Here is a 55,654-nt window from a genome sequence, read left to right as displayed (position 1 = left end):
CTCGCGCTGCGCGCGGTCGCGCAGCTGCTTCATCTCGCGCTCCGCGCCCTCGCGCACCTTGCGGCGCACATCGGCCTTGGCGCCCTCGGCCTCGAGCTCGGCCAGGTCGGTCTCGAGCTTCTTGGCGCGGGCCTCCAGGTCGGCGTCGCGACGGTTCTCGATCTGCTGCCGCTCGACGGAGACGTGCGCCTCCAGGGAGGGCAGGTCACGCGTACGGCGCTCCTCGTCGACGTACGTGATCATGTACGCCGCGAAGTAGATGACCTTCTCCAGGTCCTTCGGGGCGAGGTCGAGCAGGTAGCCCAGCCGCGACGGAACGCCCTTGAAGTACCAGATGTGCGTGACCGGGGCGGCCAGCTCGATGTGGCCCATCCGCTCACGGCGCACCTTCGCGCGCGTGACCTCGACGCCACAGCGCTCGCAGATGATGCCCTTGAAGCGGACGCGCTTGTACTTACCGCAGTAGCACTCCCAGTCCCGGGTGGGGCCGAAGATCTTCTCGCAGAAGAGGCCGTCCTTCTCGGGCTTGAGGGTGCGGTAGTTGATGGTCTCGGGCTTCTTGACCTCGCCGTGGCTCCACTGACGGATGTCGTCAGCGGTGGCCAGGCCGATCCGGAGCTCGTCGAAGAAGTTGACGTCGAGCACTATGCGTCAATCCCTCTCAGGGTCGTAAGTCTTTCGGTCTGTACGGGGGTCCCGGGATCGGCGGGCCTTGGAGTCAGGCCCGCCGGGCTCCCGTCAGACCTCTTCGACGCTGCTCGGCTCGCGCCGGGACAGGTCGATGCCGAGCTCCTCCGCAGCGCGGAAGACGTCCTCGTCGGTGTCACGCATCTCGATGGACATACCGTCGCTGGACAGCACCTCCACGTTCAGGCACAGGGACTGCATCTCCTTGATGAGGACCTTGAAGGACTCGGGGATGCCGGGCTCAGGGATGTTCTCGCCCTTGACGATGGCCTCGTAGACCTTCACGCGGCCGGTGACGTCGTCGGACTTGATGGTCAGCAGCTCCTGGAGGGCGTAGGCGGCACCGTAGGCCTCGAGCGCCCACACCTCCATCTCGCCGAACCGCTGGCCACCGAACTGGGCCTTACCACCCAGCGGCTGCTGGGTGATCATCGAGTACGGACCGGTCGAACGGGCGTGCAGCTTGTCGTCGACCAGGTGGTGCAGCTTCAGGATGTACATGTAGCCGACCGAGATCGGGTCCGGGAACGGCTCACCGCTGCGGCCGTCGAACAGCCGCGCCTTGCCGGACGGGAGCACCATGCGCTCGCCGTCGCGGTTCGGGATGGTGTGCTGCAGCAGACCCGCCAGCTCGTCCTCGCGGGCACCGTCGAAGACCGGGGTGGCGACGTTGGTGCGCGGGGCGACCTGGTCGGCGCCGATGACCTGCAGGCGCTGGGCCCACTCGTCGGCGAGGCCGGAGACGTCCCAGCCGCGGCTGGCGAGCCAGCCGAGGTGGATCTCCAGAACCTGTCCCGGGTTCATTCGGGACGGCACACCCAGCGGGTTGAGGATGATGTCGACCGGGGTGCCGTCCTCCAGGAACGGCATGTCCTCGATCGGCAGGATCTTGGAGATGACACCCTTGTTGCCGTGACGGCCGGCGAGCTTGTCACCGTCGGTGATCTTGCGCTTCTGCGCGACGTAGACGCGGACCAGCTGGTTCACGCCCGGCGGCAGCTCGTCGCCCTCCTCGCGGTCGAAGACGCGCACGCCGATGACCTTGCCGGTCTCGCCGTGCGGCACCTTCAGCGAGGTGTCACGGACCTCACGGGCCTTCTCACCGAAGATCGCGCGCAGCAGACGCTCCTCGGGGGTCAGCTCGGTCTCACCCTTCGGGGTGACCTTGCCGACGAGGATGTCACCGGCGATGACCTCGGCACCGATACGGATGATGCCGCGCTCGTCGAGGTCGGCGAGGACCTCCTCGGAGACGTTCGGGATGTCCCGGGTGATCTCCTCGGGGCCGAGCTTGGTGTCACGGGCGTCGACCTCGTGCTCCTCGATGTGGATCGAGGAGAGGACGTCGTCCTGCACGAGGCGCTGCGACAGGATGATCGCGTCCTCGTAGTTGTGACCCTCCCACGGCATGAACGCGACGAGCAGGTTCTTGCCGAGCGCCATCTCGCCGTTCTGGGTGGCGGGACCGTCGGCGAGGACCTGGCCGTCGACGACGCGGTCGCCCTCGTTGACGACGACCTTCTGGTTGACCGAGGTGCCCTGGTTGGAGCGGGCGAACTTGGCCAGGCGGTACGTGATGTACGTGCCGTCGTCGTTGGCGGTGGTGATGTAGTCCGCGGAGACCTCCTGGACCACACCGGCCTTCTCGGCCTTGACGACGTCGCCGGCGTCGACGGCGGAGCGGTACTCCATGCCGGTGCCGACGAGCGGGGACTCCGACTTGATCAGCGGAACGGCCTGGCGCATCATGTTCGCGCCCATGAGGGCACGGTTGGCGTCGTCGTGCTCGAGGAACGGGATCATGGCGGTCGCGACCGACACCATCTGGCGCGGCGAGACGTCCATGTAGTCGACGTCCTCGGGGCTGACGTAGTCGACCTCGCCGCCACGGCGGCGGACCAGCACGCGGCTCTCGGCGAACCGGAGCTCGTCGGTCAGCGGCGCGTTGGCCTGGGCGATGACGAAGCGGTCCTCCTCGTCGGCGGTCAGGTAGTCCACATCGTCGGTGACCTGGCCGTCGATGACCTTGCGGTACGGGGTCTCGACGAAGCCGAACGCGTTGACCCGGCCGTAGGAGGCGAGCGAACCGATCAGACCGATGTTCGGGCCTTCGGGCGTCTCGATCGGGCACATGCGGCCGTAGTGCGACGGGTGCACGTCACGGACCTCGAAGCCGGCCCGCTCACGGGAGAGACCACCCGGGCCGAGCGCGGACAGACGACGCTTGTGCGTCAGCCCGGACAGCGGGTTGTTCTGGTCCATGAACTGCGACAGCTGGCTGGTGCCGAAGAACTCCTTGATGGAGGCGACGACCGGCCGGATGTTGATCAGGGTCTGCGGCGTGATCGCCTCGACGTCCTGCGTGGTCATGCGCTCGCGGACGACGCGCTCCATACGGGCCAGACCCGTGCGGACCTGGTTCTGGATGAGTTCGCCGACGCTGCGCAGGCGACGGTTGCCGAAGTGGTCGATGTCGTCGGTCTCGACGACGATCGTCTGACCGCTGTCGCCGACCGTCTCGGCCTCGCCCGCGTGCAGCTTCACCAGGTACTTGATCGTCGAGATGACGTCCTCGACGGTCAGGACACCCGCGTCGAGCGGAGCGTCCGCGCCCAGCTTCTTGTTGACCTTGTAGCGGCCGACCTTGGCGAGGTCGTAGCGCTTCGGGTTGAAGTAGAGGTTCTCAAGGAGCGTCTGCGCGGCCTCACGCGTGGGGGGCTCGCCCGGACGCAGCTTGCGGTAGATGTCGAGCAGCGCGTCGTCCTGGCCCTGGGTGTGGTCCTTCTCCAGGGTGGCGCGCATGGACTCGTACTCGCCGAACTCCTCGAGGATCTGCTCGGTCGTCCAGCCGAGCGCCTTCAGGAGGACGGTCACGGACTGCTTGCGCTTGCGGTCGATGCGGACACCGACCATGTCGCGCTTGTCGATCTCCATCTCGAGCCAGGCCCCCCGGGACGGGATGATCTTGGCGGAGAAGATGTCCTTGTCGGACGTCTTGTCGATGCTGGAGTCGAAGTAGACGCCGGGCGAACGGACCAGCTGCGACACGACGACACGCTCGGTGCCGTTGATGACGAAGGTGCCCTTGTTCGTCATGAGCGGGAAGTCGCCCATGAAGACGGTCTGGGACTTGATCTCGCCGGTCTCGTTGTTGGTGAACTCGGCCGTGACGAAGAGGGGCGCGGCGTAGGTGAAGTCGCGCTCCTTGGCCTCGTCGATCGAGTTCTTCGGCGGCTCGAAGCGGTGGTCGCGGAACGTCAGCGACATCGACCCGGAAAAGTCCTCGATCGGGGAGATCTCCTCGAAGATCTCCTCGAGGCCGGACTTGGTGGGGACGTCCTGACCGGACTCCAGAGCCGCCTCGACGCGAGCCTTCCACGCGTCGTTGCCGAGCAGCCAGTCGAAGCTCTCGGTTTGCAACGCGAGAAGGTTCGGAACCTCGAGGGGCTCCTTGATCTTTGCAAAGGAGATGCGCAGCGGGGCGGTGCTGGCGCCGTTGTTCGTATTCGCGGTCGAGGCATTGCGCGAGGCGGCCAAGAGGGGGTCCTTCCGAGGGCTCGGACTCACTACGCGCGTACCGGTCCCACCGGGCACAGAGAGGGAAAGCCTCAGGTCAGAGACTCTTCATCGTCGGTGCTCAAGCGAGGGCATGCTCCTGGTGACGGGCAGGAGGCAGCTAACAGGCAGCGCAAAGGGTCAGTGTAGCCACTTGGCACACTGATGTCCAGTGCGGGTTTGCAGGCCCACGATGGAAGCCCTCGTTGTCCCTCAACTGCTGCGGCAAGCCACGCCCTCGATGCACATCGATACTGCCCTCTTCGTCGTCGATCCATGCCTCGGATCCGGATCGTTGTGACGACGCGTCCTGAGAATTGCGCGCTGCGTGCAGTTCGTCAAGGCCCCCCATGGCCGATCCGGGTACTGCCATCGTCACGTGCAACGGTCACCGGGACCCTCGGGAGGCACGACGAAGATCACCATACTCCCCGCGGCGACGGGTGCAAGGCAGCCGCCACCGGACCCCCCGGAACGCCGGAAGGCGACCACCCGGATGGATGATCGCCCTTCGGTGCGTTCGCGTTACAGGCCTACGGGTGAGCCGCGCCGGAATCCCGGAGGCGCCGGCTGCGGCGTTCGAGTGAACCGGGGCCGGCACACACGAAGGGCCGTACGGAGCGAAGCCCCGTACGGCCCGGTGAGCCCTGGGCGGGCCCGTGGGTCCCGGTGCGGGACCCGAAAGGTGTTACTTGACCTCGACGGAGGCGCCGGCACCCTTGAGAGCCTCGGCAGCCTTGTCCGCGGCCTCCTTGTTGACCTTCTCCAGAACCGGCTTCGGCGCACCGTCGACCAGGTCCTTGGCCTCCTTCAGGCCGAGGGAGGTCAGCTCGCGCACGACCTTGATGACCTGGATCTTCTTGTCGCCGGCGCCGGTGAGGACGACGTCGAACTCGTCCTTCTCCTCCTCGACCGGGGCGGCGGCGGCCGGACCGGCCGGGCCCGCGACGGCGACCGCGGCGGCGGCGGTGACGTCGAACTTCTCCTCGAACGCCTTCACGAACTCGGAGAGCTGGATGAGGGTCATCGACTCGAACTCGGCGAGCAGTTCTTCCTGGGTGAGAGCCACGATGGCTTCCTTCCGCTAATTCGGCTGGTGCCGGATGTACATGTCTGGCGGGCGTACGTTCGGCCCGCTACGACCTCCGCCTCAGGCGGCGGCGGTCATTTCGGGGGCCGAATTACTCGGCACCGCCCTGCTCGTCCTGCTTGGCGCGAAGCGCGTCCACGGTGCGGACGAGCTTCGACGGGAGCGCCTGGAAGACCTGAGCAGCCTGCGTCTGCTTGCCCTTCAGAGCACCCGCCAGCTTGGCGAGCAGAACCTCGCGGGACTCAAGGTCCGCAAGCTTCTTGATCTCGTCGGCGGACAGCGCCTTGCCGTCAAGGACACCGCCCTTGATGACGAGGTTCGGGTTGTCCTTGGCGAAGTCACGAAGACCCTTCGCCGACTCCACCGGGTCACCGGTGACGAAGGCGACCGCCGTCGGACCGTTGAACAGGTCGTCGAGCGTCGTGATCCCGGCCTCGTTGGCCGCAATCTTGGTCAGCGTGTTCTTCACCACGGCGTACTGGGCGTTCTCACCGAGCGACCGGCGCAGCGTCTTGAGCTGCGCCACAGTGAGACCCCGGTACTCGGTCAGCACGGCGGCGCTCGAGCTGCGGAACTGCTCCGCGAGCTCGGCTACCGCGGCAGCCTTGTCGGGCCTTGCCATAGAGCGTCGGCCTCCTTCCGGGTGATGAGGACCGCTCAGAAGGGGCTGGACTCAAACGAAACGCCCCGGCGCAGGCGCACGGGGCGGACTCGACCGGGCGCACGCGCGGCTTACGCACGCACTCCGGGAGTACTTCCACAGTCACCTGCGCGGGTCGTCCGCAGTTCAGCGGATCCTTCGGCCACCGCACCCTCATCCGAGTGCACGGCAACGACCAGCGGTCTTTGGCTTCCGTAGGAGAGTACGGGAACGGATCTCCGTCTGGCAAATCCGTTCCCGGCTCGGCTGGGCTGAGCCCTGTGGGAGCTCAGCCCGCGGGGCTCAGCCCTGCTGGAGGCCCTTCATCATCTCGGCGAGGTCGGCCGTGTCCCCGGCGGACGGGGCCGTCACCGTCACCGGCTTGTTGTAGTCGAGGAAGGTGATGGTCATGTCCATCGGTCCCTTCTCGGCGTCGCCGCGCATCCGGAACCGCTTGGTGTGGTCGCTGCCGTCGACCCACATGTCCATGGCCATCTTGTCGGCGCCCAGCTTGGCGTACTGGTCGAGACCCCTCTCGCGCTGCTCGAGGACGGCCTTGTCCAGCTTCTGGGCCTTGAGAGAGGCACGCACCTCCGCGAGGGTGACCTCGCCCTTGTAGTGGGTCGTCTTCACGCCGTCGATGGTCTCGGTGCCGACCTTCGTCACATTCTTGGAGCTGGTCAGGAACGTGGAGTCCTGGGCCGGGTTCTGGTTCGCCTGGCCGGCTCCCAGCTGGTCCATGTTCAGCTGCTTGTCCGCGCCCAGCGCGGCCAGGTCGAACTTGATCCAGTGCTTGCCGTCCATCTCCTTGGCTGCCTCGGCGCCCCCGCCGACGTACATCGCCTTGTCGACGAGCCTGACCTCGACCGGGCCCTGGGTCTTCTGCTCCGACAACGTCATCTTCATGCTCATGGCGAGCGGCTTCATGGACATCCGGGCCTCGGCCTGGACCTGGCCCGCGCCCGGCATCGTGCCGGTCATCCGGTAGTGCAGGGACGTGATGTTCTCGGAGTTCTTCGCGGCCTTGGCGACGGCCGCTGCGGGCGTCATCTGCGGCGACTCCTCCGCGGTGCCCTTCGAACAGGCGACCGCTCCGCCGCCCAGGACCAGGGCCGCGAGCACCGCGCCCGCCGCTCCCCGCTCCACCCTGTTCCGTATAGCAAAAGTCATGATTCCCCCCAAGAGAACCCATGTTTGATCCATAGCAAGACCGCGAGCCTATCCCGAAGCACTGACAGCGGCCCACGATTTCTGTGCGGCAGGCATCGAGCGGGGGTGTGCTACGAGCCCAGGGCGTTCATCAGCTCCTTGAAATCGGCGGTGTCCGCCGCCGGGGGCCGGCCGGCCGCGACCTTCACGCCGTAGTCGTGGTAATAGGCCGTCGCGGACATCCGGCCGCTGGTCAGCTCGCCCCTTTCGACCTTCTTGACCAGCAGGCCGCGGTCGCCGACCCAGATGTCGACGGTCTCCCTGGTGACCCCGGCCTGCTCCAGCCGCGCCTTCAGGCCGGCGGCGTCCCTGCCGGTGAGGTCCGCCGGGACGACCGTGCCCGAGTAGTGCGTGGTGCGCCGGCCGCGCACCGTCTCCTCGCCCACCCTGCGCGCGTCCCCGGAGGCACGCAGCAGCCGGACCGGCTGGAGCGGCGCGGTGTCGCGCAGCTGGTCCGTGAGGGACGCGCCCGAGCCGCCGGGCAGGGCCGCCAGGTCGCCGTAGCCGTAGCGGATCCAGTGCCGGCCCTCAAGGCGTTGGGCGAACGTCTCGCCGACCTTGGCGTAGTAGGCGTCGGGCAGCAGCCGCGCCTCCAGGGAGGTGCTGCTGAGGGCACGCATGGTGGCGGCGAGCTGTCCGCCGGTGTAGGTGATGCGCAGCGTGCCGACCGGCTCGCCGGACCAGCCGAGGGCGCCGTCCGTCTTCAGGGAGAGCATCCCGCCCATGGCGGTCGTGGACTCGATCCGGGCGGACCCGGCCCTGATGGTGGCCTCCTCCACGGTGCGCAGGGCCGCGGCCGTCCCCCGGGAGTCGACCCGTCCGGCCGCGCTGCCGGAGGGCGTCGCGGGGCTGCCTTTGTGGGGGCCGGTGTCCCCGGAGATGCTGCACCCCGCCACGGCGGACAGCGCGGCGGCCGCCGCGACCGGCAGGATCCCGCGCCTGACGATCCCGTCCCTCATCCGTTACCCCCTCGCGCGCTCCGTGATCTTCACGCTAACTCCGACCCGGGGGAAACAGCACGCACCTCCCGTGAAACGGCATGTGCCGCTTGCCGGGCGCCCGGGACGAAGGGGGACGGCAAAACGCCGGGCTGCGCACCTGCGAAGGTGCGGAGCCCGGCGTCAGCGGTGCGTGCCCGCGGCTGCCGTCAGGATCAGACGGCGGCCGGGTCCTCCTCGACGAGGAGGTTGCGGGTGCGGTTCGGGTCGACCGGAATGCCGGGGCCCATCGTGGTGGTGATGGCGGCCTTCTTGATGTAGCGACCCTTGGCGGCGGACGGCTTCAGACGGAGGATCTCCTCCAGCGCCGCGCCGTAGTTCTCCACCAGCTTGGCGTCGTCGAAGGACGACTTGCCGATGATGAAGTGCAGGTTCGAGTGCTTGTCGACGCGGAACTCGATCTTGCCGCCCTTGATCTCGGTGACGGCCTTCGCCACGTCCGGGGTCACGGTGCCGGTCTTGGGGTTCGGCATCAGACCACGGGGACCGAGCACGCGGCCGAGGCGGCCGACCTTGCCCATGAGGTCCGGGGTGGCGACAACGGCGTCGAAGTCCAGGCGGCCCTTCGACACCTCGTCGATCAGCTCGTCGGCGCCGACGATGTCGGCGCCCGCGGCACGAGCGGCCTCGGCACGGTCACCGGTCGCGAAGACCAGGACCCGGGCGGTCTTACCGGTGCCGTGCGGGAGGTTCACGGTGCCACGGACCATCTGGTCGGCCTTGCGCGGGTCGACACCCAGACGGAAGGCGACCTCGACGGTGCCGTCGAACTTGGTCGTGGAGGTCTCCTTGGCGAGACGGACGGCCTCGAGCGGGGCGTACAGCTTCTCCCGGTCGACCTTGACGTCCGCAGCGCGGAGAGCCTTGCTGCGCTTGCTCACAACTGCTCCTGTGTGTTCTGAAAGGAGTCGTGGTACGGGCCGAGCAGGCCCTGCCACGTGCGGCCAACGGCCGCCTGGTCTACGAAGGTGGGGTTCAGCCCTCGACCGTGACGCCCATGGAACGCGCGGTACCGGCGATGATCTTCGCGGCGGCGTCCAGGTCGTTGGCGTTGAGGTCAGGCAGCTTGGTCTGGGCGATCTCGCGGACCTGCGCCTCGGTGATCTTGGCGACCTTGGTCTTGTGCGGCTCGCCGGAGCCCTTCTCGATGCCCGCGGCCTTGAGGATCATCTTGGCGGCCGGGGGCGTCTTGGTCACGAAGGTGAAGGAACGGTCCTCGTAGACCGTGATCTCCACCGGGATGACCCAACCGCGCTGCGACTCGGTCGCGGCGTTGTAGGCCTTGACGAACTCCATGATGTTGACGCCGTGCTGACCCAGCGCCGGACCGACCGGCGGAGCCGGGTTGGCCGCGCCGGCCTGGATCTGGAGCTTGATAAGCCCCGTGACCTTCTTCTTCTTGGGAGGCATTGCTCTCTCCGGGTCCTTAGTGAGAGTTTTCCGCCATCCGATCCGGATCATCCGGATGGAGGCATACCGCACAACGATAACGGGTACCGCTGCGGGGCCAAAAACCGAGCAGGTCAGACCGGCTTTGGCAGCCTGTCTGACCTGATCGGAAGCGCTTGTACCAGAAGCGGACCAGTTCTGGACTAGTTCTTCTGGATCTGGTCGAAGCTCAGCTCGACCGGCGTCTCGCGGCCGAAGATCTCCACGAGGCCCTTGACCTTCTTGGAGTCGGCGTTGATCTCGTTGATGGTCGCCTGCAGCGTGGCGAACGGGCCGTCGGTGACGGTGACCGAGTCGCCGACCTCGAAGTCCAGCACCTGGACCTCGACCTTGCGCTGCGGAGCCGGCTTGCCCTCGGCCTCGGCGGCCTCGCGGGCGGCCTTCTCCTCGGCCTCCGGGGCGAGCATCTTGACGATCTCGTCCAGGGTCAGCGGGTACGGGTCGTAGGCGTTGCCCACGAAGCCGGTGACGCCGGGCGTGTTGCGGACGACGCCCCAGGACTCGTTCGTCAGGTCCATGCGTACCAGGACGTAGCCCGGGAGCTTGTTCTGGCGGATGGTCTTGCGGTCGCCGTTCTTGATCTGGACGACCTCTTCCTGCGGCACCTCGGCCTGGAAGATGTAGTCCTCGACGTTCAGCGACACGGCGCGCTGCTCGAGGTTGGTCTTCACGCGGTTCTCGTAGCCGGCGTACGTGTGGATCACGTACCACTCGCCGGGCAGCGAGCGCAGCTCCTCGCGGAGGGCTTCGACGGGGTCGACCGGGGCGGCCTCCTCCTCGTCGGCTGCCTCCTCCTCGTCGACGGCCTCGTCCTCGTCGGCGGCCTCATCCAGGTCGGCGGTCTCGTCCTCGTCGGCGACCTCGTCCACGACACGCGCGGCGGCATCCTCGGCCGGCTCCCCCGCCTCGGCTTCGGCAGCCTCGAACTCGTCCCGCTCGTCCGCGCCCTCGACGATGTCGAGCTCGTCATCCACGGACTCGGCGGACTCGCCGCGTGACTCAACGGCGTCGTTCAGGTTCGGGTCAGACACGGTGGCTGCTTCTTCCTGGATACATAGGGGTGGAACACGCGAAAGGGACGCCGGGTACCTCGGCGTCCTTCGCTCTCGGCTCAGCCGAAGACGTACTTGGCGGCGTGGTTGAGCCCATAGTCAATCAGAGTCACCAGAGCGATCATGATCGCGACGAAGAAGATCACCACGGTGGTGTACGACGTCAGCTGGTTCCTCGTCGGCCAGACGACCTTGCGAAGCTCCGCGATGATCTGGCGGTAGAAGAGGGCAAGGCGCTTCAGCGGGCCCTTCTTGGCTCGCTTGCCGCCCTTGCGGGACTTCTTCTTCGACTCCTGCAGCTCGTCCTGGGCGTCAGGCATGTCGATGGAGCCCACGGCGTCCGTCACTCGTCCTCACCTGATTCCCGGGTCGTGACCGTGCCGCGCCCGGTGGAGCCGCACGGCGAGTGCAATACGTACGTACTGTGCGCACACTTCCTGATCGGGGAGTGTGTAGCAGGGCCGGAGGGACTTGAACCCCCAACCGCTGGTTTTGGAGACCAGTGCTCTACCAATTGAGCTACGACCCTTTGTGTGTACCCCAACGTACCGCATCCGGCCGGGTGCTCGGTGTGCACCGGCGCGATCGCTGCCGCTGGAGGCCAACGAGGTGAGAGTGTACGTGGTCCGCGGCCGGTCGTCGAACAGAAAGCGCCCGTACGGGCTTTGTCCGCCGAAGATCGTCCAGGCCACCCCGCGGATCCGGACTGGTGTCCGGTCGTCGGCCCCCTCCGGTTCAGTCTGTGAAACCGGTGTGCCACGGGCGTTTCCGGTCTGAAACGATGGGTTCCATGAGCGCTGCAACCCCTCCCACCGAGCGCCGGATCTCCGCCCGGATCGGCGCGATCTCCGAGTCCGCCACCCTCGCCGTGGACGCCAAGGCCAAGGCCCTCAAGGCCGCCGGGCGTCCGGTGATCGGCTTCGGCGCCGGCGAGCCCGACTTCCCGACGCCGGACTACATCGTCGAGGCGGCCATCGAGGCCTGCAAGAACCCGAAGTACCACCGCTACACGCCGGCCGGCGGCCTGCCCGAGCTGAAGAACGCGATCGTCGCGAAGACGCTGCGCGACTCCGGCTACGAGGTGGACGCCTCGCAGGTACTGGTCACCAACGGCGGCAAGCAGGCCATCTACGAGGCCTTCGCCGCGCTCCTCGACCCGGGCGACGAGGTGATCGTCCCGGCGCCGTACTGGACGACGTACCCGGAGTCGATCCGGCTGGCCGGCGGTGTCCCGGTGGAGGTCGTGGCGGACGAGACGACCGGCTACCGCGTCTCCGTCGAGCAACTGGAGGCGGCGCGCACGGAGAGGACGAAGGTCGTGCTCTTCGTCTCCCCGTCCAACCCCACCGGCGCGGTGTACTCCGAGTCCGAGACCGAGGCCATCGGCCGCTGGGCCGTGGAGCACGGCCTGTGGGTGCTGACCGACGAGATCTACGAGCACCTGGTCTACGGCGACGCGGTCTCCGTGTCCCTGCCGGCCCTGCTCCCCGAGCTGCGCGACAAGTGCATCGTGGTCAACGGCGTCGCCAAGACGTACGCGATGACGGGCTGGCGCGTGGGCTGGATCATCGGCCCCAAGGACGTGGTGAAGGCCGCGACGAACCTGCAGTCGCACGCCACGTCCAATGTGTCGAACGTCGCGCAGGTGGCGGCCCTGGCGGCCGTGTCGGGCGACCTGGAGGCGGTCGCGACGATGCGCGAGGCCTTCGACCGGCGCCGCAGGACCGTCGTGCGGATGCTGAACGAGATCGACGGCGTGGTCTGCCCCGAGCCGGAGGGCGCGTTCTACGCGTACCCGTCCGTGAAGGCGCTGCTCGGCAAGGAGATCCGCGGCAGGCGTCCGCAGACCAGCGTGGAGCTGGCCGCCCTGATCCTGGAGGAGGCCGAGGTCGCGGTCGTCCCGGGCGAGGCCTTCGGCACCCCCGGCTATCTGCGGCTGTCCTACGCCCTCGGTGACGAGGACCTGGTCGAGGGCGTGAGCCGGATCCAGAAGCTGCTGGCGGAGGCCCGGGACTGACGTCGCGCGGCACGCACGCCTCAAGGGGGGCGCAGGGGGGATCCACCCTCTGCGCCCCCTTCGTTTGTGCGAGCAAGACCACGTCCGGGGAAACCGCTACCGGGACGCCCGGAACGTACGGCAGGATCTTGGGATGGAGCACGTACGTGATGTCTCTGAGCTGCCGAAGGCCCACCTCCATCTGCACTTCACCGGGTCGATGCGGCCCGCCACCCTGCTGGAACTCGCCGACAAGTACGGCGTACGGCTGCCCGAGGCCCTGACCGAGGCGCTGGTCAGCGGGGAGCCGCCCCGGCTGCGGGCGACGGACGAGCGGGGCTGGTTCCGCTTCCAGCGGTTGTACGACGCGGCCCGCTCGTGCCTGCGGGAGCCGGAGGACATCCGGCGGCTGGTGCGGGAGGCCGCGGAGGAGGACATCAGGGACGGGTCGAGGTGGCTGGAGATCCAGGTCGACCCCACGTCGTACGCCCCGCGCCTGGGCGGTCTGATCCCGGCGCTGGAGATCATCCTGGACGCGGTGGACTCGGCGGTGCGGGAGACCGGCCTCGGGATGCGCGTCCTGGTCGCCGCGAACCGGATGAAGCACCCCCTGGACGCCCGCACCCTGGCACGCCTGGCGGTGCGCTACCGGGACCGCGGCGTGGTGGGCTTCGGCCTGTCGAACGACGAACGCCGGGGCATGGCCCGGGACTTCGACCGCGCCTTCGCCATCGCCCGCGACGGCGGGCTGCTCTCGGCCCCGCACGGCGGCGAGCTGACGGGCCCGTCGTCGGTGCGCGACTGCCTCGACGACCTGCACGCCGACCGGGTGGGCCACGGGGTGCGCGCGGCGGAGGACCCACGGCTGCTGAAGCGCCTGGCGGACCGCGGGGTGACCTGCGAGGTGTGCCCCGCGTCCAATGTCGCGCTGGGCGTCTACGAGAAGCCCGAGGACGTCCCCCTGCGGAAGCTGTTCGACGCGGGCGTCCCGATGGCGCTGGGCGCGGACGACCCGCTGCTGTTCGGCTCGCGCCTCGCGGCCCAGTACGAGATCGCCCGCCGCGACCACGGCTTCACGGACGCGGAACTGGCGGAACTGGCACGGCAGTCGCTGCGCGCGTCCGCGGCACCCGAGGACGAGAAGGCGAGGCTGCTGGCGGGGGTGGACGCGTGGCTGGCGGGACCGGGGGCCTGACGGAGGCCTGAGGGGGCGCGGCGCGACGCGGTGACGAGGGGCCTCGCCCCGGCCGCCGGGCGTCCGGTCGCCGGGGGCTCGCCGTCCGGTCATGAGGGAGACGGAGGCCGAACCGGCCCGCAGCGCGCGGACTGGACGGTCGTACAGCAGGGGGGTGTCTGCTGGGAGGCCTACCGGGGCTGGTGACCCATCAGGGCTGGTGGGACCGCCAGGGCCGGCCGGGGCGCCTCAGAGGTTCACGCCCACCGTGACCGGCTCGTTGACCAGCGTGATCCCGAAGGCCTCGCGGACGCCGGCGACGACCTCGCGGGCCAGGGCCAGCAGGTCCTCGGTGGTCGCGGCGCCGCGGTTGGTGAGGGCCAGCGTGTGCTTGGTGGAGATACGGGCGGGCCCGGTGCCGTAGCCCTTGGTGAAGCCCGCCTTGTCGATGAGCCAGGCCGCGGAGGTCTTGGTGTGGCCGTCGCCCGCCGCGTACGCGGGCGGCTCCGCGTTCTCGCCCAGGCGCCCCTTCACACGGGCGTGGAAGGCGGCGAACTCCTCGTCCGTGAGGATCGGGTTGGTGAAGAAGGAGCCCGCCGACCAGGTGTCGTGGTCCTCGGGATCCAGCACCATGCCCTTCCCCGCACGCAGCTTCAGAACGGTCTCGCGGGCGGCGGCCAGCGGCACGCGCTCACCCGGCCCGACACCGAGGGCGCGGGCCGTCTCGGCGTACTTGACCGGCCCCGACAGCCCCTGCGCGTCCTCCAGTGCGAAGCGGACGCGCAGGACGACATAGCGCTCGGGGTCGGTCTTGAAGCGGCTGTGGCGGTACGAGAACGCGCACTCGGCGTTCGTCAGCGTGACCGTCTCACCCGCCGTGCGGTCGTAGGCGATCACCTCGGTGATCGTGGAGGAGACCTCCTGGCCGTACGCGCCCACGTTCTGGATCGGGGTCGCACCCGCGGAACCAGGGATTCCGGCAAGGCACTCGATCCCGGCGAGTCCGGCCTCGACGGTGCGGGCGACCGCGTCGGTCCACACCTCGCCGGCGGCCAGCTCCAGCGCCGTACCGTCGAGGGAGAAGCCCTTCGTGGCGATGCGCAGGGCGGTGCCGTCGAAGCCCTTGTCTCCGATGACCAGGTTGGATCCGCCGCCGATCAGCAGCAGCGGGGTGCCGGAGTCGTCGGCCTCGCGGACGGCGGCGATCACCTCGGCGTCCGTGGTGGCGGTGATCAGGCGGGTCGCGGGGCCACCCAGCCGGAGGGTGGTCAGCGGGGCGAGCGGGGCGTCATGGAGTTCCTGCACCCGCCAAGACTACGAGACGGCACCGACAGCCCCGACACACCCGTGCACGGCCCCGCGCCGTCGGTCACGGAAGGCCGGAACGGGCAGGTCCGGCAGACCGCCCGGCGGTCCGGCGGTGCTCCGCCGGACCGCCGGAAGGCGTGGCCTCAGTTCGTCGGACGTCAGCCCCTCAGCCCGTCAGGCGCCGCGATCCGCGAGCCGCGCGTCAGGCGTCGGTGACCTTGGTGACAGCCCTCATGCCAGTCGTACGACCGCCCGGGACATGCCCAGCACCTTCTGGCCCGCGCTCGTCGCCGTGAGGTCGACGCGGACGGTCTGGTCGTCGAGCTTGGCCGCGACCTTGCCGCTGACCTCGATGAGAGCGCCCTGGTCATCGTCGGGGACGACGACGGGCCGGGTGAAGCGGACCCCGTACTCGACGACCGCGCCCGGGTCGCCCACCCAGTCGGTCACCACACGGGCGGCCTCGGCCATGGTGAACATGCCGTGCGCGATGACGTCCGGCAGGCCCACCTCCTTGGCGAACTTCTCGTTCCAGTGGATGGGGTTGAAGTCCCCGGAGGCTCCGGCGTACTGCACGAGCGTGGCGCGGGTGACGGGGAAGGACTGCGCCGGCAGTTCGGTGCCGACCTCGACGGCGTCGTACGCGATCTTCGCGGTCATACCCCTCGTGCCTCCTCTTCCGCCGCCCGGGCCACGAGCTTGGTCCAGGCGGTCACCACGAGCTCGCCGGCCTCGTCGCGCACCTCGCCACGGATGTCCAGGACGTCGTTGCCTGCCATCGACTTGATCGACTCGATGGTCGAGATCACGCTCAGCCGGTCGCCGGCACGCACCGGACGGGCGTAGGCGAACTTCTGGTCGCCGTGTACGACCCGGCTGTAGTCGAGGCCGAGCTGGGGGTCCTGGACGACCTGGCCCGCGGCCTTGAACGTGATCGAGAAGACGAAGGTCGGCGGAGCGATCACATCGCAGTGACCGAGTTCCTTGGCGGCTTCCGGGTCGGTATAGGCCGGGTTGGCGTCCCCGATCGCCTCCGCGAACTCGCGGATCTTCTCCCGGCCCACCTCGTAGGGGTCGGTGGGCGGGTAGGACCGCCCCACGAAGGACTGGTCGAGCGCCATGGCTCGGCACCTCCTGGTTGTTCTGCCGGATCCGGCCTCATCGAGGCCGCCGTCGCCGTCACGGGCGCCTGCGGTCGGTCTTCGTCGGCCGGTGCGGCCGACGAGCCGATGCGGCCCATTGTGGCGCCCGCTCGACGTGATCCGCGGTTCCGGCAGCCGTAACGCGGCGAGGCCGTCCCCCTGACTCTGGGGACGGCCTCGCTTACAAGCCTGAATTTATCGCGTCTCGCGGTGCGGGGTGTGCGAGTTGCAGCGGGGGCAGTACTTCTTCAGTTCAAGACGATCCGGGTTGTTACGCCGGTTCTTCTTGGTGATGTAGTTCCGCTCCTTGCACTCCACGCAGGCCAGCGTGATCTTCGGGCGGACGTCGGTGGCAGCCACGTGAGTGCTCCTTGACGAACGGATGGACGAATTAACGCAAGAAAGAGTAGCCGATCGAAGGACCGACCCCGCAATCGGCTACTGTGAGTAGCGGTGACCGGACTTGAACCGGTGACACAGCGATTATGAGCCGCTTGCTCTACCGACTGAGCTACACCGCTGTGATGCGATCGGGCCCCGCCTTGCGGCGGGAACCTCTCACACCAGAGCCCCAAAACGGAATCGAACCGTTGACCTTCTCCTTACCATGGAGACGCTCTGCCGACTGAGCTATTGGGGCGAGCGAGGAAGACATTACACGGTCGCCCGCCGTTCGCCCAAATCCATTGCACGGCCTCCCTCCGCGGCCCCTTGACCCCCGCGACGGCAAGCACCACACCGGTACGACTATTGCGCTCCTCCCCGTCCCGGCCGGGTCGTCACCCTAGGCTCGACTCACTCTCCGTGATCTTGCCCCCGGTGCACAGCCGCCCCGAGCCACAGGAGCGCGATGCCCGACAGCCGACCGCAGCCGCCCCACTCCTCGCCCTCGCCGTCGGGACCGGCCGACGCGAACCCCCTCCTGCTCTGCGGAGCGCGGCTCACCGACGGGCGGACGGTGGACGTGCGGCTGGGCGGCGGGCGCATCGAGGCCGTCGGCACCGCGGGCAGCCTGGCCTCGGGGGCGGCCGGCACCCGTGTCGACCTGCGCGGCTATCTGCTCCTGCCGGCCCCCGCCGAGCCTCACGCGCACGGGGACACGGCGCTGTCCGCGGACGGCGACGGGCCGGTGTCGCACCAACCCGAGGAGGTCCAGCGCCGTGCCACCGAGGCCGCGCTCCTCCAGCTCGGACACGGCGCCACGGCGCTGCGCTCCCACGTACGCATCGGTGACATCCAGGGGCTGGAGGGGCTGGCGGCGGTCCTGCGGGCGCGGCGCTCACTGAGCGGGCTCGCCGAGCTGACGACGGTGGCGATGCCGCGGGTGCTGACCGGCGCCGCCGGGGCGAACGGGCTGGCGCTGCTGCGGGACGCGGTCAAGATGGGCGCGGCGGTGGTGGGCGGCTGCCCGGACACGGACCCCGATCCGACGGGGTATGTGGAGACCGTCCTCGAACTGGCCTCCGAGTACGGCTGTCCGGTCGACCTGCACACGGACGCCGACGAACCGGCACGTCTCGTCCGGATCGCGGCAATGGCGGGCGGGCTGCGCCCCGGGGTGGCGCTGGGCCCGTGCGGCGGTCTGGGGCGGCTTTCCGCGGGGACGGCCGCCCGGGCCGCGGACCGGCTCGCCGCCGCCGGGGTGACGGTGGTCTGTCTGCCCCAGGGCGGCTGCGGCGGCGCCGACCGGCGCGACACCGCTCCGGTACGGCTGCTGCGGTCGGCCGGGGTGCGGGTGGCGGCGGGCAGCGGGGCGCTCAGGGACGTGTCGAACCCGGTGGGTCGGGGGGACCCCCTGGAGGCCGCGTATCTGCTGGCGTCGCGGTACGGACTGCGTCCCGATGAGGCGTACGCCATGGTGAGCGCGTCGGCGCGGGCCGCGCTCGGGCTGCCGCAGGTACGGGTCGAAGCGGGCTTCCCGGCGGAGTTGCTCGCCGTACGCGGCGAGCGGCTGGCGGGGGCGCTGTCGCTCGCGTACAGCCGGATCGTGGTGCACCGGGGGCGCGTGGTCGCTCGTACGAGCGCGGTGCGGGAGTACTGCGGCTCGGCGGCGGTGGCGCTGGACCTGCCGCGCCAGGGACGCGGCCAGCCGTCGTGACCACCGGGCGCCGCCGCGGCGAACGGGTCACGCGGAGCGGCCGATGCCCGTACGCCGCTCGCGCGCCGCGGGCGAACGCCGATCTCGAGCGCCGCGTGAGGTCGGTGCGGCAAAGGCGCTCCTGCGGGCGTACGGTCGGAAACATGCGCATTGTCATCGCTGGTGGTCATGGTCAGATCGCGCTGCGGCTGGAGCGGTTGCTCGCCGCGCGCGGTGACGAGGTCGCGGGAGTCGTCCGCCGCGCGGAACAGGCCGACGATCTACGGGCGGCCGGCGCCGAATCGATCGTCTGCGACCTGGAGTCGGCACCGGCCGAGGAGGTCGCCGGGCACCTGGAGGGGGCCGACGCGGCCGTCTTCGCGGCGGGTGCCGGTCCGGGCAGCGGCGCGGAGCGCAAGTTCACGGTGGACCGGGATGCGGCGATCAAGTTCGCGGACGCGGCGGAACGGGCGGGCGTACGCCGCTTCGTCATCGTCTCCTCGATGGGCGCGGACCCGGAGCACCAGGGCGACGAGGTCTTCGACGTGTATCTGCGGGCCAAGGGCGAGGCCGACGCGTACGTACGCGCCCACAAGTCGCTGGACTGGACGATCCTGCGCCCCGGTTCCCTGACGAACGACGCCGGCAAGGGCCTCGTGCGCCTGGAGGCCCACACCGGTCGCGGCGCGATCCCGCGCGACGACGTGGCGGCGGTCCTCGCGGAACTCGTCGACACGCCCGCGACGGCCGGTCTGACCCTGGAACTGATCGGCGGCTCGACCCCTGTGTCGGTCGCGGTGAAATCCGTGGCGGGCAACTGAGCGAACGCAAGCGCCGGCTGACAAGGCGTCAGCCACTCCGCGCAGCGCTCAGACGTCTCTTGGCGTCTCTTGGCGTCTCTTGGCGTCTCTTGGCGTCTCTTGGCGTCTCTTGGCGTCTCTTGGCGTCTCAGAAGAGCGGCAGCTGACCTGGGAACTCCGGTACGACGTAGCCGTCCAGGGCGGGCTGGGCGGCGGCGGCCTGCGCGAGCCGACGGGACCCGGGGCACGAGACGAGCGTCCCGTCGGCGTGCGCCCCCGGCGGATCGTGCCGCGCGAACCGCCCCGCGACGACGGCGATTTCCCGATGGCACTCGGGACAACTCCTGCGGGGCGACGACATGCTCTCAGCGTACGAGAACCCGCCCGGGTGGATCAGCCGATGGAGGACGCACCCCGGCCCCCGTCCAGCGCGTGCTCGCTCCGCAGCCGCCTGGTGGGGTGCACGTCCAGACCCTCGAGATCCGCCGGGTCGGCCCAGCGGACCTGCGTCGCCTCGGAGCTGGTGCGCAGTTGCCCGCCGACCGGGCGCGCCCGGAAGCAGGGACTGAGCTGCCGGCGGACCTCTCCGTCGTCGTACCGCATGTCGTGTCCCGGATCGGTGTAGATCCCGCTGAGCCCGGCGACCTCCACCTCGATCCCGGCCTCCTCCCGAACCTCGCGGACCACGGTGTCCCCGATGGTCTCCCGATGTCGCGCCCACCGCCCGGCAGCGCCACCCACCATCTGCCATCACACCGAAATGCATGCCCCACGAAGAAACCCCAGTGTGGCGGCGCCAGGATTCGAACCTGGGAAGGTGAAGCCGGCAGATCTACAGACCGCGCGATCACTCCGCGCTGAGCTGACCGTTCCCGCAGTGCGCCGCTCCGTGCCCCACACGTGCCCCACGATGCGCCCGGAAGCGTCGCCCTCGCGTTCTGGCGGAACCTTGTTGCTGCGTGGGCTCCCTCGACTTGCCACCCGATCCCGGCCTCAGACTGAGGCCGGGATCGGGTGGCGTCTAGGGCGTCCGACGGGTCGGCACAGTCCCTGCGACTCTCCCGGCTACGCTTGCGCGGGAGCGCCCCGCGGCGCGTGGCTTCGGGGCGCCTTGTGGGGTTTAGTCGACCGACTGCCCGTCGTACTTACCGCCCACGCAGGGGTTGCCCGGCAAGTCGATCCGGGGCGTTCCGCCGCCGTCAATGCACTGGTTAGGGCCGACCTGTGCGGGGGCGGCGGTGGCGGTGGCGGCGCCTGTGAGGCCGAGTCCGGCGAGGGCTGCCGTGGCGATGACGGCGGCGAGGATTCGTCGCATGCGCATTTGGTTCCCCTTTCATGGATTGCCTCCATTGGGGCACTAGTCAGCGTGATCCTCACCCATGTGGGTGGCACGTCATGTTGCGCCATTCGGGTGACATGGCTGTCGGGAGCGGGGCCGCTGACCCGGCCCGCCCAAGGCCTTCGCCGCCGACTGGGAAGGCGGGACGGACGGCGGAGCGATGGCAGCTCTGGGGTGGGGACGGTCTGCATGACGCGACCCGTCAGAGGACGCAGAACGGAGGGCGTACGGGCATCAGTCTCGTCGGGGTTGGGGAGATCGTAGTCATCTCCGCTTCGGCCTCGGAGTTGCTGCGGGCCGCCCATGCCGGCGAGCCGTTCGACGAAGAAACCGGGCTGCCGCTCGCGGAACTCCGGGAGCGAACCGACGTGAGTTGGTACCAGCACGCCCGTGAGTACATCGAGATGAAGTGGACGCACTCCCCCGGCTCGACGCGCCGGACGCTTGCGGAAGCGATGGCCACGGTGACTCCCGTCCTCGTACGGGACACCAAGGGCATGGCCGACGCGAGGACTGTACGCACTGCCCTCTACGGCTGGGCGTTCCACGTGAGCCGACGCGACCAGGAACCGCCCGAGGAAGGGTGGGCTGGTGCAGGACACCGGCTATGGGGAGGTCTGGGCAGAGGCCCGGTCACGGGCCCTGACTCCAGGAGAGTTCGACTCGGTGTTGGCCAAGCGCCCGTATGACCTTCGCCACGCTGCGGTGTCCACCTGGCTCAGCTCTGGGGTCGAGCCTCAGCTCGTGGCAGAGCGCGCCGGCCACAGTGTGGCGGTGCTCTTCCAGATGTACGCCAAGTTCCTCAAGGACGGAGACGAGGCGGCGAACGCCAAGATCTCTGCCCGCCTCAGGCGGGCCGGGTGACAGGCCAGAAATCCCGTCCACGCTCCGTCCGCGCACACCGAGACGGGGCATTCGAACGGGAGACAGCGTGGGACAGCCCACTGAGCACCCAGGGGTACGACAAGGGCCCTGTGACCTGCTGTTCACGCAGGTCACAGGGCCCTTGTTCCCGTGTGGCGGCGCCAGGATTCGAACCTGGGAAGGCGAAGCCGGCAGATTTACAGTCTGCTCCCTTTGGCCGCTCGGGCACACCGCCGGGGATTGCCGCCGGGGAGCCGCTTTTCCGCGGTGCTCCCTGGCAACGACGTAAACGATACCCGATGCGTAGGGGTGCTTCGCCACCCCATAGATCGGCAGCCTGAGCGGGACGGGATGACTAGGCTTAAGCGGATGCGGCCCGGATTGAAGCCGGGCCAGGCGGCCGCGCTCCCGCACGCCGATACGCACCCCGATCCATCCCGATACAAGGAGCCACAGGACATGGCCGACTCCAGTTTCGACATCGTCTCGAAGGTCGAGCGGCAGGAGGTCGACAACGCCCTCAACCAGGCCGCCAAGGAGATCTCGCAGCGCTACGACTTCAAGAACGTCGGTGCCTCGATCGCCTGGTCCGGCGACAAGATCCTGATGCAGGCCAACTCCGAGGACCGGGTGAAGGCCATCCTCGACGTCTTCGAGTCGAAGCTGGTCAAGCGCGGCGTCTCCCTGAAGTCCCTGGACACCGGTGAACCGCAGCTCTCCGGCAAGGAGTACAAGATCTTCGCGTCGATCGAGGAGGGCATCTCCCAGGAGAACGCGAAGAAAGTGGCGAAGATCATCCGCGACGAGGGCCCGAAGGGCGTCAAGGCGCAGGTGCAGGGCGACGAACTGCGCGTCAGCTCGAAGAGCCGCGACGACCTGCAGACCGTGATCGCCCTGCTGAAGGGCAAGGACTTCGACTTCGCGCTGCAGTTCGTGAACTACCGGTAGGCCTGTACGGCCCGTCGTCCGATACGGGGAAGGGTGGGTGCCCCGGTGCCGAGGTGCCCACCCTTCCCCGCAGTCGGCTGCGTCTTCAGGAGTGTGGTCAGCGCCGTGAGTCGCCGAACAGAACGCGGTAGATGATCAGCAACACCAGGGAGCCGCCGACCGCGGCCGCCCAGGTCGTGCCGTCGTAGAAGTGCTTGGTGATCGGGTGGTGGAGCCAGCGGGCGGAGATCCAGCCCCCGATGAACGCACCCGCGATCCCGATGAGGGTCGTGCCGATGAAGCCGCCGGGGTCCTTGCCCGGCAGCAGGAACTTCGCGATGGCGCCCGCCAACAGTCCCAGAATGATCCAGCCGACGATGCTCATGCCCTGAACCTGCCTCTCCACGCTGTGCCTGTGCTGTGCTCTTGCTCCGGCCAGGCCGTATGCATGCGTTGACGTCGCCACTTGATGCTGCTGGTCGCGCTTTTTCTGCGGCCGTGTGTGTCATCGGGGAGGACGTCGCCGGACCGTCGGCGGTTGCGGGCCAATAGGGTGCGGCCCATGACACAGTCGGGGGCGCGACAGCCCGATAGCGTGGGATTGCGCAGGACCCTCGGGCTCGGTGACGCCGTCGTCATCGGTCTGGGGTCGATGGTCGGGGCCGGGATCTTCGCAGCCCTCGCCCCGGCGGCGCGCGCGGCCGGGTCCGGGCTGCTGCTCGGGCTGGCGGTCGCGGCCGTGGTCGCCTACTGCAACGCGACATCCTCGGCACGGCTGGCCGCCCTGTATCCCGCCTCGGGCGGCACCTACGTCTACGGGCGGGAGAGGCTCGGCGCGTTCTGGGGGTATCTGGCGGGCTGGTCGTTCGTCGTCGGGAAGACCGCGTCCTGCGCGGCCATGGCACTCACCGTGGGCGCATACGTCTGGCCGGGGCAGGCACACGCGGTTGCGGTGGCGGCCGTGGTGGCGCTCACCGCCGTGAACTACGGCGGCATGCAGAAGTCGGCTCTGCTGACGCGGGTGATCGTGGCGCTGGTCCTGGCCGTCCTCGCCTCCGTGGTCGTCGTGTGTCTCGGGTCCGGGGCGGCCGACGCGTCGCGGCTCGACGTGGGCCGCTCGGGCGGCGCCGCCGGGGTGCTGCAAGCGGCCGGGCTGCTCTTCTTCGCGTTCGCGGGATACGCGCGGATCGCCACCCTCAGCGAGGAGGTCCGGCATCCGGAGCGCACCATCCGGCGCGCGATCCCCCTGGCGCTGGGCATGGCGCTGGTGGTGTACGCGGCGGTGGCAGTCGCCGTCCTTTCCGTGCTCGGTCCACAGGGGCTGGGACATGCGGCGGCGCCGCTGGCGGACGCGGTGCGGGCGGCGGGCGTGCCCGGCCTCGTCCCGGTGGTCCGGGTGGGCGCCGCGGTGGCCGCGCTGGGCTCGCTGCTGGCGCTCATCCTGGGTGTCTCACGGACGACACTGGCCATGGCCCGGGACCGGCATCTGCCGGGCGCTCTGGCGACCGTGCACCCACGCTTGCAGGTACCGCACCGGGCCGAGCTGGCCGTGGGTGCCGTCGTGGCCGCGCTCGCCGCGACGGTGGACGTCCGGGGCGCGATCGGTTTCTCCTCCTTCGGGGTCCTGGCGTACTACGCGATCGCCAACGCGTCCGCGTGGACACTGAGTCCGGCGCCGGCTTCGCGCGTCGTACCGGCTGTCGGGCTCATCGGCTGCGTGACGTTGGCCTTCGCGCTGCCCGCCGTGTCGGTGGGTGTGGGCGCGGGGGTGCTGCTGCTGGGCGTGATGGTGTACGGCGTACGGCGGTGGGGTGCCGGGCGGTAGCCATCGGCGCGTTGGAGGCGCTGCCCGGCCGGTGCGGGAGTTCCCGGCAGTGGCGAGAGCCTCTGGTGGTTGCTGGACCTACAGCGGTGACGCGGGCCCCCGGCGGTAAGGAGGCTCCCGCGACGGCGGGACCCACCAGCGATGGCGGAAGCCTCCGGCGGTGGGGTGCGGGGGCGCCCGGTTACGCCGCCCGCGGGGCGCCCGTGCGTATCGGGAAGTCCGGCCACGGGGCCGGGTCCGCGCCGTCGTGGGACTCCTCGTACCAGCCCGTGCCGTCGAGCCAGGTCTGGAGCCACTCCGTGAGGCCGGGGGCGTCCACGTACCAGGCGTGGTCGGCCTCGTCGGCGTTCGGCTCGTACAGCAGGACCGTGCCCTGCGGAGCGCGGCAGTCCACGCACGCGTACATTCCGCAGCCCCAGTGGGATATCGGCAGGATGCCCTCGGGCCAGGGCCACTCGGGGTCCTTGCGGCCACTCTCGCGGTTGGCGAGGTACTGAGGGACGGCGGCCGGCTCACTGGACGGAGAGCTGTCGAGCAGGGGCAACAGGCCGTACCCGGGGCCGAATCCGCCGTCCCCTATCCGCAGATACAACTCGGCGAGCAGCGGCGGCAGGGAAAAGCCCAGGGCCTCCTCGGCACGGGCGAGTGCGGCCTTCTCGACGGGCGCGGGCAGCGAAGGCCAGCCCCACGGGCGGGTGTTGCGGGCCTGCTCCGCCACCTTGTCCAGCAACTGCTCGATCTCGGTCATGAATTCATGATGCAGGGCGTCACTGACAATCGGGCGGCCTGTGGAAAACCCCGCCCGCCACTGCGCGCCCCCGGGCCGCCGACGGACCGGCGGCCTTCCGGCGCCGGCCGGGCGGAGGCCCGGCAGCCCGCCGCGCTGCCCGTCAGCGCGTCGCGAAGGGCTCGTCGGTGCCCACGATTTCACGGCCGAGCGGCAGCAGCGAGACCGGATGAGCTGAAGTGGCTGATCCCGAACGAGATCGTCTCGGAACGTCCCCGATCGCGCTACAAGAGCGCCGCGGTTCCGCCTGAACGCATGATCAACTGATACTTGTGGCAGCAGGCTGTACCGGCCGAGCGACCTGGAGAGGTGCCGATCATGAAGGTGTTCAACCTGCTGCTCAACATCCTGTGGCTCGTCTTCTGCGGCTTCTGGATGGCGATCGGTTATCTGATCGCTGCGCTGATCTGCTTCGTCTTGATCATCACCATCCCGTTCGGCATCGCTTCGCTGCGCATCGCCGGATTCGTCCTGTGGCCGTTCGGCCGGACCACTGTGGATCGGCCAGACGCCGGAGCAGGGTCGTTCATCGGCAACGTGATCTGGGTGATCTTCGCGGGGTGGTGGCTGGCGCTGGGACACCTGATCACGAGCATCCCTCTGTTCCTGTCGATCATCGGCATCCCCTTCGGATGGGCGAACCTGAAGCTCATCCCCCTCTCACTCATGCCTTTGGGGCGAGAGGTCGTACCCACGGATCAGGAGTTCGGCGGGCGCTGACTCGCTGTTCAGGAGTGCCTTCAACGGTGGCGGCCTGCCATCTGCTCGAGGCGAGCGATGCGCTCCGCCATCGGCGGGTGCGTGGAGAACATCCTGGAGAGTCCCTGGCCCGGGCGGAAGGGGTTCGCGATCATCATGTGGCTCGCGGTCTCGATGCGCGGCTCCGGCGGCAGCGGGAGCTGCCTGGTCCCCGCGTCGAGCTTGCGCAGGGCGCTTGCGAGCGCGAGGGGGTCGCCGGTCAGCTGGGCGCCGGAGGCATCCGCCTGGTACTCCCTGGAGCGGCTGATGGCGAGCTGGATGACGGTCGCCGCGAGCGGGCCCAGGATCATGATCAGGAGCAGGCCGAGGAGGCCGGGGCCCTCGTCGTCGTCCGAGCGGCCGACGGGGATCAGCCAGGCGAAGTTCACCAGGAACATGATCACGGAGGCGAGAGCGCCGGCGACCGACGAGATCAGGATGTCGCGGTTGTAGACATGGCTCAGCTCGTGCCCGATGACACCGCGCAGTTCACGCTCGTCGAGGATGCGCAGGATGCCTTCGGTGCAGCACACGGCCGCGTTGCGCGGATTGCGGCCCGTCGCGAACGCGTTCGGCGCCTCCGTCGGCGAGATATAGAGCCGGGGCATGGGCTGGCGGGCCTGGTTGGAGAGCTCACGGACCATGCGGTAGAGCCCCGGGGCCTCGAATTCGCTCACCGGGCGCGCACGCATCGCGCGTAGAGCCAGTTTGTCGCTGTTCCAGTACGCGTAGGCGTTGGTGCCGATCGCCACGAGGACCGCGACGATCAGGCCCGTACGCCCGAAGAAGCTGCCGATGACGATGATGAGTGCGGACAGTCCCCCGAGGAGTACGGCGGTCCTGAGCCCGTTGTGCCGGCGGTGCACGGTACGCCCTCCAAGTGGTGCGGCAGGGGAACCCTTTGTCTGCGGATACTGCTGACTCCACTTCTCAGTGGACCCTCCTGCACTGGTCAACGCCAGGCGGGGAGCACGAGTTCCCTTGTGCGGGCACCGGGACGCGTAGGCCGTCCGGGTGAGGCGGCGGCCTCACGCGCGCGTGCCGGGTCTCGGGCGCCCGCACGTGAGGGCGTAGGTCAGAAGAGGGCGGTGGCCGAGAAGCGGAGCACCAGTTCCGGCGCTCCGGACAGGGCGATGCTCAGGACGGCGGTCAGCGCGATGGCGGCCGTGAGCGGGGCCGGGACGCGGTGCTTCTCCGGCTCTCCCTCGGGGGCCCGGAAGAGCAGGGCCGTCCACTGGAGGTAGTAGAAGAGGGCGATCACCACGTTCACGGCCATGACCACGGCGAGCCAGCCGAGCCCGGCGTCGACGGCCGCGGAGAACACGGTGACCTTCGCGAAGAGGCCGATGATGCCCGGCGGGAGGCCTGCCAGGCAGAGCAGGAAGAACGCCAGCAGCAGCGCGGCGAGGGGGTGGGACGTGTACAGACCGCGGTAGTCGGTGATCCGGTTCAGGGCTCTGGTCCGGCCGACGAGCGCGGCCACGGCGAAGGCGCCGAGGTTCACCGCCCCGTACATGAGGGCGTACGCCACGGTGGAGCCGATCGACTTCTGGGCGTTCCTGGAGTAGGCCGCCGCGGCGATCGGCACCAGGAGGTATCCCGCCTGGCCGACGGAGGACCAGGCGAGCAGGCGTACGGCGCTGTACGCGCGCGTGGCCTGCTGCCGCAGGGCGCCGACGTTGCCGACGGTCATGGTCAGGGCCGCCAGCGCGGCGAGGGCCGGGCCCCAGACGTCGGCGTACGACGGGAGGGCCACGACGGTGATGAGGATCAGGCCGGAGAAACCGACCGCCTTGCCGACGACGGACAGATAGGCGGCGACCGGCAGGGGCGCGCCCACATAGGTGTCGGGCACCCAGAAGTGGAACGGGACGGCGGCCGTCTTGAAGGCGAAGCCGACGAGGGTGAGGACGACGCCCGCCTGGGCGAGGGTGTGCAGCTGACCATCCACGTGCTGGATCCGGTCAGCGATCCGGGCGAGGTACAGGGTGCCCGTGGACGCGTACACGAAGCTGATGCCCATGAGGCTCACCGCGGTCGCGGTCACGGACGACAGGAAGAACTTCAGGGCCGCTTCGGAGGACCTCCTGTCGCCGTACCGGATGCCGACGAGGGCGAACGCCGGCAGGGACGCGACCTCCAGGGCGACGATGAGGGTCGCCAGGTCGCGGGAGGCGGGCAGCAGGGCGGCTCCGGCGGAGGAGGAGAGCAGCAGGAACCAGAACTCCCCTTCGGGTACTTCCTTCCGGGCGTCCTTCAGGGAGGTGACGGACAGCAGGGCCGCGAGGAGCGCACCGAGGAGGACGAGGAGCTGGATGATCAGGGTGAAACGGTCCGCCGTGTAGCTGCACAGGTGCGGATCGCCCGTCAGGCAGAAGGTGGCGCGGTCGCCGTCCAGGAGGGGCAGCAGCATGAGGGCCGCCACGGCGAGTCCCGCGACGGAGACCCAGCCGAGCAGGGCCTTTCTCCGCTCGTCGAGGAAGAGGTCGGCGACGAGGACGACGAGTCCGACGACCGCCGCGATGGTGGGCGGCGCGATCGCCAACCAGTCGACGGACTGGACGAGGGAGCTCATCGGGTGCCTCCTGCGAGGAGCTGCTGCACGGCCGGGTCGGTCAGGCCGAGGAGGGCCCTGGGCCATAGGCCGGCGACGACGGTGAGGACGACGAGCGGCGTCCAGGCCGCGAATTCGTAGGTGCGGACGTCGGCGAGGCGCGGGGCCTCCTGCGGTACGGCGCCCATGCACACCCGTCGTACCACGATGAGCATGTACGCGGCGGTGAGCAGGGTGCCGAACACGGCGATGGCCAGGAAGGTGAGGAAGGCCGGGCGGCTGAGGCCCGCGGCGGGTTTGAAGGCGCCGAACATGGCGAGCATCTCGCCCCAGAATCCGGCCAGACCCGGCAGGCCGAGCGAGGCTACGGCGCCGAAGGCGAGCAGGCCGCCGAGGCGGGGCGCCTTGCCGTAGAGGGCGGCGCCGGTCTCCTCGGCGAGGGTGTCGAGATCGGTGGTGCCCGTGCGGTCCTTCAGCGCGCCGACGAGGAAGAAGAGCAGGCCGGTGATGAGGCCGTGGGCGATGTTGGCGAACAGCGCGCCGTTCACTCCGGTCGGGGTGGTGGTCGCGATGCCGAGCAGCACGAAGCCCATGTGGCCGACGGAGGAGTAGGCGATGAGCCGCTTGAGGTCGCCTTTCGCGCCCCGCTTGGCGAGGGCGAGGCAGGCCAGGGATCCGTAGATGATCCCGATGACGGCGAGGGCGGCGAGGTAGGGCGCGAAGGTGTGGAACCCCTCCGGCGCGACCGGCAGGAGGATGCGCACGAACCCGTACGTGCCCATCTTCAGCAGCACACCGGCCAGCAGGACCGAGCCGACGGTCGGTGCCGCGGTGTGGGCGTCGGGCAGCCAGCTGTGCAGCGGCCACATCGGCGTCTTGACCGCGAGCCCGATGCCGATCGCCAGAACGGCGATGACCTGCACGGATATGGTGAGTGACCGGCCGTTGTCAGTGGCGAGTGCCACCATGTCGAACGTGCCTGCCTTGAGTCCGATCAGAAGCAGGCCGAGCAGCATGACGACGGAGCCGAGCAGCGTGAAGAGGATGAACCGCCACGCGGCCTGGGTCCTCCCCTCACCGCCCCAGCGGGCGATGAGGAAGTACATCGGGATGAGGACCATCTCGAACGCGAGGAAGAACAGCAGCAGGTCGAGAACGGCGAAGGTGGCGAGGGTGCCGGACTCGAGGACGAGCAGCAGGGCGACGAAGGCCTTCGGGGACGGGCCCGCGGGCAGGTTGAAATACGAGTAGAGCGCGCAGAGGAAGGTCAGCAGCGCGGTCAGCACCAGAAGGGGGAGGGAGATGCCGTCGATGCCGAGGTGGATCCGCACGTCGAGGGCGGGGATCCAGCTGATGTCCGTCGTGGCCTGCATCTTCGACGCGTGGTCATGGTCGAAGCCGAGCGAGAGGACGATCGCGGCGACGAGGACGGCGCCGGTGACGGTGACACCGTGCCGCAGCACGGCCTGCTCGGGCGACTTCCCCTTCAGCCCGGGCGGGGCCGGCAGGAGAGCGGCGAGGGCGCCGATGAGCGGCGCGACGACGATGAACGCCAGAAGGAACTGCATCACGGACTCGCTGATATCGATCACGTCTGCTCACACTCCCGTGGCGACGAGGAGGGCGGCCACCGCCAGGAGGACGGTGCCGGCGAGCAGCGCGCTCACATAGGTCTGCACATTGCCGGTCTGGGCTCGTCGTACGGCGGCACCGAGCAGGCGGGGCAGGGCGCCCGCGCCGCGTACGTAGGTTTCGACGACCTCGCGGTCCAGGAACCTGACGAGGCTCGCGCCGGCCCTGACCGGCCGGACGAAGAGCGCGTCGTACACGGCGTCCAGGTGGAAGCCGACCGCCGCGTGACGGTGCAGCGGGCCGAGCAACAGGCGGCCCGGGTCCGCCGGGTCGGGCGCGTAGGCGACGTCTCCGTACGCGGGCGTGTGGCTGGCGATGGCCTCGGCCTCGACCAGTCCGGCGTCCGCCTCGGGGTGGGCCGCGACCGCACCCAGCGGGACGCGGGCCGCGAAGGCGGTGGTGTGCCGCCAGGCACCGTAGGTCACGAGTCCGCCGGTCAGGGCGAGGCCGGTGCCGAGCACGGAGGTGGTGAGCCCGGGCGTGAGGGAGCGGCCGTCGAACCAGCCGGGCAGTACGCCGTAGGCGAGTCCGAACCCGAGCGACGGGACGCTGAGCACCCACAGCACCGCGTTCATGGTGAGGGGCTGCTTTCCGTGGTCGGGGGCCTCGGGGCCGTGGCCGCGGAAGGCGAGCAGCCACAGACGGGTCGCGTAGGCGGCGGTGAGCAGGGCGGTGACCAGACCGGTGACGAGGACGATCCACCCCGCGGCGCCGGGTGCGTGCTCGGTGTGACCGGTGGCGACATGCTCGGCGGCGCCGAGCACGGACTCCTTGGAGAAGAAGCCCGCGAAGGGCGGGATCGCGGCGAGTGACAGCAGCGCCACGGTCATCGTCCAGTAGGCGTCGGGGATGCGGGCCCGCAGGTTCCCCATGCGGGACATGGCGGCCAGCGAGTTGGTACCGGCGGAGTGGATGATCACGCCGGCGGCGAGGAACAGCAGCGCCTTGAAGGCGCCGTGCGACAGGAGGTGGAAGACGGCGGCACTGCGGTCACCGACGGCGAGAGCGCCGGTCATGTAGCCGAGTTGACCGACCGTCGAATAGGCGAGGACGCGTTTGATGTCGTCCTGGGCGAGCGCGGCGAGCGCCGATCCGGTCATCGTCACGGCGGCCATCAGGGCGAGGACCATCATCGCGGCCGAGGATGCCTCGAAGACCGGGAGGAGTCGGGCGACGAAGTAGACACCGGCGGCGACCATGGTCGCCGCGTGGATCAGCGCGGAGACGGGGGTGGGGCCCGCCATCGCGTCGGGGAGCCAGGTGTGCAGCGGGAACTGCGCCGACTTGCCCGCCACACCGGCCAGAAGCAGCAGCGCGACCAGGGTGGGGTGGTGCAGTCCGCCGCTCGCGACGGTGCCGAGGACCTTGGTGATGCGGAAGGAGCCGGCGTCGGTGCCGAGCGCGAACAGTCCGATGAGGAAGGGGATGTCGCCCAGCTTCGTGACCAGGAAGGCCTTGATGGAGGCGGCACGGGCCTCGGGGGTCTCCCAGTAGTGGCCGACCAGGAAGTAGGAGCAGATGCCCATGACTTCCCAGCCGACCAGCAGCACGATCAGATCGCCCGAGTAGACGACCAGGAGCATCGCGGAGGTAAACAGGGAGACGAGCGCGGCGTACGAGGGGTAGCGCGGGTCCTCGCGCAGATAGCCCGTCGAGTAGATCTGGACACAGGTGGCGACGACGCCGACCAGGACGGCGACAAGGGCGGCGAAGCCGTCGATGTGCAGGGCGAGTTCGATCGGGACCGAGCCCGTGGGGGTGAGTTCGGTGGCGGCGTCGATGGCCGTGCCGCCGCCCTGGCGCGCGGCGACCAGCACGGCCAGCACGAGCGACGCGAGAGTGGGCAGGACGGCGAGGGGACGGACGAAGCCGGGGGCCGTGCGGCCGAGCAGCAGGCCGGCCGCGGCACCCAGGAAGGGAAGGAGGGGGACGAGGACGGCGAGGGTGGTCGTGGTCACGCGGTGGCCTCAGTCTTCTCAGCCGCAGGGGTGTCGCCGTCGTGGCCCTCGGCGGTGTCGCGGAGCCGGTCGATGTCCGAGGTGCCGCGGTTGCGGTAGACGGCGAGGACGATCGCCAGGCCGATGCCGATCTCGGCGGCCGCGATGGCGATGGTGAACAGGGTCAGGGCCTGGCCGGAGTGCAGCGTCTCGCGGGCGGCCCTGCTCAGCCAGACGTCGAAGGCGACGAGGTTGAGGTTGACGGCGTTGAGCATCAGCTCGACCGACATCAGGACGAGGATCGCGTTGCGGCGGGCGAGGACGCCGTACAGGCCGACGCAGAAGAGGAGAGCGGAGAGCACGGCGGGATAGGCGAGATGCATCAGCGGGCGCCTTCCTTCGCGCTCCGGCTGCCCGGGACGGCCGGGGTGCTCGCGGTGGTGGTCGCCGCGTTCGCCTTGGCCTTGCGGGACAGGACGATCGCCCCGACCAGGGCGGCGAGGAGGAGGACGGAGAGGGCCTCGAAGGGGAGGACCCAGTTCTGGAAGAGGCTCGCGCCCGTGACCTTGGTGGAGCCGGAGGCGGCGCCGCCGAGGTCGATCCAGGTCGTACGGAAGGCGTCGACGACCACCCACACCAGCGCGGCCGCGGCGGCGACGGCGACGGTGAGGGCGGCCCAGTGATTGCCGGAGTCGGCGTCCGGGGAACGGCCGATCGGGGCCTTGGTGAGCATCAGACCGAACAGGAGGAGGACGACGACGGAACCGACGTAGATGAGGACCTGTACCCAGGCGATGAACTCGGCGGTGAGCAGGAGGTACTCGATGGCGAGCCCGCCCAGGGTCGCCACGAGCCACAGCGCGGCGTGCACCAGTTGCCGGGTGGTGACGGTGACGAGCGCCGCGCCGAAGGTGACGAGGCCGACGAGGAGGAAGGCGACTTCCACGCCGGTCGGGGAGAGAAAGCCGTGTGTGGAGGCGACCGCTGCGGCCGCCGTCGCGGAGGCGAGGCTCACGACGCTCCTTCCTGCGGACCGGCGGGCTCGGCCTGGGCCGCGGCCAGCTTCTCGGCGGCCTTGCGGGCGGCGGCGACCTCCTTGGGCTCCTCGGCGCCCGGGTCGAGAGCGGGCGGGGCCGGCACGGTCCACATCCACTCTCGGAGCTTGTCGCGCTCGTGGGTGAGGTCGCGGATGTCGGTCTCGGCGTACTCGAACTCCGGGGACCAGAACAGGGCGTCGAAGGGGCAGACCTCGATGCAGATACCGCAGTACATACAGAGGGAGAAGTCGATGGCGAAGCGGTCGAGGACGTTGCGGCTGCGCTCACGGCCGCCGGGGGCGGCGGGCGGGACCGTCTCCTTGTGGGAGTCGATGTAGATGCACCAGTCCGGGCACTCGCGGGCACACAGCATGCAGACGGTGCAGTTCTCCTCGAACAGACCGATGACGCCGCGGCTGCGGGGCGGGAGGGCGGGCTGGGCCTCCGGGTACTGCTCGGTGACCGACTTCCTCGTCATCGTGCGCAGGGTGACGGCCAGCCCCTTGGCGAGGCCGGAGCCGGGGATGGACAGGCGGGGCCGCCCGGAGGGCGTCGTCGAGGCGTGGTGGTCGGGCAATGGGCGGGACATGGTTAGGAGATCACCACCTTGACGATGCCGGTGAGGGCGATCTGGGCGAGAGAGAGAGGGACGAGGAGGGTCCAGGAGAGTTTCTGGAGCTGGTCCTCGCGCAGACGGGGGTAGGTGACGCGCAGCCAGATGACCACGAAGGCGAGGATCGCGGTCTTCAGGAGGGTCCACAGCCAGCCGAGGCCGTCGGCGCCCCAGGGGCCGTGCCAGCCGCCGAGGAAGAGGACGGTGGTCAAGCCGCACAGGACGACGATTCCGGCGTACTCGGCGAGGAGGAACAGGGCGAAACGGAGACCGGTGTACTCGGTGTACGCGCCGAAGATGATCTCCGAGTCGGCGACGGGCATGTCGAACGGCGGACGCTGGAGTTCGGCGAGACCGGCGACGAAGAAGACCAGCGCGCCGACGATCTGCCAGGGCAGCCACCACCACTCGAAGGCGTTGACGATGCCGGGCAGCGAGACCGTGCCCGCCGCCATGGCCACCGAGGCGGCGGTGAGCAGCATGGGGAGTTCGTAGGCGAGGAGCTGGGCGGCCGTACGGAGACCACCGAGGAGGGAGAACTTGTTCGCGGAGGCCCAGCCGGCCATGAGGGAGCCGAGCACACCGACACCCATGACGGCCAGGACGAAGAAGATGCCCGCGTCGACGACCTGGCCGACCGCGCCTTGGCTCGGCCCGATCGGGATGGCCAGGAGAACGAGGAGGTAGGGCAGCAGGGCGACGGCGGGGGCGAGCTGGAAGATACGGCGGTCGGCGCCCGCCGGTACCACGTCCTCCTTCTGCGCGAACTTCACGCCGTCGGCGACGAGCTGGGCCCAGCCGTGGAAGCCGCCGGCGTACATGGGACCCAGGCGGCCCTGCATATGGGCCATGACCTTGTGTTCTGTCTGGCCGATGATCAGGGGGAAAGTGAGGAAGACGACGAACACGACGACGAGTCGCAGAGCGACGTCGAGAGCGCCGTTCACTGCGTGCCTCCGGGGGAATCGTCGCGGGTGGTCTCGCCGGGGATGATCGTGTCGGGGACGGTCGTGTCCGGGGCGGGCGGCTTGGGGGGCTGGTGGTCGGCGGGGCGGGGCTCGCCGGAGCCGGGCTCGCCAGGGCCGGCCCCGCCCGGGTGGTCTTCGCCAGGACCGGTGTGGCCGGGGTGGGTTCCCCCGTCTTCGGTTGCGTCGGGCTTCGCCGCGGGCGTGGTGTCCCCCGCGGCGCCTGGGGCGGCGTCCCCTGCGGCACCCGAGGAATCGAGTGTCCCGGACGGCTCGGCCGCGGTGCCTGTCCCCGCGGGCCCGGCTCCGGTCTCCGGCTTCACGGATGGCTCGGGGGCGGTCGGTTCGGGCTCGTCAAAGGCTGGGCGGGCGTGGTGCCAGGGGGCGTCCGCGCTGCGCGGCGCGGCGGCGGGCTTGTGGCCCGTGCCCGCTGCCGCCGCGGCGTCCGCGCGCTGCGCAGCAGAACCTTCCGAGACGCTGCGCGACCTGCGGGGACCGGACGGAGCATCGGCAGGGGCAGCGGGCGGGGCGGCGGCTTCCGTGCTCTCGGCCGTGCGCTGCGAGGCCGAGCCCTGCGACGCGCTCGGCGCACGGCGGGGACCAGCCGGGGCAGCCGCCGCCCCGGTGTCCCCCTCGGCACGCTGCGAAGCGGAGCCCTCCGAGGCGCTCCGGGCGCGACGCGGACCTGTCGGAGTCGCCGGTCCCGTGCCCGGCTCCGCCCCGCGCTGCGAGGCCGAACCTTCCGACACGGTGCGAGCGCGGCGCGGCGCGGGTGCGGCCTCCGCGGGTTCGACGCCCGCCGGGGCCTGGCTCGCCGAGCCCTCCGCTGTCGTGCGGGCGCGGCGCACCGGGCGGTCGCCCGTAGCACGGCCGGCGGCTCGGCCCGGGCGGGCGGGGGCCGGAGGCAGCTGTCCCTTGAGGGGGCCCCACTCGTTCGGGTCGGGGACGCCCGGGGGCAGCATCTGCCGGCGCTTGGGGCCGCCGTGGTCGGACTCGCCCGGTTCCTTGGCGCCGGGCCAGGCCTTGGCGACCCGGGCCGCCAGGACGAAGTCCTTGCGCATGGGGTGGCCCTCGAAGCCCTCGGGCAGGAGCAGATGGTCCAGCGCCGGGTGGCCCTCGAAGGCGACGCCGAACATTTCGTGGGTCTCGCGTTCGTGCCAGGCGGCGCCTGCGTAGATCTCCACGGCGGAGGGCAGGACGGGGGCCTCGTGCGGGACCGTGGTCCGTACGAGAAGACGACGGACCGGGGACAGGGCCACCACATGCGCCGAGACGCGCAGGCCGGTGCCCGGTTCGTCGACCGCGCTCAGCCAGTCGAAATAACTGCAGCCCAGCTTGTCGCGCGCGATCCGCAACGCCGCGGTCCAGCCCGCGGGCGGCACGTCGACCGTCAGGAGCTCGTACGACTCCTCGGCCGTGGCCTCCGGGCCGAAGAGGTCCTGGACGGATGCGGGCAGCCAGCCGATGGCGGTCATCTCGCCACCTCGGAAGCGGAGTCCGCGCCGGCGCCCGAGCCCGGGTCCGAGGCCGCGACAAGGGTGGTCGACGGCGGCTGGACCAGTCCGCTCTGCAGGGCGGCGGCGGACGGTCGCGAGGAGCCGTATCGCTCCCCCAGAGACTCGCGTGCGATCTTCTCCTGGAGTTTGAGGATGCCTTGGAGCAGCGCCTCGGGACGCGGCGGGCAACCGGGGACGTACACATCCACCGGGATGATCTGGTCGACGCCCTTCGTGACCGAGTACGAGTCCCAGTAGGGGCCGCCGCAGTTCGAGCAGGCCCCGAAGGAGATGACGTACTTCGGTTCAGGCATCTGCTCGTACAGGCGTTTGATCGCCGGAGCCATCTTGTCCGTGACCGTGCCGGACACCACCATCAGGTCGGCCTGGCGCGGGCCCGGCGCGAACGGGATCACCCCGAGGCGGATGAAGTCGTGCCGGGCCATCGAGGCCGCGATGAACTCGATCGCGCAGCAGGCGAGGCCGAAGTTGAAGACCCACAGCGAGTAACGGCGGCCCCAGTTCAGAACCACCTTCATCGGCTCGGGGGCGAGACGGGCGAGCGCGCCGAGCCGCTTCGGCTCGGGCAGCAGCACGGGCTCGGAAACCGACGAAGCGGAAGCAGAGGTGGCGGAGGGGTTCACGTCCATGCCAGGACGCCCTTCTTGTATGCGTACAGCAGGCCCACGGCCAGGAAGCCGAGGAAGATGAACATCTCCACGAGCGTCGCCGCGCCGTAGCCGGGGGCGGCGAAGACCGTCGCCCAGGGAAAGAGGAAGACCGAGTCGATCGCGAAGATCACGTACAGGAATGCGTAGACGTAGTAGCGGACCTGCGTGTGGGCCCAGCCTTCGCCCACGGGGTCGACACCGCACTCGTACGTCAGGAGCTTTTCCGGAGTGGGCACGACGGGACGCAGCAGGCGGCCCGCGCCGAAGGCGACGGCGACGAAGAACACGCCGATGACGGCGAGCAGCCCGACGACGGAGTAGGAGTGGAAGTAGCCCGCCGCGACGACATTCCCCGCGTAGCCGGCGGTCCCCGCGCTCCCGGTCTCCGCCATGACAGCGACGGCAGTCGGATCCGGCACGTCAGCCCCTCGCTCCCTGACCTCGTGACCCTGGTGAACCTTGTGTTCGACGATCTGTACGCACGGGAGTCTAGGCCCTGCTAAAGAGAGGGTAAGCAGCCCGTCACACCTCGGGATGCGCCGGTACTCCTCGTACGCTCCGCTCACACACCCATGGTGCGACTCCGCGCACGCCTCAGGGGACCCCGAAAGCGCGCCCACCACTCCCGGAAGCGCGCCTCGGCGCCCCCGGAAGGTGGGGTTTCCCCCACCGCGTCGCGGCGGCCCGCCTCATGGTGTCGCGTGGGGCGGCACGGCAGGCTGAACAGCATGACCGAACAAGGCCGGCAGATATGACCGAACGCATGACGATCCACGACGTCCGGGACGGCGACGAGCACCCGCCGCCTGCGCGTTTCGCCCTGGACGGGCACACCTGGCGGGAGATCGCGTATCTGCTCGCGAACCTGCCGATGTCGCTGGTGGGGTTCGTCTACGCGGTGACGGTGCTGTCCACGGGCGCGGGGCTGACGGCGACCGTGATCGGTCTCCCGGTGCTGGCGGCCGGCCTGACGGGCTCGCGGCAGCTCGGCAAGCTGGAGCGGGCACGGGCCAGGCGGCTGCTCGGGGTGCGGGTGGACGAGCCGACACCGCTGTCCCTGCTCAGGAGAGGCAGGCTGTTCCAGCGGCTGTGGATGGCGCTGAAGGACCCCGTGGGCTGGCGGACGATGCTGTACGACTTCATCCGGCTGCCCTGGGGCATCCTGACCTTCACGGTGACCTTCGTGTCACTGTTCCTGCTGTGGCCGGTTCTGCCGTTCCTGGCGCGCGGGCTGACGAACGTGGACCGGGCGATGGTGCGGGGCCTGCTGTCCCCCTCCGACGAGCTGGAGCGACGCATCGCCGAGCTGGAGTCCGACCGCGGGGTGGTCGTGGACACGGCCGCTGCCGACCTGCGGCGCATCGAGCGCGATCTGCACGACGGGGCGCAGGCCCGGCTGGTGAATCTGGCGATGGGGCTCGGACTGGCCAAGGAGAAGCTGCTGGAGGACCCGGACTCGGCGGCGGCGATGGTCGAGGAGGCGCATGGCGAGGTGAAGCTGGCGCTGCAGGAGTTGCGGGACCTCGCACGGGGCATCCATCCGGCGGTGCTGACCGACCGGGGCCTGGACGCGGCGCTGTCGGCGGTCGCCACCCGCTGCACGGTGCCGGTCACGGTGACCGTGGGCCTGGACCGGAGACCGGCCGCGGCGATCGAGGGCATCGCCTACTTCACGGTTTCCGAGCTGCTGCAGAACGTCAGCAAGCACAGCGGGGCGAAGTCGGCCTCCGTCGATGTGTGGCGGGCGGAGAAGCGGCTGCTCATCCAGGTCCGGGACGACGGGCACGGCGGCGCCCGCCTCGACGGCGGCACGGGCATGGCGGGGCTGGCAGAGCGGCTGGGCGCGGTCGACGGCCTGTTCGTCGTGGACTCCCCGGTGGGCGGCCCGACGACGGTCACGGCGGAACTGCCGTGGCGGGACCGGGGGGACAAGACGCCCGGGCGGTAGAGCACGGGGGCCGGGTGGCTGCGGGCGGGGAGCGGCCGTACGGGGGAGCGTGCGGCCGCTTCTGCGTACGTGGGGCCGCATTCCCTGGCCGTCCTTCAATACAAGGGCCGTGTGGTCGTGTGCGCCCGTCCTACGGGGTGGGGAAAACCCCCGCCCCAAGAGGCCGACGCGCTCCATGGTCGGACGGGCGCGGGACCGGGAGGGTGGAGGTACGAACCCGGAGAGGGCCGAGCAGGCCGACGACTGCACCGGGGTGGACGACGAGAAGAACGGACAACACCGATGGCCACGCACTACGGGCAGGGGTACGGAGAGTGGGACGACCCGGGATTCCCGGGCGCCGGCAGGCGGTCGCACCGGCTTCCGGTCGTGCTGCGGGCGCCGTTCGAGGGGCGCAGCTGGGGTGAGTTCTGCTATCTGCTGCTGAGCCTGCCCCTCGGGATTCTGATGTTCACCTACAGCGTCACGATGTTCTCGCTCGGCGCCGGCCTGCTGGCGACGTTCCTGGGGATACCGGTGCTCGCCACGGCCCTCGCGGGATGCCGAGGCTTCGGGGCGCTGGAGCGGGCGCGGGCGCGGGGGCTGCTGCGGCTGGAGGTGGCCGATCCCGAGCCCCTGGTGGTGAAACGGCGGGGGCCGATGGCCTGGATCGGGGCGATGCTCAGGAGCGGGGTGTCGTGGCGGCACATGCTGTACACGGTGCTGCAGTTCCCGTGGGCGGTCTTCGCGTTCGTCGTGGGAGTCACTTCCTGGACGTGCGGAGGTGCGCTGCTCACGTATCCGCTGTGGTTCTGGGTGTTCCCCATGTACGGCGGTCAGGGCGGACTTCAGCTCTACGGCGACGAGACCCACAGCGTCTACCTCGACAACCCGTTCGAGATCACGGTGACCGCACTGGTGGGTCTGGTGATCACGCTGGCCACACCGTGGATCGTCCGGGGGCTGACGACCGTGGACCGGCTGCTGGTGCACGGGCTCCTCGGGCCGTCGCGGCTGGCCACCCGGGTGGTGGAGTTGGAGTCGGACCGGGGCGTGGTGGTCGACGCGGCGGCGGCGGATCTGCAGCGCATCGAGCGGGACCTGCACGACGGGGCGCAGGCCCGGCTGGTGGCACTGGCCATGGATCTGGGGCTGGCCAAGGAGAAGCTGGTGCAGGACCCTCGGGCCGCGGCGCGGATGGTGGAGGAAGCGCACGGGGAGGTCAAGACGGCGCTGCAGGAGCTGCGGGACCTGGCGCGCGGGATCCATCCGGCGGTGCTGACGGACCGGGGACTGGATGCGGCGCTGTCGGCGGTGGCCTCGCGGTGCACCGTGCCGGTGCAGGTGGAGGTGGACCTGCCGGCGCGGCCGGCGCCGGCGATCGAGGGGATCGCGTACTTCATCGTGTCGGAGTTGCTGCAGAACGTCAGCAAGCACGCGCGGGCGTCGCGGGCGACGGTGGATGTGTGGCGGTCGGAGGACCGGTTGCTGCTGCAGGTGGTGGATGACGGGGTGGGCGGCGCGGACGCCTCCGGCGGGTCGGGGCTGGCCGGGCTGGCGGGGCGGCTCGATGCGGTGGACGGCATTCTGGTGGTGGATTCGCCGCCCGGGGGGCCGACCCGAATCACGGCCGAGCTGCCATGGCGATCGTCCTGACCGGCCTGAGCACCCCAACCAGGACGTCTGAACGCCTGAACGCCTCCGTGGGCAACACCGGAACACACCCGGCCCACGACACCTGGCGCACCCACCGACCCACGACCCGCCACCCCGCAGACCCGCCGACCCGCCGACCCGCCGATCCGCCGACCCGCCGATCCGCCGATCCGCCGATCCGCCGATCCGCCGATCCGCCACGGTCCTACTCGCCTTCACGACCCGCCGACCCGCCAGCCCGCCGCATCCCCACCCGCGCCCCACGACCCGCCGCCCCACCGCATCCCCATCCACCGCCCCATGACCTACCGCCCCCGCCTCACTCCACCGGCCCCCCTATAGGGCCACGGAAACGCCCCCCAACACGGCTGCGGAAGTCTTATCCACAGGCCCGATGTGGAAGTGTGGATCGCGCGATACTGAGGTGCCGAAGAGCGGCTGGGCGTCGACCGTCCAGGGCACCGCCGGACGCGCAGACGCACGGCCGAAGACGAAGGGCACGGGGGGCCGAGGATCGTGGAGGACAGGGTGCGGGTGGTCATCGCCGAGGATTCAGTGCTGCTCAGGGAGGGCCTGACCCGGCTGCTGACCGATCGCGGGCATGAGGTCGTCGCCGGTGTCGGCGACGGGGATGCTCTGATCAAGACCATTACCGAGTTGGCGGACCAGGGCGAGCTGCCCGATGTGGTCGTGGCCGATGTCCGGATGCCGCCGACGCACACGGACGAGGGGGTCCGGGCCGCGGTCCAGCTGCGCAAGGCGCACCGCGGGCTCGGTGTGCTGGTGCTGTCGCAGTACGTCGAGGAGCGGTACGCCACCGAACTGCTGGCCGATTCCAGTCGCGGTGTGGGCTATCTGCTCAAGGACCGGGTCGCGGAGGTGCGCGAGTTCGTGGACGCCGTGGTGCGGGTGGCCCAGGGGGGTACCGCACTGGACCCGGAGGTGGTCGCTCAGCTGCTCGGGCGCAGTCGCAAGCAGGACGTGCTCGCCGCACTCACTCCGCGTGAGCGGGAGGTCCTAGGACTGATGGCCGAGGGGCGGACGAACTCTGCGATCGCCCGACAGCTGATCGTGAGCGACGGAGCCGTGGAGAAGCACGTCAGCAACATCTTCCTGAAGCTCGGCCTGGCGCAGAGCGACGGGGATCACCGGCGTGTTCTGGCCGTACTCACCTACCTCAACTCCTGATCGACTGACACTGTGTCAGTCAAGAGGATGCGCACGCACGGGCCCGACAGCCTGTCGGGCCGGGCCGGACGTCGGCTCAGCCTCGCAGCAGCACCCCGAAGGACCAGCACCAAAGGATGAACAGGGAGCGTCTTCGAAAGCAGCGCCGGGAGGCGGATACATCATGGCAAATCAGGTCGTCGGACGGCCTCTCGGCGGTGTCCATCGTGCGAGATACCGAGGGAAGGCGGCCCTTACCGACGTAGGGTTGATTTCGGGAAGGCCGGCGGGACGGCCACACCCAGACAGCCGCCTCGAAGGAGGTCCAGTTCAGTGACCAGCCAGGTCAGCAGGACAGCGGAGCAGGCCGACGGAGCCGTCGTAGGAGAACAGCGCAAACCGGCGAGCGCGAAGGACGTGCACAAGCTCGACCGAGTGATCATCCGGTTCGCGGGCGACTCCGGTGACGGAATGCAGCTCACCGGCGACCGCTTCACCTCGGAGACGGCGTCCTTCGGCAACGACCTGTCCACCCTGCCGAACTTCCCCGCCGAGATCCGTGCCCCCGCCGGCACCCTGCCGGGCGTCTCGTCGTTCCAGCTGCACTTCGCCGACCACGACATCCTCACCCCCGGCGACGCGCCGAACGTCCTGGTGGCCATGAACCCGGCCGCCCTGAAGGCCAACGTCGGCGATCTTCCGCGCGGCGCGGAGATCATCGTCAACACGGACGAGTTCACAAAGCGGGCGATGCAGAAGGTCGGCTACGCCGCCAGCCCGCTGGAGGACGGCACGCTGGACGGCTACAGCGTCCACCCGGTGCCGCTCACGACGCTCACCGTCGAGGCGCTCAAGGAGTTCGACCTCAGCCGCAAGGAGGCCGAGCGCAGCAAGAACATGTTCGCGCTGGGCCTGCTGTCGTGGATGTACCACCGGCCGACCGAGGGAACCGAGAAGTTCCTCCGATCGAAGTTCGCGAAGAAGCCGGACATCGCGGCCGCCAACATCGCCGCCTTCCGCGCCGGCTGGAACTTCGGCGAGACGACGGAGGACTTCGCGGTCTCGTACGAGGTCGCGCCGGCCACCAAGGCCTTCCCGGTGGGCACGTACCGCAACATCTCCGGGAACCTGGCCCTGTCCTACGGCCTGGTCACCGCCTCCCGCCAGGCGGACCTGCCGCTGTTCCTGGGCTCCTACCCGATCACCCCGGCCTCGGACATCCTGCACGAGCTGTCCAAGCACAAGAACTTCGGCGTGCGGACCTTCCAGGCCGAGGACGAGATCGCCGGGATCGGCGCCGCGCTGGGAGCGGCGTTCGGCGGTTCGCTCGCGGTGACCACGACCTCGGGCCCCGGTGTGGCCCTCAAGAGCGAGACCATCGGGCTCGCGGTCTCCCTCGAGCTGCCGCTGCTGGTCGTCGACATCCAGCGCGGCGGGCCGTCCACCGGCCTGCCGACCAAGACCGAGCAGGCCGACCTGCTCCAGGCGATGTTCGGGCGCAACGGCGAGGCACCGGTTCCGGTGATCGCCCCGTGCACCCCGGCCGACTGCTTCGACGCGGTCCTGGAGGCGGCCCGGATCGCGCTCACCTACCGCACGCCCGTGTTCCTCCTGTCCGACGGCTATCTGGCGAACGGCTCCGAGCCCTGGCGCATCCCCGAGCTGGACGAGCTGCCGGACCTCCGGGTGCAGTTCGCCCAGGGGCCGAACCACACGCTGGACGACGGCACCGAGGTGTTCTGGCCCTACCAGCGCGACCCTCAGACCCTCGCCCGCCCCTGGGCCATCCCGGGCACGCCGGGCCTGGAACACCGCATCGGCGGCATCGAGAAGCAGGACGGCACGGGCAACATCTCCTACGACCCGGCCAACCACGACTTCATGGTGCGCACACGCCAGGCGAAGGTCGACGGCATCGTGGTACCCGACGTGGAGGTGGACGACCCGCACCAGGCGCGGACCCTCGTCCTCGGCTGGGGGTCGACCTATGGGCCGATCACCGCCGCGGTACGGCGGCTGCGCGCGGCGGGCGAGTCGATCGCACAGGCCCATCTGCGCCACCTCAACCCGTTCCCGCGGAATCTCGGCCCGGTTCTGAAGCACTATGACAAGGTGGTGATCCCCGAGATGAACCTCGGTCAGCTCGCCACGCTCATCCGGGCGAAGTACCTGGTGGACGCCCATTCGTACAACCAGGTGAACGGTATGCCGTTCAAGGCCGAGCAGCTCGCCGCGGCTCTCAAGGAGGCCATCGATGGCTGAGACGACCACGGAAGGCACGGACACGATCGAGGCGCTTTCCCTCGTCCCGAAGGCCATGGCCAGGCAGTCCATGAAGGACTTCAAGTCCGATCAGGAAGTGCGCTGGTGCCCCGGCTGCGGCGACTACGCGATTCTCGCCGCGGTCCAGGGCTTCATGCCGGAACTGGGCCTGGCCAGGGAGAACATCGTCTTCGTCTCGGGCATCGGCTGCTCGTCGCGCTTCCCGTACTACATGAACACGTACGGCATGCACTCCATCCACGGCCGTGCCCCCGCGATCGCGACCGGACTCGCCTCCTCGCGTCGCGATCTGTCGGTGTGGGTGGTCACCGGTGACGGCGACGCGCTGTCCATCGGCGGCAACCACCTCATCCACGCCCTGCGCCGCAACGTCAATCTGAAGATCCTGCTGTTCAACAACCGGATCTACGGGCTGACCAAGGGCCAGTACTCGCCCACCTCCGAGGTCGGCAAGATCACCAAGTCGACACCGATGGGCTCCCTGGACGCGCCCTTCAACCCGGTGTCGCTGGCGATCGGCGCCGAGGCGTCCTTCGTGGCCCGTACGGTGGACTCCGACCGCAAGCACCTGACCGAGGTGCTGCGCCAGGCCGCCGCCCACCCGGGCACCGCGCTGGTGGAGATCTACCAGAACTGCAACATCTTCAACGACGGCGCCTTCGACGCCCTCAAGGACAAGCAGACCGCGGAGCAAGCGGTGATCCGGCTGGAGCACGGGCAGCCGATCCGGTTCGGGCCGGAGGGTTCGCGCGGTGTCGTCCGGGACATGCGCACCGGTGATCTGAAGATCGTCCCGGTCACTCCGGAGAACGAGGCGGAGGTCCTGGTCCACGACGCCCATGCCGCCTCCCCCACGGCGGCGTTCGCGCTGTCCCGGCTGGCAGATCCGGAGACCCTGCACAACACCCCGATCGGCGTCTTCCGCTCGGTGGAGCGGCCCGTCTACGACACGCAGATGGCCGACCAGCTCGACACCGCCGTCGAGCAGAACGGCAAGGGCGACCTGGCCGCGCTCCTGACGGGCGGGGACACCTGGACGGTGGTCGGCTAGGGGAGAACGAGCGGCTCACCCACGGGTCGCCCGCGCCCGGCCTCCGGGCCGGGCTGCGGCCGACCCGCGGGCCCCGCTCGGCTCACGCGCGGTTCGACGAGGCCTGGGCGCTCTGCGTGCGGGCCTCGTCGTATGCCCGGCGGGCGCGCTCGACGTCGGGCATACGCTGCTGCGTCCAGAGCGCCAGCGCACGCACCTGCTCGGCCGCCTCACAGCCCAGGTCGGTCAGGGAGTAGTCGACCCTGGGCGGAATCACCGGCTTGGCGTCGCGGTGGACGAGGCCGTCACGCTCCAGGGTCTGGAGGGTCTGAGTGAGCATCTTCTCGCTGACGCGGCCGACCCGTCCGATCGCCCGGCGCAGCTCGCTGAAGCGGTACGGGCGGTCGAGCAGCTCGATCAGGACGAGAACGCCCCAGCGGCTGGTGACATGTTCCAGCACGAGCCGGTAGGGGCACAGCGCCGCGTCGGCGTCCCTTGCGCGCACTGCCGGGGCGCCGGAGGGACGCGCAGCACTTACCGTCATGCCAGTACCTTACTTCAAAGTGGGTACTTTCCAACGGTTAGTGCCCCTCCTAGGGTGAGTGCCAGACCCACCCCACAAGGAGTTCCCGTCATGAGCATCGTCGTCACCGGAGCCACCGGACACCTCGGCCGCCACGTGGTGGAGCAGCTACTGGAGAAGGTTCCGGCCGACCGGATCACCGCCGTCGTCCGCAGTCCGGAGAAGGCCGCCGACTTCGCACACCACGGTGTGCGGATCGCGGTCGCCGACTACAACGCTCCCGAGACCTTCGACGGCCTCTTCGCTGCCGGCGACAGAGTGCTGCTGATCTCCGGCAACGAGTTCGCCAAGGGCCGGGTCGGCCAGCACAAGGTCGTCCTCGACGCCGCCAGGGCGGCCGGAGTCGCACTGTTCGCCTACACCAGCGCCCCCGGCAGCCTGACGGCCGCCCTGGCCGACGACCACCGGGCCACCGAGCAGCTGATCCTGGCGTCGGGCGTGCCGTATGTGCTGCTCCGCAACGGCTGGTACCACGAGAACTACACCGAGAACCTCGCCCCCGTCCTGGAGCACGGCGCGGTCGTCCAGGCCGCCGGTGAGGGCCGGGTCGCGTCCGCCTCCCGGGCCGACTACGCGGCCGCCGCCGTCGCGGTGCTGACCGGCGAGGGCCACGAGAACGCCACCTACGAGCTGAGCGGCGACACCGCGTGGAGCTTCGCCGAGTACGCCGCCGAGCTGGGCAGGCAGACCGGCCGGGAGATCGCGTACAACGCCGTCCCGCTGGACGTCTACACCGGCATCCTGGCCGGCGCCGGACTGCCCGGGCCCCTCGCCGCGATCCTGGCCGGCGTGGACGTCTCCATCGAGAAGGGCGAGCTGGCCGTCACCACCGGCGACCTCTCCCGCCTGACCGGCCGCCCGACCATGCCGGTCGCCGAGTCGATCACGGCCGCACTCAAGGACTGAGACTTACCCGCCGGGTTCTCGCGGGTCCTCGATCACCACGACCCCCGCCTGTCATGACCGTATGGCGATACGGGTATGACAGGCGGGGGTGCTCGCGCTACCTTCTTGGATGCCGCACGGGAGCGGTCGAGCGAGTGAGGAGGGCCCGTGGCCGAGAAGTCGAAGGGTGAACGGCGGACAGGGCTGCTGAACGGCTTCGCGGCGTACGGGATGTGGGGGCTCGTCCCCCTCTTCTGGCCGCTGCTGAAACCCGCGGGGGCGATCGAGATCCTCGCCCACCGGATGGTGTGGTCGCTGCTCCTGGTCGGCCTGGCGCTGCTGGTGATGCGCCGCTGGGCCTGGGCGGGCGAGCTGCTGCGGCAGCCCCGCAAGCTGGGGCTGGTCACGATCGCGGCGGCGGTTATCACCGTCAACTGGGGCGTGTACATATGGGCCGTGAACAGCGGCCATGTGGTGGAGTCCTCGCTCGGCTACTTCATCAACCCGCTCGTCACCATCGCGATGGGCGTGCTGCTCCTGAAGGAACGGCTGCGGCCCGTCCAGTGGGCGGCGGTCGCGGTGGGCTTCGCCGCGGTGCTCGTCCTGACGATCGGGTACGGCAGCCCGCCGTGGATCTCCCTGTGTCTCGCCTTCTCCTTCGCCACATACGGACTGGTGAAGAAGAAGATCGGCCTGGGCGGCATGGAGTCGCTGGCCGCGGAGACCGCCGTGCAGTTCGTGCCCGCGCTGGCCTATGTGCTGTGGCTGTCGGCGCAGGGCCGGGCGACGTTCACCTCCCACGGCGCCGGTCACGCGACGCTGCTCGCCGCCACCGGGGTGGTCACCGCACTTCCCCTCGTCTGCTTCGGTGCCGCCGCGATCCGGGTGCCGCTGTCCACGCTCGGTCTGCTGCAGTACCTGGCGCCGGTCTTCCAGTTCCTGCTGGGCATCTTCTACTTCCATGAGGCGATGCCGCCCGAGCGGTGGGCGGGCTTCGCGCTGGTCTGGCTCGCGCTGGCCCTGCTGACCGTGGACGCGCTGCGCACGGCCCACGCGGCGGCGCGCGCGCTCCGGAGCCGGTCCGCCGGGCCGGGCTCCGCCCTCACGGTCACCGGTACCGTGAGCGCGCCGCGCAAACCGGACGAGGTGGCGGCAGGTCCCGATCCGGTGGACGCCACGCCATAGTCGGGGGCGGCGGGCTCCTGCCGGAGGGGGGTTCCGTCCAGCTCGGGGAGGGTCCTGGAGACGGGCAGGTCCCGGAGACAAGCGAGTCCCGGAAACGGACAGGTCCTGGACGGGTGGGTCCCGGAAACGGCCGAGTCCCGGTAGCCGGGCAGCTCCCGTGGCGGGATCTCCTCGAGGGGCCACGGTCCCCCAGGTCACCGGGCGCCGGGCAGCTCTCCGCCGGTGGCGGCGCGGGCGCGCCCGGCCAGACGGCCCATTCGGGTACGGGCGCGCTCCAGTTGCTCGAGGTCGTTCGCGGCGGGGCCCGGGCCGGCGGCGAGTTCGCTCCACACCCCGATGAGATCGCGGCCGAGCTCCAGGCCCTGGAGCGGATCACGGACGGCACGCCAGGCGGCTGCCGCGCTCTGCACATGGCCGTACGCGCCCCGCGGGTCGCGCAGCCGGTGGCGGAGCCGGGCGAGGTCGAGCGAGAGGCGGAACGAGCGCAGCGGGTCGTCGGCGAGGTAGGCGACGTAGGCGGTGAGTTCGCGCAGGCGCAGCACATCGGGGTGGTCGGCGCCGAGGGTTCGGGAGACCTCGGCGAAGGTCCGCTCGGCCGTCTCGGCGGCCTCCGCGATCCGGCCTTGCTTCACGGCCTCGTTGATGCGGGCCAGGGGCTCGGCGAGGGGCCCGCCCAGGTCCGGGTCCGGCGCGAGCACGGCCTCGGCGACGGAGTCGAACTCGCGTACCGGCGGCTCCTTGGACTCCTCCTCGACGACGGCGACGGGGCGCGGGGCCGGGGCGGACTGCCGCTCGGGCGCGGAGTACGCACCGGGAACGGGCCCGAAGCGGGGCCCCGGTGACTGCGGCTCGTCCGGCCCGGTCGCCGGGGCCGGCCATACGCGTGCGGTCCCGGCGGCCCCTGCCGTCACCGGAGCGGGGCCGAAGGCTCCTGCCGGGGAAGGGGAAGTGAATGCTGCCGTCGGAGGTGCGAAGGCTCCTGTCGGGGGCCCGAACACTCCTGTCGGAGGACCGAAGACTCCTGTCGGGGTCTGGACCGTGCCCGGAGGTACGCCCTCGGCCCCCGGCCACACCTGGGCCGGCCCTGACGTCGCCCTGATCAACGGCACCTGCTCGGGCACCGACCGCACCATGCAGGTGCTGACGGCACCTCCGGGGCGTGCGGGGGCGTCCACCGCGCAGGAAACGGGGGCGTCCTCGGGGAAGGAGCCGGGGGCGCCCACCGCGACGGCCACGTCGGCCTGGTGAGCGGGTGTCCCGGGTGTGTCCACCCGCATCGGTTCCCCCGTGAACTCGCTCGACCCGTCGACCAGCACCCGGACCGGCACCACATACCCGATCCGCTCGTCACGGACGGCCGCGAAGACAGGGTGGCCCGTGGTCATGGCGAGACGGTGGAGGTGGTTCAGGACGGCCTGCTGGACCGACTCCCCCGGTGCCGCGACCACCGGCGTCCCGCCGACGGTCGCCCCGGTCCCGCCATCGGCGTCGGCACCCCCGTCCCGCGCACCCACCGGCACATGAACCTCGATCGGCGTCATCCCGGACTCCGTCCCGTCCGTGGGCGCGGCCACGGCGGCGGAGTGCCCCCGCTCGTGTTCGCGGCTGAGTCGAGACATCGTTCCCTCACTCGGGTCGGTCGGTCGAGGAAAGGGCGGCGGTGGGAGTGCCCACGACGACGAGCACACGGCAGGCAAGCGTACGCGGGCGGGGCGGGGCGCAGCATCGCCTACGTCCCGCGGTGTCCGCCGTACGTGCCGCAGGCGCCGTACGCGCCATCCTTCCCCTCCTCGCCTCAGCCCGGCCACGGTGCCGGAGCCGCGTCCATACAGTCTCCGGCCGCCGTACGCTCCTGGCGTCACCGCAGCGTCACAGGCCTGTCCCAGGTATCCGACCCGCCCTGAGCCCCACCCGTCCCGAATCCGGTTCGCCTCTTGCTGCTTATTCGGGCGACGTCGCTCCTGTTCGGCGCCTGGGTCAGGCAGTGATGTCCTTCGTCGTGAACCGCGCCCAGGCCGCCGAGCCGAAGACCGCCGCGTACAGGGCCTGGAGGCCTAGGTTGCGGACCATGTCGTCCCAGTAGACCGGGTCGCGCATGAGGTCCGCGAAGGACATCCAGTAGTGCGGGAAGAGGTACGGCTGGAGCGCGTGCAGTTGAGGGATCTGGTCGAGGATCTGCACGGTGATCACCAGGCCGACCGTGGTCGCCATGGCGGCGATCCCGCTGTTGGTGAGAGTGGAGACGAACAGTCCCAGGGCCGCCAGGCCGATCAGCGACGCGGCGACGGTGAGCGCGATGAGCAAGGCGCGGACCAGGCCGTCGGCGAAGCCGATGCGGGTGCCCGAGATCGTCGTCAGATCGCCCAGCGGGAAGAGCAGGGCACCCATCGCGAGCGCCGAGAGCGCGACGACGAGGGTGGCGAGCAGACAGAAGACCATCGTGGTCGCGTACTTGACGAGGAGAAGGCGGGTGCGGCCCGCGGGGGCGACCAGGAGGTAGCGCAGTGTGCCGGAGTTGGCCTCGCCCGCGATCGCGTCGCCCGCGATGACACCGACCGCCATCGGCAGGAAGAACGGGAGCGTCACGGCGAGCGCGGTGAAGACCAGGAACAGGCCGTTGTTGGTGATCTGCGCGATGAACGCGGGGCCGCCGTCGCCGCCCCGTCCGCCGGCGCCGGAACCGTCGCCGGTCTCCACCTTCACGGCGATCCCGACCAGGATCGGCACGGCTGCCAGCACGGCCAGCAACGCGAGCGTACGCCAGCGCCGCAAGGTGGTCACCAGTTCACTGCGCAGCAGCCCGAGGGAACGCAACGGGTTCTGTCTCCGCGTGGCCGGAGCCCGGTCGGGCCCCGCCCACTCAGCCCGCGACATCGAATCCCTCCCCCGTCAGGGCCATGAACGCGTCCTCCAGGGAGGCTCGTTCGACGCCGAAACCGCGGACGCGGACTTGGGCGGTGACCAACGCGGCGTTCACGTCCGCCGGTTCTCCCTGCGGGGGATCCCCCGTCACCCGGCCTTCCCCCACGACCACGTCGGCGACACCCTGTTCCCTCAGGACGCGGGCCGCCTGCGTCACGTCCGGAGTGGTCACGACGAGACGTCCGCGCGCGCCGGTCGCCAGGTCCGCCACCGCGCCCTGCGCGATCAGCCGGCCGCGCGCCATCACGGCGGCGTGCGTACAGACCTGTTCGATCTCGTCGAGCAGGTGGGAGGAGAGGAAGACGGTCGTGCCGTCGGAGGCCAGTTCCCTGACGAGCGAGCGGATCTCGCGCATGCCCTGCGGGTCGAGGCCGTTGGTCGGCTCGTCCAGGACGAGCAGCCGGCGGGGCTGGAGCAGGGCGGCCGCAAGGCCCAGGCGCTGCTTCATCCCCAGGCTGTACGCCTTCGCCTTCTTGCCGGCCGCCGCCGTCAGACCCACCCGGTCCAGCGCGGCCTCGACCCGTGCCCGCCGGGTGCGCGGGTCGGCGGTGGGGTCGGCGGAGTCGTAGCGCAGGAGGTTGTCACGGCCGGAGAGGAATCCGTAGAGCGCCGGGCCCTCGATGAGGGCGCCGACGTGCGGGAGCACGGCGCGCGAGGCGCGGGGCATGGGCCGCCCCAGCACGCGCGCCGTGCCCGACGTGGGCTCGATCAGCCCCATCAGCATGCGGATGGTGGTGGTCTTGCCCGAGCCGTTCGGCCCGAGGAAGCCGAAGACGCTGCCCGCCGGGACGGTCAGATCGAGTCCGTCCACGGCGAGCTGCCCGCCGCGGTAGCGCTTGGTGAGGGCACGGGTGGCGATGACCGGGGCCTCCGGACCCTCCGGGGCCTCCGAAGGCCCCGGGGCCTCCCGGGCTTCGGGGGCCTCTTGGGCTTCCGGCTCGCTCACCGCCGCCCTGGAGTCCTGCGACTCCCCTTCCGCGGCGGACAGTTCCTCCATGGACTCTCCTGCTCCAGCCGTCCGTGCCGTGCGAGGGGCTACTTCCCCGCGTCGGCCGCCTTCACGAGCGCGTCCTTGGTGACCGCGCCCGCGTACACCTTGCCGTCGTCCGTGATCAGGGCGTTGACCAGGCGGGTCGAGAAGACCGTGCCCGAGCCGAACTTACCCTTCACCTGGTCGCCGAGGGAGCCCAGGAAGCCGGAGAACGCGCCGCCCTTGGGCGAGGTGTCCTTGGACGAGGTGTCCGAGGGCAGGCCGCCCTTGCTGCCGGTGTCGAGGACGACGATCGAGTTCCAGCCCTCGCCGATGGTCTTGCGCTCGCTGCCGGGCGCCGCCTTGTCCGTACCGCGCGCCGGCTTCTCCGTGCCGTGGGGCCGCGCCGTGCCCTTGTCCTTCAGGTCGTCGCCCTGGGTGACCTTCGTGCCCTTGGGCGGTGTGAAGGTGAACGTCGACGCGGCCGGCCTGGTGAACGACACCTCGGTGAAGCCGGCGTCGACGACGGCCGCGCCGCCCGACGCCGGGGTCAGGGTGAACTTCAGCGGCAGCCCGGTCTTCGCGTCGACCGCGATGCTGATGGCACCGACCGTCGTACCCGACTGCTTGGGCCTGATGAGCAGCTTGTACGCGTCCCGGCCCGCGACCTGCGCGGTGCCGTCGACCGTGACCGATGTCGTCTTGTCGGCGGCCTTGAGGGCCTCCTCGGCCAGGTCCTTCGGCGTGGCCGGCATGTTCTCGGGCGCCGCCTTCGCGCCCTTGTGGTCGCCCGCGCCGGTCGCGTGGTACGCCTCGTTGGACGCGCTGTCGTAGGCCCACACCTGGTCGCCGTTGCGGATGACGCTGTACTCGGCGGCCTTCTCGATGAGGGAGACCTTCTGCTTGTCCTCGCCGTCGGCGGCGACCCGAAGGGTGTGCGTGCCCGAGGCAAGCTCCAGCAGCTTGGCGCTCGGGTCCGCGGCCGAGCCGTCCTTGCCGCCCGCGCCCTGCGAGAGCGCGCCCGAGGCGAGGCTGTTCTGCAGACCGCCCAGGTTGGGCAGGCCCAGGTCCGTGCTGATCTTCACCGTGCCGGACACCTGCTGGACGTCCGACTTGGCGATCTTCTCGATGAGCTGCTGAGCGCTGATCTTCGGCAGGTTGGGGTCGCCGGATCCGGCGAATGCCGGGACGAGCCCGATGGTCGCGGCCGCCACCCCCACCACCGCGACCGGGACGACGTACCGGGCGGCGGTGCGCCGCCCGTCGCGTACGTCCTCGGCCTCGCCGGCGGGTGTGCTGCCGTCGGATTCGTACGGTGCCATGTGTGCCTTACCTCCGTCGTCGGCGGCGGCCTACCGTCCGTGCCCTGGCCCACCCCTGTGCCGCCATTCTCACCCGAACTCCTTTGAGGTGGTGTCCCCCATCTGACCAAATCGGCCCGGCAGAAGCGTCAGACCGCGGGCCCAACTCCACGTAATCCTGGGGTATGACATCGCGGGAGCGGCGCCCGCCCCGACCCGTAGGGGTTCTACGGAGAAGGCGCCGCCCCGGGGCCGACTCGCCGCCCGGTGCTGCCGGAATCTCGCTGGTCGGAGCTGCCGGAATCTCGCCGCCCGGTGCTGCACGAGGGCGTAGTCCCCGTTTCCCGGCTGACGCTCCCGGCGTCAGCTTTCGGGTATGAGTACGGAGCCGATCTCAGTCCGGACTCGATCCAGCCGAGCGGCCCTGACCACTCCACCCCCCAAAACCGTCACCCGGGGGACATGGCCAGTCACGCAGAGGGGCGTACGGGCCACCCCGCGAGGGTGGCCCGTGAGCGGCCTCAGCCCGCCCGGTGCACCACCGCGTCGCACAGCTCCATCAGGGCCGCCTTCGCGCCGCACTCCGGCAGCGGGGCCAGACCCGAGCGGGCGTCCTCCACGTAGCGGACCGTGTCGCGGCGCGCCTGCTCCAGGGCCGGGTGGACGCGCAGCCGGGCGAGGGCTTCGGCGTGCCGCGCGTCATCCGTGAGGTCGGAGTCCAGGAGCTCGCACAGGGCGATGTCCTCGGGCAGCCCCACGCGCTCCATCTGCTCGCGCAGCCGCAGCACCGGAAGGGTGGGGATGCCCTCACGCAGGTCCGTCCCGGGCGTCTTCCCGGACTCGCGCGAGTCCGACGCGATGTCCAGGACGTCGTCGGCGAGCTGGAACGCCACGCCCAGCCGCTCGCCGTACTGCGTGAGCACGTCCACGACCGTCTCGTCGGCGCCCGACATCATCGCCCCGAAGCGGCACGCCACCGCCACCAGCGAGCCAGTCTTGCCGCCGAGGACGTCGAGGTAGTGGTCCACCGGGTCCCGGCCGTCCCGCGGACCCGCCGTCTCCAGGATCTGCCCCGTGACCAGGCGCTCGAACGCCTCCGCCTGGATGCGGACCGCCTCCGGACCGAGATCGGCCAGGATGTGCGACGCCCGCGCGAACAGGAAGTCACCCGTGAGGACCGCGACCGAGTTGCCCCAGCGGGTGTTCGCGCTGTCCACCCCGCGCCGCACCTCGGCCTCGTCCATCACGTCGTCGTGGTACAGCGTGGCGAGGTGGGTCAGCTCCACGACCACGGCCGAGGGCACGACCCCGGGCGCGTACGGGTCGCCGAACTGCGCCGCGAGCATGACGAGCAGCGGCCGGAACCGCTTCCCGCCCGCGCGCACCAAGTGCTGCGCGGCCTCCGTGATGAAAGGCACCTCACTCTTGGTGGCCTCGAGCAACCCCTCCTCGACAGCCGCCAATCCGGCCTGGACATCGGCCTCCAGAGCCTGGTCCCGCACGCTCAGCCCGAACGGCCCGACGACGGTCACGTGGGGTCTCCTGTCTGCTGACGTCTGCTGACGCTCACACGGTCGGTCTCAAGGACGGTCACTTGGTCGATGACGTCGCCCGTCGACGTGGCTTATCGCGTTTGTCGATCTGTCGCCGCCATCACTCAAGTCAGCGTATCCGGTCACGTTTCGATCACCACGAGCGCCCACTGTTCCAGGCCGGGCGGTATCGGATCACGAACGACATGTTCTTGATCATCTGATACGAACATGTATTCCTCGACATAACCGACAAATAACCCTTGCAGGCGAAACCAGCCCCTTGACCCCTGCCCCGCAAGCCTCGGACGCCCCCTCGTCACCCACCCGGACATCATCACCTCGGCCACCGAGAGTCACTTTTTCGGCCGCCGGGCGACCCCCCGCGAGCACCCGCCCGCGCCCGCCGCGCACCAGCCGAAGGCTCACCCCCACCTCGCGACCGCTTTCGAGAACCCCCCTTACGGGCAACGGAGTCCGAGCCGGACGGCCGACACCCGCCCGCCCGGCAGGCTCGAACCGGACCCCGCAACGCGTGACCGTTTTGCCCACAAAGTCCCCTTGTGAAATGAAGCACAGATGACAATCACGCAGACGGAAGTGAAATAGCTCACGTGCGCGACAGATGGGGCATCACCGGCGTGTCGCCAACTCACCCTTTGCTAAAAGCAACTTGAATCGCCCTCAACAAACTGGATCACCCACCTTATTCCCCCATTTCAAGGTCAATTCGGAAGGACTGTGACTTGCAGTCTTGTTCCCGACATGTGCTCTCGCATACGTTCCCCTCGATCCGAGCGGAACGCCGAATCCTGCCGCCGCTCGGGAGCCCATCCACCCACGACGGCAGGAGCGGGGGACCCAGGTAGACCGCCGATCCGGACACCGCACCGGAACGGCTAGGGGTGAAGCCGCGGCCTCGGCATCGAGGACGCGGCCGGGCACCTCCCCGCCCGAACCCGACAGCTCACCTCGCAGGCGCCGGAGAGGAATGCGACATGTCCGCTTTCGCACTGCCCGCACGCCGTCAGGACCGCGCCTCCAAGGCCGCCCGTCTCACCCGTGCCCTCGCCATCGCGGGGACGGGTGCCGCCGTTCTCGCCCTGCCCGTCCTGGGAGCGACCAGCGCTTCCGCCGCACCCGCCAAGCCGGCGACGGCCGCCGCCGTCACCGCCAAGAGCGTGACGACCCGAGGCGCCAACCTCGACAGCTGGATCCGCCAGTCGCTGGATGTCATGGCCCAGCACGGCATCCCCGGCACGTACAACGGCATCTACCGCAATGTGATGCGCGAGTCGTCCGGCAACCCGAAGGCCATCAACCTGTGGGACTCCAACGCCCGTAAGGGCATCCCGTCCAAGGGTCTGCTCCAGGTCATCGACCCCACCTTCGCCGCGTACCACGTGCCCGGCACGTCGCTCGACCCCTACGACCCGGTGGCGAACATCACGGCCGCGTGCAACTACGCCGCCCACCGGTACGGCTCGATCGACAACGTCAACAGCGCGTACTGACAGGCCTGGCGATCGCCGGGCGGAGCTCCTGGCGATCGCCGGGCGGAGCTCCTGGCGATCGCCGGGCGGAGCTCCTGGCGATCGCCTGCCAGCAGGCCGGGTCATGGCCGACGGACCGCCGGCCGACGCTGTCGGCC

General features: G+C 70.2%; 51 protein-coding genes, 4 tRNA genes, 2 pseudogenes and 1 riboswitch (1 of these 58 cut by a window edge). Of the genes and pseudogenes, 15 read left to right on the top strand and 42 right to left on the bottom strand.

The features are described from left to right. From ACWD5Q_RS23465 to ACWD5Q_RS23415, 11 genes are all read right to left on the bottom strand, one after another. A protein-coding gene (locus tag ACWD5Q_RS23465) for a DNA-directed RNA polymerase subunit beta' (protein WP_451428982.1) crosses the window boundary here: on the bottom strand, positions 1-645 show its 5' portion. Its footprint begins 3,255 nt before the window's first position; only the first 645 of its 3,900 coding nucleotides appear in the window; the start codon lies at positions 643-645; its stop codon lies beyond the left edge, outside the window. Positions 646-738: 93 nt separating this feature from the next. After that, the gene (gene rpoB, locus ACWD5Q_RS23460; protein ID WP_451428981.1) at positions 739-4,224 is read right to left on the bottom strand and encodes a DNA-directed RNA polymerase subunit beta; all 3,486 of its coding nucleotides are present in this window, start codon (positions 4,222-4,224) and stop codon (positions 739-741) included. Positions 4,225-4,930: 706 nt separating this feature from the next. After that, complete coding sequence (gene rplL / locus ACWD5Q_RS23455) at positions 4,931-5,314, bottom strand: 50S ribosomal protein L7/L12 (RefSeq protein ID WP_451428999.1); 384 nt, start codon at positions 5,312-5,314, stop codon at positions 4,931-4,933. 109 nt (positions 5,315-5,423) lie between these two features. Further along, the gene (gene rplJ / locus ACWD5Q_RS23450) at positions 5,424-5,954 is read right to left on the bottom strand and encodes a 50S ribosomal protein L10 (RefSeq protein WP_451428980.1); all 531 of its coding nucleotides are present in this window, start codon (positions 5,952-5,954) and stop codon (positions 5,424-5,426) included. A 321-nt stretch (positions 5,955-6,275) separates the two neighbouring features. Beyond that, the gene (locus ACWD5Q_RS23445; RefSeq protein ID WP_451428979.1) at positions 6,276-7,142 is read right to left on the bottom strand and encodes a DUF1396 domain-containing protein; all 867 of its coding nucleotides are present in this window, start codon (positions 7,140-7,142) and stop codon (positions 6,276-6,278) included. 110 nt (positions 7,143-7,252) lie between these two features. Then, positions 7,253-8,140, bottom strand: a complete 888-nt coding sequence (locus ACWD5Q_RS23440) for a hypothetical protein (protein ID WP_451428978.1) — start codon at positions 8,138-8,140, stop codon at positions 7,253-7,255. Between the two features lie 194 nt (positions 8,141-8,334). Next, positions 8,335-9,060 (bottom strand): 50S ribosomal protein L1, encoded by a 726-nt coding sequence (rplA, locus tag ACWD5Q_RS23435; RefSeq protein WP_451428977.1) that lies wholly within the window; start codon positions 9,058-9,060, stop codon positions 8,335-8,337. Positions 9,061-9,154: 94 nt separating this feature from the next. Next, positions 9,155-9,589 (bottom strand): 50S ribosomal protein L11, encoded by a 435-nt coding sequence (gene rplK / locus ACWD5Q_RS23430; RefSeq protein ID WP_451428976.1) that lies wholly within the window; start codon positions 9,587-9,589, stop codon positions 9,155-9,157. Between the two features lie 182 nt (positions 9,590-9,771). Beyond that, the gene (nusG, locus tag ACWD5Q_RS23425; protein WP_451428975.1) at positions 9,772-10,659 is read right to left on the bottom strand and encodes a transcription termination/antitermination protein NusG; all 888 of its coding nucleotides are present in this window, start codon (positions 10,657-10,659) and stop codon (positions 9,772-9,774) included. 80 nt (positions 10,660-10,739) lie between these two features. Next, positions 10,740-11,027, bottom strand: coding sequence for a preprotein translocase subunit SecE (gene secE, locus ACWD5Q_RS23420; RefSeq protein ID WP_451428974.1), 288 nt, complete (start codon positions 11,025-11,027; stop codon positions 10,740-10,742). A 109-nt stretch (positions 11,028-11,136) separates the two neighbouring features. Beyond that, positions 11,137-11,209: transfer RNA gene (locus tag ACWD5Q_RS23415), tRNA-Trp, on the bottom strand. A 261-nt stretch (positions 11,210-11,470) separates the two neighbouring features. Here ACWD5Q_RS23415 and ACWD5Q_RS23410 point away from each other — a divergent pair. Both ACWD5Q_RS23410 and ACWD5Q_RS23405 read left to right on the top strand, forming a co-directional pair. Further along, complete coding sequence (locus tag ACWD5Q_RS23410) at positions 11,471-12,697, top strand: pyridoxal phosphate-dependent aminotransferase (protein ID WP_451428973.1); 1,227 nt, start codon at positions 11,471-11,473, stop codon at positions 12,695-12,697. A gap of 133 nt (positions 12,698-12,830) precedes the next feature. Next, on the top strand, positions 12,831-13,871 hold the full coding sequence (locus ACWD5Q_RS23405; protein ID WP_451428972.1) for an adenosine deaminase: 1,041 nt from the start codon (positions 12,831-12,833) through the stop codon (positions 13,869-13,871). A gap of 228 nt (positions 13,872-14,099) precedes the next feature. Here the strand turns inward: ACWD5Q_RS23405 and ACWD5Q_RS23400 are convergent, their stop codons facing one another. From ACWD5Q_RS23400 to ACWD5Q_RS23375, 6 genes are all read right to left on the bottom strand, one after another. Then, positions 14,100-15,155, bottom strand: a complete 1,056-nt coding sequence (locus tag ACWD5Q_RS23400; RefSeq protein WP_451428971.1) for a UDP-N-acetylmuramate dehydrogenase — start codon at positions 15,153-15,155, stop codon at positions 14,100-14,102. A gap of 234 nt (positions 15,156-15,389) precedes the next feature. Further along, on the bottom strand, positions 15,390-15,818 hold the full coding sequence (locus tag ACWD5Q_RS23395; protein ID WP_451428970.1) for a MaoC family dehydratase: 429 nt from the start codon (positions 15,816-15,818) through the stop codon (positions 15,390-15,392). Then, positions 15,815-16,279, bottom strand: coding sequence for an FAS1-like dehydratase domain-containing protein (locus ACWD5Q_RS23390; protein WP_451428969.1), 465 nt, complete (start codon positions 16,277-16,279; stop codon positions 15,815-15,817). Before ACWD5Q_RS23390 ends, ACWD5Q_RS23395 begins: the two co-directional genes overlap by 4 nt. 216 nt (positions 16,280-16,495) lie before the next feature. Next, positions 16,496-16,660 (bottom strand): 50S ribosomal protein L33, encoded by a 165-nt coding sequence (gene rpmG / locus ACWD5Q_RS23385; protein WP_451428968.1) that lies wholly within the window; start codon positions 16,658-16,660, stop codon positions 16,496-16,498. Between the two features lie 88 nt (positions 16,661-16,748). After that, positions 16,749-16,821: transfer RNA gene (locus ACWD5Q_RS23380), tRNA-Met, on the bottom strand. Between the two features lie 46 nt (positions 16,822-16,867). Then, positions 16,868-16,940: transfer RNA gene (locus ACWD5Q_RS23375), tRNA-Thr, on the bottom strand. 210 nt (positions 16,941-17,150) lie between these two features. Here ACWD5Q_RS23375 and ACWD5Q_RS23370 point away from each other — a divergent pair. After that, a complete protein-coding gene (locus ACWD5Q_RS23370; RefSeq protein WP_451428967.1) occupies positions 17,151-18,398 on the top strand; it encodes an amidohydrolase family protein in 1,248 nt (415 codons plus the stop codon). 143 nt (positions 18,399-18,541) lie between these two features. Beyond that, positions 18,542-19,198, top strand: coding sequence for an SDR family oxidoreductase (locus ACWD5Q_RS23365; protein ID WP_451428966.1), 657 nt, complete (start codon positions 18,542-18,544; stop codon positions 19,196-19,198). A gap of 127 nt (positions 19,199-19,325) precedes the next feature. Here ACWD5Q_RS23365 and ACWD5Q_RS23360 read toward each other — a convergent pair whose 3' ends face one another. The 4 genes and pseudogenes from ACWD5Q_RS23360 to ACWD5Q_RS23345 all read right to left on the bottom strand — a co-directional run bounded on the left by ACWD5Q_RS23360 (position 19,326) and on the right by ACWD5Q_RS23345 (position 21,615). After that, complete coding sequence (locus ACWD5Q_RS23360) at positions 19,326-19,538, bottom strand: hypothetical protein (RefSeq protein ID WP_451428965.1); 213 nt, start codon at positions 19,536-19,538, stop codon at positions 19,326-19,328. A 32-nt stretch (positions 19,539-19,570) separates the two neighbouring features. Beyond that, positions 19,571-19,980, bottom strand: a pseudogene (locus tag ACWD5Q_RS23355) (NUDIX hydrolase). 317 nt (positions 19,981-20,297) lie between these two features. Then, complete coding sequence (locus tag ACWD5Q_RS23350) at positions 20,298-20,498, bottom strand: hypothetical protein (RefSeq protein WP_451428964.1); 201 nt, start codon at positions 20,496-20,498, stop codon at positions 20,298-20,300. A 1,035-nt stretch (positions 20,499-21,533) separates the two neighbouring features. Beyond that, positions 21,534-21,615, bottom strand: a tRNA-Tyr gene (locus tag ACWD5Q_RS23345). 224 nt (positions 21,616-21,839) lie between these two features. On the opposite strand from ACWD5Q_RS23345, the gene ACWD5Q_RS23340 reads away from it, so the two are divergent. Next, a complete protein-coding gene (locus ACWD5Q_RS23340) occupies positions 21,840-22,328 on the top strand; it encodes a YajQ family cyclic di-GMP-binding protein (RefSeq protein ID WP_451428963.1) in 489 nt (162 codons plus the stop codon). A gap of 97 nt (positions 22,329-22,425) precedes the next feature. Here ACWD5Q_RS23340 and ACWD5Q_RS23335 read toward each other — a convergent pair whose 3' ends face one another. Next, positions 22,426-22,692, bottom strand: coding sequence for a GlsB/YeaQ/YmgE family stress response membrane protein (locus tag ACWD5Q_RS23335; protein ID WP_451428962.1), 267 nt, complete (start codon positions 22,690-22,692; stop codon positions 22,426-22,428). Positions 22,693-22,869: 177 nt separating this feature from the next. On the opposite strand from ACWD5Q_RS23335, the gene ACWD5Q_RS23330 reads away from it, so the two are divergent. After that, positions 22,870-24,132, top strand: a complete 1,263-nt coding sequence (locus tag ACWD5Q_RS23330) for an APC family permease (RefSeq protein ID WP_451428961.1) — start codon at positions 22,870-22,872, stop codon at positions 24,130-24,132. A gap of 181 nt (positions 24,133-24,313) precedes the next feature. Here the strand turns inward: ACWD5Q_RS23330 and ACWD5Q_RS23325 are convergent, their stop codons facing one another. After that, entirely contained in the window at positions 24,314-24,880 is a 567-nt protein-coding gene (locus ACWD5Q_RS23325; protein WP_451428960.1) for an SMI1/KNR4 family protein, read from the bottom strand. A gap of 142 nt (positions 24,881-25,022) precedes the next feature. After that, positions 25,023-25,119 (bottom strand): annotated as a pseudogene (locus tag ACWD5Q_RS23320) (YccF domain-containing protein); the annotation flags it as partial. 118 nt (positions 25,120-25,237) lie between these two features. Here ACWD5Q_RS23320 and ACWD5Q_RS23315 point away from each other — a divergent pair. Next, positions 25,238-25,639 (top strand): YccF domain-containing protein, encoded by a 402-nt coding sequence (locus tag ACWD5Q_RS23315; RefSeq protein ID WP_451428959.1) that lies wholly within the window; start codon positions 25,238-25,240, stop codon positions 25,637-25,639. Between the two features lie 20 nt (positions 25,640-25,659). Here the strand turns inward: ACWD5Q_RS23315 and htpX are convergent, their stop codons facing one another. The 11 genes from htpX to ACWD5Q_RS23260 all read right to left on the bottom strand — a co-directional run bounded on the left by htpX (position 25,660) and on the right by ACWD5Q_RS23260 (position 36,954). Continuing rightward, a complete protein-coding gene (htpX, locus tag ACWD5Q_RS23310; RefSeq protein ID WP_451428958.1) occupies positions 25,660-26,523 on the bottom strand; it encodes a zinc metalloprotease HtpX in 864 nt (287 codons plus the stop codon). A 209-nt stretch (positions 26,524-26,732) separates the two neighbouring features. After that, positions 26,733-28,232, bottom strand: coding sequence for an NADH-quinone oxidoreductase subunit N (locus ACWD5Q_RS23305; protein WP_451428957.1), 1,500 nt, complete (start codon positions 28,230-28,232; stop codon positions 26,733-26,735). Continuing rightward, positions 28,229-29,803, bottom strand: a complete 1,575-nt coding sequence (locus ACWD5Q_RS23300) for an NADH-quinone oxidoreductase subunit M (RefSeq protein ID WP_451428956.1) — start codon at positions 29,801-29,803, stop codon at positions 28,229-28,231. The genes ACWD5Q_RS23305 and ACWD5Q_RS23300 overlap by 4 nt, the downstream gene beginning before the upstream one ends. A 6-nt stretch (positions 29,804-29,809) precedes the next feature. Beyond that, complete coding sequence (locus ACWD5Q_RS23295; RefSeq protein WP_451428955.1) at positions 29,810-31,801, bottom strand: NADH-quinone oxidoreductase subunit 5 family protein; 1,992 nt, start codon at positions 31,799-31,801, stop codon at positions 29,810-29,812. Beyond that, entirely contained in the window at positions 31,798-32,163 is a 366-nt protein-coding gene (nuoK, locus tag ACWD5Q_RS23290; RefSeq protein ID WP_451428954.1) for an NADH-quinone oxidoreductase subunit NuoK, read from the bottom strand. Before nuoK ends, ACWD5Q_RS23295 begins: the two co-directional genes overlap by 4 nt. Beyond that, positions 32,163-32,795 carry an NADH-quinone oxidoreductase subunit J family protein gene (locus ACWD5Q_RS23285; protein ID WP_451428953.1) on the bottom strand — a complete coding sequence of 211 codons (633 nt, stop codon included), beginning with the start codon at positions 32,793-32,795 and terminating at the stop codon, positions 32,163-32,165. The genes nuoK and ACWD5Q_RS23285 overlap by 1 nt, the downstream gene beginning before the upstream one ends. Continuing rightward, positions 32,792-33,295: a 4Fe-4S binding protein gene (locus tag ACWD5Q_RS23280; RefSeq protein ID WP_451428998.1), complete on the bottom strand. Its 504-nt coding sequence runs from the start codon at positions 33,293-33,295 to the stop codon at positions 32,792-32,794. Before ACWD5Q_RS23280 ends, ACWD5Q_RS23285 begins: the two co-directional genes overlap by 4 nt. Positions 33,296-33,408: 113 nt before the next feature. Next, on the bottom strand, positions 33,409-34,377 hold the full coding sequence (locus ACWD5Q_RS23275) for a complex I subunit 1/NuoH family protein (protein ID WP_451428952.1): 969 nt from the start codon (positions 34,375-34,377) through the stop codon (positions 33,409-33,411). Next, entirely contained in the window at positions 34,374-35,870 is a 1,497-nt protein-coding gene (locus tag ACWD5Q_RS23270; RefSeq protein WP_451428951.1) for an NADH-quinone oxidoreductase subunit C, read from the bottom strand. Before ACWD5Q_RS23270 ends, ACWD5Q_RS23275 begins: the two co-directional genes overlap by 4 nt. Continuing rightward, the gene (locus ACWD5Q_RS23265; RefSeq protein ID WP_451428950.1) at positions 35,867-36,541 is read right to left on the bottom strand and encodes an NADH-quinone oxidoreductase subunit B; all 675 of its coding nucleotides are present in this window, start codon (positions 36,539-36,541) and stop codon (positions 35,867-35,869) included. The genes ACWD5Q_RS23270 and ACWD5Q_RS23265 overlap by 4 nt, the downstream gene beginning before the upstream one ends. Continuing rightward, on the bottom strand, positions 36,532-36,954 hold the full coding sequence (locus ACWD5Q_RS23260; protein WP_451428949.1) for an NADH-quinone oxidoreductase subunit A: 423 nt from the start codon (positions 36,952-36,954) through the stop codon (positions 36,532-36,534). Before ACWD5Q_RS23260 ends, ACWD5Q_RS23265 begins: the two co-directional genes overlap by 10 nt. Before the next feature lie 359 nt (positions 36,955-37,313). Here ACWD5Q_RS23260 and ACWD5Q_RS23255 point away from each other — a divergent pair, with 359 nt between their 5' ends. The 5 genes from ACWD5Q_RS23255 to ACWD5Q_RS23235 all read left to right on the top strand — a co-directional run bounded on the left by ACWD5Q_RS23255 (position 37,314) and on the right by ACWD5Q_RS23235 (position 44,646). Next, complete coding sequence (locus ACWD5Q_RS23255; protein ID WP_451428948.1) at positions 37,314-38,510, top strand: sensor histidine kinase; 1,197 nt, start codon at positions 37,314-37,316, stop codon at positions 38,508-38,510. A gap of 282 nt (positions 38,511-38,792) precedes the next feature. Then, positions 38,793-40,145: a sensor histidine kinase gene (locus ACWD5Q_RS23250; protein WP_451428947.1), complete on the top strand. Its 1,353-nt coding sequence runs from the start codon at positions 38,793-38,795 to the stop codon at positions 40,143-40,145. Positions 40,146-40,673: 528 nt separating this feature from the next. After that, positions 40,674-41,333 carry a LuxR C-terminal-related transcriptional regulator gene (locus ACWD5Q_RS23245; protein ID WP_451428997.1) on the top strand — a complete coding sequence of 220 codons (660 nt, stop codon included), beginning with the start codon at positions 40,674-40,676 and terminating at the stop codon, positions 41,331-41,333. Between the two features lie 312 nt (positions 41,334-41,645). Then, entirely contained in the window at positions 41,646-43,574 is a 1,929-nt protein-coding gene (locus ACWD5Q_RS23240; RefSeq protein WP_451428946.1) for a 2-oxoacid:acceptor oxidoreductase subunit alpha, read from the top strand. Further along, positions 43,567-44,646, top strand: coding sequence for a 2-oxoacid:ferredoxin oxidoreductase subunit beta (locus ACWD5Q_RS23235; protein ID WP_451428945.1), 1,080 nt, complete (start codon positions 43,567-43,569; stop codon positions 44,644-44,646). The genes ACWD5Q_RS23240 and ACWD5Q_RS23235 overlap by 8 nt, the downstream gene beginning before the upstream one ends. A gap of 82 nt (positions 44,647-44,728) precedes the next feature. Here ACWD5Q_RS23235 and ACWD5Q_RS23230 read toward each other — a convergent pair whose 3' ends face one another. Continuing rightward, positions 44,729-45,169: a winged helix-turn-helix transcriptional regulator gene (locus ACWD5Q_RS23230; RefSeq protein WP_451428944.1), complete on the bottom strand. Its 441-nt coding sequence runs from the start codon at positions 45,167-45,169 to the stop codon at positions 44,729-44,731. A 90-nt stretch (positions 45,170-45,259) separates the two neighbouring features. On the opposite strand from ACWD5Q_RS23230, the gene ACWD5Q_RS23225 reads away from it, so the two are divergent. Both ACWD5Q_RS23225 and rarD read left to right on the top strand, forming a co-directional pair. After that, entirely contained in the window at positions 45,260-46,114 is an 855-nt protein-coding gene (locus tag ACWD5Q_RS23225) for an SDR family oxidoreductase (RefSeq protein ID WP_451428943.1), read from the top strand. Between the two features lie 210 nt (positions 46,115-46,324). Continuing rightward, positions 46,325-47,278, top strand: a complete 954-nt coding sequence (rarD, locus tag ACWD5Q_RS23220; RefSeq protein ID WP_451428996.1) for an EamA family transporter RarD — start codon at positions 46,325-46,327, stop codon at positions 47,276-47,278. Between the two features lie 194 nt (positions 47,279-47,472). Here the strand turns inward: rarD and ACWD5Q_RS23215 are convergent, their stop codons facing one another. From ACWD5Q_RS23215 to ACWD5Q_RS23190, 6 genes are all read right to left on the bottom strand, one after another. After that, a complete protein-coding gene (locus ACWD5Q_RS23215; protein WP_451428942.1) occupies positions 47,473-48,897 on the bottom strand; it encodes a hypothetical protein in 1,425 nt (474 codons plus the stop codon). Positions 48,898-49,255: 358 nt separating this feature from the next. Beyond that, on the bottom strand, positions 49,256-50,152 hold the full coding sequence (locus ACWD5Q_RS23210; protein WP_451428941.1) for an ABC transporter permease: 897 nt from the start codon (positions 50,150-50,152) through the stop codon (positions 49,256-49,258). Beyond that, on the bottom strand, positions 50,139-51,197 hold the full coding sequence (locus ACWD5Q_RS23205) for an ABC transporter ATP-binding protein (protein WP_451428940.1): 1,059 nt from the start codon (positions 51,195-51,197) through the stop codon (positions 50,139-50,141). The genes ACWD5Q_RS23210 and ACWD5Q_RS23205 overlap by 14 nt, the downstream gene beginning before the upstream one ends. Positions 51,198-51,235: 38 nt before the next feature. Then, positions 51,236-52,492, bottom strand: a complete 1,257-nt coding sequence (locus ACWD5Q_RS23200) for a LolA family protein (protein ID WP_451428939.1) — start codon at positions 52,490-52,492, stop codon at positions 51,236-51,238. 500 nt (positions 52,493-52,992) lie between these two features. Next, entirely contained in the window at positions 52,993-54,003 is a 1,011-nt protein-coding gene (locus ACWD5Q_RS23195) for a polyprenyl synthetase family protein (RefSeq protein ID WP_451428938.1), read from the bottom strand. Between the two features lie 143 nt (positions 54,004-54,146). Beyond that, positions 54,147-54,353: a hypothetical protein gene (locus ACWD5Q_RS23190; protein WP_451428937.1), complete on the bottom strand. Its 207-nt coding sequence runs from the start codon at positions 54,351-54,353 to the stop codon at positions 54,147-54,149. Between the two features lie 443 nt (positions 54,354-54,796). After that, positions 54,797-54,997, top strand: a riboswitch (cyclic di-AMP (ydaO/yuaA leader). Between the two features lie 19 nt (positions 54,998-55,016). Here ACWD5Q_RS23190 and ACWD5Q_RS23185 point away from each other — a divergent pair. Further along, positions 55,017-55,517 (top strand): transglycosylase SLT domain-containing protein, encoded by a 501-nt coding sequence (locus ACWD5Q_RS23185; RefSeq protein WP_451428995.1) that lies wholly within the window; start codon positions 55,017-55,019, stop codon positions 55,515-55,517. Positions 55,518-55,654: the final 137 nt, after the last annotated feature.

It is taken from the genome of Streptomyces sp. NPDC002513 (assembly GCF_053595355.1).
Note: the sequence above shows the minus strand (reverse complement) of the source record. Positions and strands in the feature narration are given on the sequence as shown.

Excerpts from the sequence above, each read along its gene's own strand:
- ACWD5Q_RS23410 (WP_451428973.1), top strand. The coding sequence starts at position 11,471 with ATGAGCGCTGCAACCCCTCCCACCGAGCGCCGGATCTCCGCCCGGATC.
- ACWD5Q_RS23395 (WP_451428970.1), bottom strand. The coding sequence starts at position 15,818 with ATGACCGCGAAGATCGCGTACGACGCCGTCGAGGTCGGCACCGAACTG.
- ACWD5Q_RS23390 (WP_451428969.1), bottom strand. The coding sequence starts at position 16,279 with ATGGCGCTCGACCAGTCCTTCGTGGGGCGGTCCTACCCGCCCACCGAC.
- ACWD5Q_RS23305 (WP_451428957.1), bottom strand. The coding sequence starts at position 28,232 with ATGAGCTCCCTCGTCCAGTCCGTCGACTGGTTGGCGATCGCGCCGCCC.
- ACWD5Q_RS23205 (WP_451428940.1), bottom strand. The coding sequence starts at position 51,197 with ATGGAGGAACTGTCCGCCGCGGAAGGGGAGTCGCAGGACTCCAGGGCG.
- rarD (WP_451428996.1), top strand. The coding sequence starts at position 46,325 with ATGTGGGGGCTCGTCCCCCTCTTCTGGCCGCTGCTGAAACCCGCGGGG.
- ACWD5Q_RS23440 (WP_451428978.1), bottom strand. The coding sequence starts at position 8,140 with ATGAGGGACGGGATCGTCAGGCGCGGGATCCTGCCGGTCGCGGCGGCC.
- ACWD5Q_RS23200 (WP_451428939.1), bottom strand. The coding sequence starts at position 52,492 with ATGGCACCGTACGAATCCGACGGCAGCACACCCGCCGGCGAGGCCGAG.
- ACWD5Q_RS23405 (WP_451428972.1), top strand. The coding sequence starts at position 12,831 with ATGGAGCACGTACGTGATGTCTCTGAGCTGCCGAAGGCCCACCTCCAT.
- rplK (WP_451428976.1), bottom strand. The coding sequence starts at position 9,589 with ATGCCTCCCAAGAAGAAGAAGGTCACGGGGCTTATCAAGCTCCAGATC.
- ACWD5Q_RS23370 (WP_451428967.1), top strand. The coding sequence starts at position 17,151 with ATGCCCGACAGCCGACCGCAGCCGCCCCACTCCTCGCCCTCGCCGTCG.
- ACWD5Q_RS23255 (WP_451428948.1), top strand. The coding sequence starts at position 37,314 with ATGACCGAACGCATGACGATCCACGACGTCCGGGACGGCGACGAGCAC.
- ACWD5Q_RS23280 (WP_451428998.1), bottom strand. The coding sequence starts at position 33,295 with ATGACGAGGAAGTCGGTCACCGAGCAGTACCCGGAGGCCCAGCCCGCC.
- ACWD5Q_RS23335 (WP_451428962.1), bottom strand. The coding sequence starts at position 22,692 with ATGAGCATCGTCGGCTGGATCATTCTGGGACTGTTGGCGGGCGCCATC.
- ACWD5Q_RS23215 (WP_451428942.1), bottom strand. The coding sequence starts at position 48,897 with ATGTCTCGACTCAGCCGCGAACACGAGCGGGGGCACTCCGCCGCCGTG.
- ACWD5Q_RS23235 (WP_451428945.1), top strand. The coding sequence starts at position 43,567 with ATGGCTGAGACGACCACGGAAGGCACGGACACGATCGAGGCGCTTTCC.
- ACWD5Q_RS23225 (WP_451428943.1), top strand. The coding sequence starts at position 45,260 with ATGAGCATCGTCGTCACCGGAGCCACCGGACACCTCGGCCGCCACGTG.
- ACWD5Q_RS23210 (WP_451428941.1), bottom strand. The coding sequence starts at position 50,152 with ATGTCGCGGGCTGAGTGGGCGGGGCCCGACCGGGCTCCGGCCACGCGG.
- ACWD5Q_RS23445 (WP_451428979.1), bottom strand. The coding sequence starts at position 7,142 with ATGACTTTTGCTATACGGAACAGGGTGGAGCGGGGAGCGGCGGGCGCG.
- ACWD5Q_RS23250 (WP_451428947.1), top strand. The coding sequence starts at position 38,793 with ATGGCCACGCACTACGGGCAGGGGTACGGAGAGTGGGACGACCCGGGA.
- ACWD5Q_RS23260 (WP_451428949.1), bottom strand. The coding sequence starts at position 36,954 with ATGGCGGAGACCGGGAGCGCGGGGACCGCCGGCTACGCGGGGAATGTC.
- ACWD5Q_RS23230 (WP_451428944.1), bottom strand. The coding sequence starts at position 45,169 with ATGACGGTAAGTGCTGCGCGTCCCTCCGGCGCCCCGGCAGTGCGCGCA.
- ACWD5Q_RS23315 (WP_451428959.1), top strand. The coding sequence starts at position 25,238 with ATGAAGGTGTTCAACCTGCTGCTCAACATCCTGTGGCTCGTCTTCTGC.
- ACWD5Q_RS23265 (WP_451428950.1), bottom strand. The coding sequence starts at position 36,541 with ATGGACGTGAACCCCTCCGCCACCTCTGCTTCCGCTTCGTCGGTTTCC.
- ACWD5Q_RS23360 (WP_451428965.1), bottom strand. The coding sequence starts at position 19,538 with ATGTCGTCGCCCCGCAGGAGTTGTCCCGAGTGCCATCGGGAAATCGCC.
- ACWD5Q_RS23365 (WP_451428966.1), top strand. The coding sequence starts at position 18,542 with ATGCGCATTGTCATCGCTGGTGGTCATGGTCAGATCGCGCTGCGGCTG.
- ACWD5Q_RS23325 (WP_451428960.1), bottom strand. The coding sequence starts at position 24,880 with ATGACCGAGATCGAGCAGTTGCTGGACAAGGTGGCGGAGCAGGCCCGC.
- ACWD5Q_RS23340 (WP_451428963.1), top strand. The coding sequence starts at position 21,840 with ATGGCCGACTCCAGTTTCGACATCGTCTCGAAGGTCGAGCGGCAGGAG.
- rplJ (WP_451428980.1), bottom strand. The coding sequence starts at position 5,954 with ATGGCAAGGCCCGACAAGGCTGCCGCGGTAGCCGAGCTCGCGGAGCAG.
- ACWD5Q_RS23350 (WP_451428964.1), bottom strand. The coding sequence starts at position 20,498 with ATGCGCATGCGACGAATCCTCGCCGCCGTCATCGCCACGGCAGCCCTC.
- nuoK (WP_451428954.1), bottom strand. The coding sequence starts at position 32,163 with ATGCATCTCGCCTATCCCGCCGTGCTCTCCGCTCTCCTCTTCTGCGTC.
- ACWD5Q_RS23270 (WP_451428951.1), bottom strand. The coding sequence starts at position 35,870 with ATGACCGCCATCGGCTGGCTGCCCGCATCCGTCCAGGACCTCTTCGGC.
- ACWD5Q_RS23330 (WP_451428961.1), top strand. The coding sequence starts at position 22,870 with ATGACACAGTCGGGGGCGCGACAGCCCGATAGCGTGGGATTGCGCAGG.